Here is a 57,671-nt window from a genome sequence, read left to right on the forward strand (position 1 = left end):
TCAGTATAACCATCGAAGAACTGGACGAATCGCTATTCTGGCTCGAAACACTCATATTTACCAATCATGTTCCTGAGAGTCGACTAAAAGATTTGATGGATGAAGGATATCAAATTTTAAAAATTTTAGCCAAATCACGAAAAACAGTGAGCGACTGAAAAAAGAAGTGAAAGAGTAGATGAGGGAAAAAGAAAAGAAACAGACAGTAGTTGGCTTTGGAATTTTCACTCATTTACTCTCTCACTCTTTCGCTTTTCAAAAATATGAAAACAATGAAAGGGCCTGGAATTTTTCTGGCGCAGTTCTTAGGGGATACTGAACCATTTAATTCGCTCGAATCCATTGCCAGGTACATGGCCGATCTGGGTTACAAAGGTGTTCAGATTCCAACCTGGGATCCGCGCATGATCGACCTGAAACAGGCATCTGAGAGTAAAACCTATTGCGACGACTACGCGGGTAAGCTTAAGGAAATAGGTGTCGAAGTAACCGAACTCGCCACGCATTTACAGGGACAGCTGGTCGCGGTTCATCCGGCTTATGGCCCTATGTTCGATGGTTTCGGACCCGCTGAGCTGGCCGGTAAGCCGAAAGAGCAGCAAGCCTGGGCGGTTGATCAACTGTTAATGACGGCCAAGGCCAGTAAAAATCTTGGCCTGAAAGCGAGCCCTACGTTCTCGGGCGCGCTGCTGTGGCCGTTTATCTATCCGTGGCCGCAACGTCCGGCAGGGTTGGTAGAAACCGGTTTCAAGGAACTGGCCGATCGCTGGCTGCCCATTCTGAATGCTTACGACGAAGCGGGTATCGACCTTGCTTATGAACTGCACCCCGGCGAAGATCTGCACGATGGCGTGACGTTCGAAATGTTTCTTGAGCACGTCAATAACCACCCACGGGCGGGTATCAACTACGACCCAAGTCATTTCGTGTTACAACAACTCGACTATCTTCAGTTCATCGATTTCTACCACGAGCGGATTTACGCCTACCACGTCAAGGATGCTGAATTCAACCCGACGGGCAAACAGGGCGTGTATGGCGGCTATCAAGGCTGGGTTGAGCGGGCCGGACGTTTCCGTTCGCTGGGCGACGGACAGGTCGACTTCTCCGGTATTTTCTCGAAACTGGCGCAGTACGACTACGACCGTTGGGCGGTGCTAGAATGGGAGTGTGCCTTAAAGCATCCGGAACAGGGAGCCGCCGAAGGTGCGCCGTTCATTGACAGTCACATCATTCGCGTCACCGAACGGGCTTTCGACGATTTCGCCGGAACCGGTGCCGACGAAGCCTTCAATAAGAAAGTGCTGGGATTGTAAAAGCCATTTAGTTGTCATAGAAGCGTGGTGCCGGGTTTGATCGCTCGGCACCATTTTTTTGAACAAAGCTAGAAGAAAGAAAGATGATTGACCTGAAAGAAATTCAACATAATTTGCTGCGACACCTTGAGGAGATAACAGCCTCTCTTCGTAACGCTGAACTGCCTACTACTTGTAAGACGCATACTATAAATGGCTCGCAGATCAGAGAATCAACGTCCGTCGAACAACTATCGCAACAGTTGCCGAAGAAAGGAAACCATATTTACTGGATTGAAGTCAGTAGGCCAGACATACTATTGACGCAGTTCAAAGAAAAGCCATCAGCGGTCAGTTACAAATGTGCAAGAGACAACCAAAGTGCGGACAGCCAGTATGTATATGTGGGTAGTTGTACAAAGACAAAATTAGGAAATCGATTCAAACAGCATTTTGGCTGGGGGAATGATCAAACGTATGCCCTACACTTAGCGAAGTGGATTAGTAATGACGACTTAATTTTTACGTTTTCTTACGTTGAGATTGAAAACGATTTATTAGTTCAGTACCTTGAAGATCAGATGCACAAAGAGCTAAAACCGATGTTTGGGAAACCAGGCGGCAATAATAAAGTTAAAGGATTAAGCTAATTGATAGTCATTACGTAACGTTAAAATTATGGCAGGTCAAGGATCGGGTGGTAACGTCTTAGCCGCCCTTTGCAGTTTCTTTATTCCGGGTTTAGGTCAGTTGTTGCAAGGACGGCTCCTGATGGCTATTCTACAGTTTATCCTGGCCGGAGCGCTTTGGTTTTTTCTGATGGGATGGGTGATTCACCTATGGTCTATTATTGATGCCGCCCGGTACAAACCTTCCAGCTAGATGAGAACCCTTTTTGGAGTGGCTTTTTATCAAAACTCAATCCCTTCTTCTGCTAACAACGCGGCCAGATTTAGCACGACATCATCGATAACAGGTACATTAGCATCCCAGTTTTGCGTAAGCCAAGGTGAATTGTGAGTGGCAACGAATATCTTTTTTGGCTGCGTGGTAATCCAAATAACCGTTTCGACGCCAAAAGCCAGCAGGCGTTCCGTTTTCTCGTAGACGTAGCCCGATTCTTTCCCTTCAAACTCTTCGGGCTCAATATGTACGTCTACCTCAATGGCAATTTTTGGGGCAATATCGAAATATTTATTCGTTAGTGTGAGATTAGCTGACCTATTGAAGATGGCAATGTCATTCGATAAATTACTGTGCTTGTCGATATGAATTCCTGATTCGTTCGTTGCCAACAAGTATTGTTTTCGATTGATATGCGTAAATAAAAAGCCATGTATCAACGATACAAGCATGGCCTGTAATGAGCTACTTCCTATAATTTCGGCGGGTTTTTTCTGGCCGTTCAATACGGCCTTGTAGTTACGGTAGTATAAAGGCCGTCCGTTGAGTGTCTCGTAGATCAGGTACGAGGGCACACCCGCTTTTTTTCGCTTCTTCGGTGCTGTGGCTACGGTTACTGACATGACGCTGTCGGTTAGATTTATAGGAGGACAATACTACGCATTTTACCCGATGAATTTATGGCAAAAGCCCCTTGTTCAGAAGCCTAGTGGCGTTGAACAAGGGGACCTGCGCGAAAGCAATTGACTTACTTCATCTTCACGATCGTCACGCCCGCACCACCCCGGTCGGCGTGTTCGTCTTCCATTTTGCCAACCTGTTTGTAGCCGCGTAAATGGTTACGAATGAGCGTACGAAGAATACCATCGCCTTTGCCGTGAACGATGCGCAGTTCCGGGTAGCCGAGCATGAGCGCATCATCGACAAAACGATCAACTTCACCGAGAGCTTCTTCACCCCGCTTGCCCCGAATGTCGAGGTTGAAGCTAAAGTTCTGCATCTTCTCGTTTATGTCGATACCCTGACTGCGCGGCCGGTCATCTCTCGCTTCGGTAGCTTCTTTAAACGTCTTCTTACTAACCTTTTCGAGCCGGTTAAGCTTGACGTTCGACTTCAGATCACCAATCCGGATCTCAGCATCTTTGCCTCGTAGCGACAGAATCTGACCGATCGCGTTCTGCCCCGAAATGCGCACATAACTACCAACCGCAATGGCGCTGTTATCTGCTTCAAATTCCTCTTCGGCCTGTTTTGGCTTCTCGACAACCAGCGTTTCCGGCTTAAGTTCCTTGTCTTCAAACCGCTCTAACTCCTGCCGAATCTGCCGGGTCGGTTCACGCTCCGCTTTATTTTCTTTGATCTCACGGATGGTGCTTTCGATTCGCTGATTCGCTTCCTGTACCAACGCTTTCGCCTTCTGTTTGGCGTTGTTGATCAGCAGCTTCTGTTCGTTGTCCAGACGTGTTTTCAACGCTGTATATTCGGCCAGTTGCTGCGCCAGTTTACGCTGGTTGATGCTTACCTCCAGATTCTTTTCCGAGAAAACCCGTTTCTCGATATCCAGCTCCTTGAGCAATTTCTCGAAGTTGACCTGTTGCGTGCCCAACTTCTCTTTGGCCCGATCGATGACCCCTTTCGGTAGGCCGATTTTCTGCGCAATTTCAAAAGCGAACGAGCTACCCGGCCGGCCAATTTCCAGCTGATACAGTGGTTCAAGGTGTTCACCGTCGAAGCGCATAGCCCCGTTGATGAGCCCGGCTGTTTTATCGGCAAACACTTTCAGGTTCGTATAGTGCGTATTGATGACACCGTAAGCGCCCGACTTATTAAGCTCTTCCAGAATTGACTCCGCAATAGCGCCACCCAAACCCGGCTCTGTCCCTGTTCCGAACTCGTCGATCAGAAACAGCGTCCGCTTGTTCGAGCCAATCACGAACTGTTTCATGGCCGTCAGGTGCGACGAATACGTACTCAGATCATTTTCCAGCGACTGCTCGTCGCCAATGTCGATAAACAAGTTCTGAAAAATACCCATTTCAGCATAGTCTGCCATCGGAACCAACAGACCGCATTGCAGCATATACTGAATCAATCCAATGGTTTTCAACGCTACCGATTTTCCACCCGCGTTTGGGCCGGAGATAATCAGGATGCGGTTTTTCTCATCGAGCCGAACGCTCAACGGCACTACTGACTTCTGCTGCTTCTGAAACGACAGATGCAGTAACGGATGGCGGGCATTCGTCCAGTCGACTAATGGCTTTTCGCTGAGTTTCGGCATAATAGCCTCCAGCTGAACGGCGAGTTTGGCCTTTGCGCGGATAAAATCGATCTGAGCCAGAAAATTGATCGCTCGTCTCAACTCGTCGAGGTGCGGCCGAATCTGGTCCGTCAGGGCTAACAGGATGCGGTAAATCTCGCGCCGTTCTTCGTATTCCAGTTCGCGGATTTCGTTGTTGGCGTCGAAGACTTCGGCAGGTTCCAGAAAGACCGTCTGGCCCGTCTGCGACTCATCGTGAACGAAGCCTTTGATCTTGCGTTTGTGCTCAGCCGCAATCGGAATAACGAGTCGCCCACCGCGAATGGTCAGGCTCAGGTCGTCGGGAATCCAGCCATTTTGCCGGGCCTGACGCAAAATACTGTCGAGCCGTTTACGTAGATTGGCCTGTTCGCTGATAATACGCCGACGGATGCTGGCCAATTCGGGCGAGGCCGAATCACGAACCAGCCCCCGGTCATCGATGACGCGTTCGAGAGCATCGGTCAGTTTTTTGTCGACCGCAATCGGACCCGCCAGCTCGCGCAGAAAGGGAAAGCTACGGTCGGCACGAACACTTGCTTCTTCGCGCTTCGCCAGAAATTTAAGACAGTCCTGGATGGTCCGTAGCGCCAGTTTCAGGTCGAAAAATTCGGCTTCTGTCAGGGCCAGTCCTTCAACGCGGACGCGATTTAGGTGGGGCCGAACGTCGATGTAATTACTACTCGGAAAATCGGGTTCGTATTGAACGATCTGTTTGAACTCGTCGGTCTGACGCAGCAATTTGTCGATCAGCGGCCCATTGTCCGTAAAGCGAATCTTTTCAACATAGTCCTGACCCAGCTGACTGACACAAGCGTCTTTGAGCCGTTCGCGTATGGTGTCAAAACCTAATTTTTGTTCTAGTGTATTGGGGTAAAGCATTTAATCAGAGAGAGGGCGTTTCAGATAGCCATTTATATAACGTTTTTACGAAAAGGGAGGTTCGTTCTACAAATACCATTCATCAAATGTGACGAGCGATCTTAATCCAAAGTCATAACGCATATTGGTCTTGGCCAGGCTTTTGCAGCGTATTTTCTTTTAATTCAAGATTAATAGGTCGGAATACATAAGGGAGTATTTTTGCTCATCGATTTACTACACATTCACTTGACATGAACAATTATTTAGTGGTTTATTATAACGCCGATAAACCCACATACGTCTATACCGAAACCGTTGAAACGGCCCGCATTTATGCCATGACGATGACGGCAGGTAAACAGAACGACAAGAACGATGTACTGTCGATCGTTGAAGTAGCTACGGACAATATCGTTTATTACGGCAAGGGCCAACAACTGGCCGATAAACTAAATGTGGCTACCCGTCAGAACCTGATGACCTGGTTTTCCGACCATCAGCCCGTTAAAATGCTGTTGAACTGGATTGGTCACAAAATGGTCAAATCAACGGTTTAGGCGTACAATTACTTACTGATCTTTGGTTACCCGGTTCAACGACACAACCCGTCAGACAAGGCGACGGGTAACGGGCAAGGCTACGCTACAGCAGGGATAGTGTAGCCTTTTTGTTTGGTACCATTGCATTAAATTTCGCGGGCTGATTGAAAAAAACGACGATAGGCCGAACACTTTTCTGTATGTTTGGGGACATACTAGATGATTATGTTTACCCGTAAATTCGTTCCCTTTGCAGCGGCTATCTGTTTGTCTGCTTTAGTTACCAATGGGTTGATCGGCTGCCAGTCCAAGGGCTCCGATACGACTGAGACCACCAAAACGACGGCTGCCGATGCGCCCAAAGCCGACAAATCGGCTGAGTCTACGGCAGCATCAACACCCGATCCAGCGTCGAGCCCCGCCGATAAACCGTCCAACGCTCCCGTTGCTAACGCAGCGACGATTCTGGCCCGGCATCAGGTTCCCATTCTTTGTTATCACCAGATTCGCGATTGGCGGGCCAGCGATTCCAAAACGGCCAAAGATTACATCATTCCTGTAGCGGCTTTTCGTGAGCAAATGAAAATGCTGGCCGACAGCGGCTATCATACCGTATCGCCCGACCAGCTTTACGCGTACCTGACCACGGGTGCAGCCCTGCCCAAGAAGCCCGTTATGCTGACCTTCGACGATGGCGACCTCGATCAATACACGGTTGCGGCTCCTGAACTCGAAAAGCACGGTTTCAAAGGTGCGTTCTTTATCATGACGGTGGCTATCGGCCGACATGGCAAGCAGCCGTACATGGACAAGACACAAATCAAAGATCTCTCGGACCGGGGGCACACAATCGGCGCACATACCTGGGATCACCACAATGTGAAGAAATACCAGGGTGAGGACTGGAAAATTCAGATCGAAGAACCCAAAACGAAACTGGAAGCGATTATTGGTAAACCCGTTAAATACTTCGCTTATCCGTTTGGTCTCTGGAATAAGCAGGCGCTGCCCGAACTACAAAAACGCGGTTATGCCGCTGCATTTACGCTGGCCGACAAACGCGACGATCAAATGCCGCTTTACACGGTTCGGCGCATCATTGCGGGTGGTCAGTGGAAGACGACGACCATGTATCGGAATATGATTCAGAGCTTCGATGATAAGTAATCGTCGTTTTTAGATCAAACGCAGAAAGCGGCCATGTAGCCGCTTTCTGCGTTTTCGTGCTTTGCGAATCGGGGATTTACTAGTTTTAGCTAAACAAATTTAATCGCTTCCTGCTGATGAATCGAAACGTCTTATTGATACTGCTCTGGGTGATTCTGACACCTGTTTTCGCGCAGGTAAATCCTCCTCGGCTGCTCGTTCGTGGGGACGATATGGGGTATTCGCACGCGGGTAATGAAGCAATTCTGAAATGCTACAAGAATGGGATCGAGAAGTCGATTGAAGTCCTTGTGCCGTCGCCCTGGTTTCCGGAGGCGGTTATCATGCTGGAACAAATCCCTGATGCCGATATGGGCATTCATTTAACCCTGACGAGTGAATGGGACAACCTCAAATGGCGACCACTTACGGACTGCCCCAGTCTGCGCGATGCCGATGGTTATTTCTTTCCCATGCTGTTTCCGAATAAAAACTACCCCAAACGGTCGGTGGTGGAAAATGATTGGCAACTGGCTGATATCGAAAAAGAATTTCGCGCGCAGATCGAACTGGGCCTTAAGAAAATTCCCCGCGTGAGCCACTTTTCTGGCCATATGGGCTGCACCAGTCTAAACGATGAAGTGAAAGCACTAGTCAGCAGACTAGCGCAGGAATACCATATCCGGCATTATGACATGAGCCTTCGGGACGCTGGCGTTATGGTTGCGGGTTACGCAGGGGCTCACGCGACATCCGACGAAAAACTGCAAAGTTTTATGAAGATGCTCGATAGTCTGGAACCCGGAAAAACATACATTTTCGTGGATCATCCCGGACTTGATACCCCAGAAATACGCGCCATTCATCATATCGGTTATGAGAACGTCGCTATTGATCGGCAGGGCGTAACCGACGTGTGGACCGACCCGCGCGTTAAAGCATACATCAAGACGAAAGGCATTCAACTGATCGGCTATAACAACCTGCCCTAATATAAATCTCATCGTCCCTTAGATCCTAAAGCCCCGATTCTTGCCACAAGGATCGGAGCTTTAGCGCATTAATCGAAACGGCCCGCCCATTCGATACCAGCAACAATGTGCGGCATCGCATTGGGGTCGGTGAATGTTTCGTTCGTGTGTCCCATGCCTGTGTAGAATACGCGGCCTTTGCCGACAACATTCGTCCACGAAATTGGGTGATCACCGCCCATAGCTTTGGGCCAGGTGGCCTTATACGTTGCTTCATTTAGCGTTAACAACACTTGGATGCTGTCTTTGCCGCGCACACTTTGTTTGAAGTTGTACCACTCATCCACTTTGCGCCAGGTAGCGGGCAAATGCTTCGTTGTTGGGTGCGTCCGAATGTCGGTGATTACTTCGGCTTCTGGGGTATGCTCGGGGTAGAGTGGGTGATCGCGGAAGTGGGTGCCGAGCATATGGTCGTACCAATCCCAGCTGTATTCAGTATCGGAGGCCGCGTGAATGCCTACATAGCCACCCCCATTTTCGATAAACTTCTCGAACGCCTTTTCCTGATCTGAAGTCAGAATGTCGCCCGTAGTGGACAGAAAGACGACCGTTTTGAAACGACGCAGGTAATCATCATTGAAGAATGCGCCATTTTCGGTAGTGCGCACAGCCCAGCCTTTTTCTTTCCCTACCTTTTTTAGCGATTCGATGCCCGGCTCGATGGATTCATGGCGGAAGCCGTTGGTCTTTGAGAAGATCAAGACGCCTTTCTCGCCAACCTGACCCGGATCGGCTGGTCGAGTAGTGTCGAATACGGGTTTTTGCCAGGGCAGCGTCCGGGTTATATACATGCCGAACACGACGAAACCGCCAGCCAGCAGTACGAGACCGAGTACGACGCTCAACAGGATTTTAATGACTTTACGCATGGTTTAAGGTTGATCTAAATGGGGTGGAAGAAAGGTGTTCAAGGGAGGAGAATCACGGGAGATCATACGCCGTATCTTCAAGATACGGCGTATGATCTCCCGTGATTCTCCTCCCTTGATTAGCTTAAGCAAGTTTAGTACGAACGCGTTCGAGCAGGGTTTTTGTAGCGCGGATGCCTTCGTTGGTAGGTAGGTAGCCGCCGTCTGGCTTGTACATGGCCATGATGCCTCCTTCATATTCGATGCCGACGTATCCGGTAAAACCAGCGTCTTTTATGATTTTGAACATCTGCATGAAATCGGTTTCGGTCTCGTTGCCATTCGCGTCGAACTTATGCGTTTTGGCGCTGATCCCTTTGGCGTAGGGCATCATCTTCTTCACCCCCTCGTAGCGATCGTATTCCTTGATGCATTTGGTACCCATAATGCCCTTGATATCGTTCGTTTCGGGTTTGCTGCGTTGGGTGCAGAAGTTACCAAAATCGGGTAATACGCCTGCATTGGGCATATTGACCTGCTTCATGATACCAATCAACCAGTCAACGTTGGTTGAATTGCCAAAGTGATTTTCGACAATTACGTTCATCGTCGACTTGGCCGCGTATTCCAGTAATTTATGGTAACCGTCGGCGGCTGCTTTAGCCGCTTCGTCAGCCGGATCATCGGCTACGCCCGTCATAGCTTTGGTGGTATCGCCCAGATTGACGCGAATGGCCGTACAACCCAAAAACTTGGCAGCATCGACCCAGGGATAGTGCGCTTCAACGGCCTGGTTGCGTTTGGCCGTATCCAGATCGGCAATGTTCGCTCCATCAACCATGACAAGGTTGTTTTTCATGCCGAGGTCGTCGGTTCGCTGTTTGAGTTCTTTCAGGTACGTCTGGTCGGTGTGCTTATCGTTGAAGAACATGGACACGTATTCGAGCACGTTGACGCCGAACTCATTTTTGGTTCTGGCCGGAAAGTCCATGTTGGTCATTTTGCCGGATAGTAGTTCGCCCGCGAACGAGAACTCGGCCATCGAGATGTCGAATGAAAATTTCTTAGGTGCCATTTCAGCCAGTAACTCAGTTGAAAAAGTGGAGGCCAGCCCCATGCCAGCGGCTGTCAGACCGAGTTGGTTTAGGAAGGTGCGACGAGATTGTGTCATGATGGATTAGAAAAACCCTCTCCACCAGGGAGAGGGGCGGGGTGAAATCAGTTGGAAAATTGAACGGTAACCGGTACGAACAATGGTGCTTTACCCGCTTTTTCGTTCTGAAAAACGAAGTACACATCATGTTGGCCGGTAATGGGTTTGATGGTTACCTTCGCCATACTGGGTTTGAACATATCGGCAGAATCTTTACTTTCGCTGGGTACAATGTCGTCGGTTTGTCCCAGCAACTGGCCTGTTGGCGAATCAGCGCGAATTTCGATACGCCCGCCAACGGCAGAGAGTTGCGCTTTGGGAACCGCTACGGCAAACTCCATGGTACGGATTCCCGTCAGATCAAGTTTGTTGAACTGAACGTGCGTGCCAGCCGCCATCACAATAACTAGCGGGTAGGGCTGAGTACCCATTTTAAATAGTGTTATTCCTTTGGATTGAACATTGCTGGTACCCATAGCTACCAGCGGATTCCGCAAAACGACCGCCTGTTCGTTCGTTTGCGCGGGGAGTCCGTTCGCTCCTCTGTCCTTGTACGATGCCTGTAAAACCAGATCGCCCTGTTTATCTTTCTCGGGTGTGTAAATTCCTTGTGTCGGTAGGGTTGGGCTGGCGATTTTTTTGTCCGAGAGGGTAAGAATATACTTGACAATCTCGCCCGCGTCGGGTGAACTGAGTTGCGGATGGGCCGTCATGATGGCGTCGCCCCATACACCGCCACCGCCTTTTATGATCTTGTTCGACAGACTGGCCACGGCGTTTGCGTCACTTTTATAGCGTTTTGCCACGTCGATAAAGGAAGGTCCAACCGACTTTTTGTCCGTAAAATGACACGCTTTACAGTCACTTTTATCCATTAATATCTTTCCTGTACCGAGATAGGTCGCTTCCGAAAATTTATGACCGGATGCGGCTTCGCTCGTATTCTGCGCGCTGGCTTCGTCCTGGTAGTTAGCCCGCACCAAGACCTGTCTGGCCGCAATACGCCCATTGGCCAAACTACCATCTTCCTTATCCGTTACATTGACCTGGTAGGCAATCGGTTCACCGGGAAAGTAGAAGCTTTTGTTGCCTTTCTGCACGTTGAGCGTAACGACGGGCGGTTGATTCCCTGCCATGATGTCTACCTCCCGCGAGTCACTCAGTCCATGTGCGTCCGTTACGGTCAGAATCGCTTTGTACTGGCCTGGTTTTTGAAACGTGAACGTTGGATTGGGTTCGGTTAGAACCGTTGGCTGACCCGCTGTTGGGCCACTGCCCGTACGGCTAAAAATTTTCCATTGGTAGGTCATGGCGTCGCCGTCAAAATCTTTTGTACCTGTCGATGAGAGGTTTACTTTCAGCGGAACAGCACCTGCTTTCTGGCTGGACGCAATCTGTACCATTGGTTTGCGGTTTCCGGCATTAAACTCGATTTTTACCAGTCGCGAGTCGTCATTTTTGAGGAACCAACCCGTACCGTATTCAAGCACGTAGAGGTCGCCATTCGGCCCGAATGCCATATCGATTGGGTGGCTAAACGGCATATTGGGTAGGAAGCGTTCCATGTTGGTCATGTCACCTTTGCTATCAAAATTAACGGCCAGAATCATGTCGCGCATCCATTCGTACATGAACACTTTGCCGTTGTAATAGTCTGGAAAAGGCCGCTTTGCTCCGTTGAAGTCGTCTTTGTAATACGTCGGCCCCGCCATCGCGCTGCGGCCTCCACTGCCCATCAGCGGGAATTTCTTCGTCTCGGCAGCCGTGTAGGCGATCAGCGCAGGCATGGCAGGAGGGAGGCTCTGCAAGCCCGTATTGTTGGGTGAATTGTTGACCGGGTGAGCCGGATCAAATTTGGCCCCAGACTTGTTCGTCGAAAAATCAAGATCGTTGTAGGCTTTGTTATCGCCCACGAAGTAAGGCCAGCCGAAATTGCCGGGTTTTTTGGCCTGATTGTATTCGTCTTCGGCGGTTGGACCAACGCCCACCGAATCCGTTCCCGCATCAGGGCCAACATCACCCCAATACACGAATCCGGTTCGTTTGTCGACTGAGATCCGGTACGGGTTGCGGTGGCCCATTGTGTAAATTTCCGGGCGGGTTTTAGGTGTTCCTTTCGGGAATAGATTGCCTTCCGGGATGGTATACGTTCCGTCGGGTTCGGGGTGAATGCGCAGAATTTTACCGCGCAGGTCGTTCGTGTTGGCCGATGACTTCTGAGCATCCCAGGGACCACGGTCGGGTCGCTCGTCGATGGGTGCGTACAAGGTGGCGCGGGGGCTGGTGTTATCGCCGGTCGACAGGTAGAGATTGCCATCCCGATCCCAATCAATCGAGCCACCCGTATGACAGCACTGTTCGCGCTGGGTGACTACGTCCAGCAAGACTTTTTTGGAGGAGAGAACCAGCTCATCGCCCCGAAGTTCGTAACGGGTCAGAATGTTCTTTTGCTCATCGCCTGCTGGCGAATAATACAGGTAAACCCAATGGTTTTTGGCAAAGTTAGGATCAATATTGACGCCCAGCAGGCCATCTTCAGCTTCGGTTTCGTGGCCTTCCTTATCTTTATACTTCGTACTGACCGGAATGGTGGCGATCGTTTTAAGCTGCTTGGTCGTTGGCGAATACAGGCGGACATCGCCGTGACGCTCGACGAGCAACACCCGTTCATCGGGCAGAATGGCCATCTCGAGCGGCTCGTTGAGTTTTTCGGCCAATACGACTTTCGTAAATCGATTCTCGTCGGGTAACTTGCCGTCATCCAGCAGTGGTTTGGCCGAATAAGCCCAGAGCCCAATAGTGCCGATGCTCAGGATTGCTACCAGTTGGTAAGGTTTGACTGTGAAGTAACTGCGTTTCATTATCAATGCGTAGTTTCAACACAATAATACCATTTTTTGGCTTAATGTGTATGTGATACACACTATATATATTTTTAGTTTTTCGTTATGGAGTACAAAAAAAAGGTGCAGCAGCTGATTGTCGATCTAAAGACGAACTACCTGCTGTCGGTATCAATTGACTGTGTTATCTTCGGTTTTCACGCGGGCCAGTTGAAAGTGTTGTTGCTGCGCTGGAAGGAAACGGACGACTGGTGTTTGCCGGGGGGACGAATTTTACACGAGGAAAATATGGATGAGGCCGCCCATCGGAGCCTGCGCGAACGCACGGGTCTGCACGAGATATTTCTGCAGCAGTTTCATACTTTTGGCGACGTTCTGCGGTACAAGAATTTCAGCCAGCAGGAGACGTTGCTTAAACTGGGTTTGCCTGATGATGCGCTGCATGAGTTTATCAATCGGGATGTATCGGTCGGGTATTACGCGCTGGTTGAGTTTGCCGAAGTGACGCCCACCCCCGATTTTTTCACGGACGAATGTCGCTGGTGGGATGTCGATCAGATTCCGCTGCTGCTGTTCGATCATAACGACATGATTGTGCTGGCCCTGAAAACCCTTCGTCGTCAACTGACATACCAGCCTATTGGCTATAATCTGTTGCCTGACAAGTTTACGATGCCTGATTTACAACAGCTTTACGAAACGATTCTGGGGCAATCGCTCGACCGCCGAAATTTTCAGAAGCGAATGCTGGGCTACGGCATTCTGGAACGGCTGGAAGAGCGAAAGACGGGTGGTGCCCACAAAGCACCGTACCTCTACAGGTTCAATAAAGAGAACTACGAAAAAGCACTGGCCGACGAAATTCTGTTTGTGGGCTAACTGATCTGATTGTTGCAAAAGGCAAAAAGGCGTCATGTGAGTTTAGTACATGTGATTCTTTTGACTAGTCTTGCTTTGAAAACACTATAAAAAGCCTGACCTAATCTTGACATTTACGACAGACACGACACGTCTATAACATGCAACCTAAGTACCTTTCTGTTATAATTTTGTCAGCTCTACTTTGTTTGGCAGGATGCGGTGAATACCATCATGTAGGTTCAATCATAGTGTCGTTCCCTGATCGGATTTCGGCGGAAAATAAAGCTTTGACCTGTTTACTGGATGACTATGATGATATGCCCGGTGACACGTTTAGGAAAGTGTCCTACAGCTATGTTAAGGATAAGCGTGTGATAAGAAATGCGATCTGGTACCACAAGAGGAATGCAAGATTAGCCATAGAATATGATATACACAGTGGCTATTGCTGTATGTGGAAAGGGGTAACTAAGTCAAAACTAACCCAATTGGTAAAGATGGAGAAAGGAATATTGCAGGCTGATTCTCTGGCAGAACCCGATCCTGTTGGCTATCGGGGAGATTTTTTAAAAACGAGTATAGAATGAAAATGCAGACGTATTGATTGTTGACTCTTCCCGACGGATTTTTTAGCAATATCAGGTCGGCTTCTCCTGAAAAAAGCTGAACGGTGACTGCTGCATGAGAAGATGTACGTTTCTTCGCTGAACTTAATCGCCTAAACAAAGCAGCGGAGAGAGATACGGTATCAATCGACTTTTGCAATAGCAACCGACCTTTTGTCCACCCGAATTTGTTATGGCTGTATACTAGCTGCTATTACCAAACGTTTGCAAAAAACCTTCTAACGGTAGGATGGTTAACTAAGCCGCAACAGTACCTAACACAATGAATACACAGATTCGTGTGGCGCTTGATCGAACGCCTAACACCAACCACACCGGATTTTACGTTGCTCTGGCCAATGGATCCTATAAAGAGGCCGGGCTCGATGTTGAGTTTATTTCTCCGGATCAGGATGATTACCAGTTGATGCCCGCCCGTCGACTGGCACAGAACAAGTGTGAATTAGCGATTACGCCCTCCGAAAGCGTGATCAGTTACCAGACCAATGGTACGCCCTTGATCGCCGTAGCAACCGTACTGGCCCGCGATATCAGCGCGATCGTGACCCTGCGGGATAGCGGCATTGAGCGACCACAGCAATTAGACGGAAAAGTGTATGCGTCGTATGGCGCGCGGTACGAGGAAGATATTATTCGTCAGCTGATTCAGAACGACGAGGGACGGGGTCAATTCGTATCGCACAAATCGAGCTGGTCAGGTATCTGGAAATCCTTACTGACGCGTGAGGTCGATGCCGCTTGGTTCTGGCTAACCTGGGAAGGTGTCCGCGCTGATATTGAGGGTGTTGACCTGAACCAGTTTCTATTTGACGATTACGACATTCCGTATGGTTACAATCCATTGTTAACCGCTCATAAGGACTGGGTCGATACCAATCCGGATGCGTTACGCCGGTTTCTGAATGCAACCGCTGCCGGTTTTCGCTTTGCCGTCAAAAAACCTGACGAAGCGGCCCGTATGCTGATCAAAACGGCCAATCATCCGGCGCTAATCAGTAAAAACTTCGTAGAACAAAGCCAGCAAATGGTCTCATGCTATTACCTGGACGGTGAAGGAAACTGGGGATACATGCACCGGAGTGTGTGGTTGTCCTTCGTGAACTGGATGATTCGCAACCGCATGCTAACCGATCGAACCGGTGAACTGATTCAGCAAATGGACCCCGATACGCTGTTCACCAATGAGTTCCTGGAAAACGTTTCTGCAACTATTCGTCTTTGACGTAGACCTCGTATGAGGATTCCGGCGCAGGGAAGTGCGCCGGAGATTATCCGTTAACCGCCAATGGTGGACATCGACTCAGTCACGGTATCGCGGCTTTGTTCAGCCTCAAAACCTGTAGCGGGCCGATGAGCGAATGCCTGCAGGAAAGCCGCCGTCAATTCATCGTCCGATGCACCGGCACGCAGTAAGGCGCGAACATCCAGCACGCCGTTATCGTACAGACACGTTTTGAGCGTTCCCTGCGCCGTTAACCGGATGCGGTTGCAGGTTCCGCAGAATGTCCGGCTGAAGGCGGCAATGACGCCGAGCGTGCCCTGATGGCCCGGAACCTGATACGTTGCCGATGTTGAAAAAGGCGGGTCAGGTAATTTTTGCAAATCGGGATAATGAGCGCGAATTTCGTCTACGATCCGTCGATGTGTCCAATGCAACACAGGGTAGTGGCTACCCTCCCCGTTGAATGGCATTTCTTCGATAAACCGCACATCGACGGGGAGCGTCCGGGTCATGTCGACCAGCGGAATAATATCCTGCGTGTTCTGACCGTCCATGACAACCGCGTTGATTTTCGTTTGAATACCAGCCGTCAGCAGCGCATCGAGCGTATTCATGACCGCCGGTAACTCATCCCGACGGGTGATCTGCCGGAACCGTTCGCGATCCAGCGTATCCAGACTCAGGTTAACAGAGCGAACGCCAAGTGCGGCTAAATCGGCTACGTGTGGGGCCGTCAGCACGCCGTTCGTCGTTAGCGAAATATCATTAAGTCCATTGATTTCCGCCAGCCGGTGCAGAAAATCCATTAAGCCTGTCCGCACGAACGGTTCTCCACCCGTAATGCGAACTTTCTGAACGCCCAGCCGTGCCAGCACACGGACAAGCCGCTCCATCTCTTCGTACGTAAGCAATTGATGCTTTGGTAGGTACTTGATACCTACTTCGGGCATGCAGTAAAAGCACCGCAGATTACAGCGGTCTGTAACAGCGAGCCTGAGGTAGGAGATGGGGCGGTTGTGATTGTCGTAAATCATACAGATAATAGACCAACACAAAAATAGCGGTTTTGATTACAGTGATTAGCCAACGACCATCGGTAATTTATTGTATTACCAGCTTAGTCTTCCAGAGTAGGATAGCTGGTACGCATTTGCTTAACGGGTTGCCTTAACCAGGATTAAAATTTTAAGTAAAAATACAGGCCAACCGGACGAGAATAGGATTTGTTTGAATTTTAGTATTATTTTTGAGATAAAATTACGTCGAAGCTGGTGAAGAAAGTCGTTTCTATCGGTCTCTTTGTGCTACTCATCTACCACACGCTGGCCTATGTGCTGGCATGCGTGGGCGCATGGTGGCAGGCAGAGCACGACCTTTCTGAACGACTTTCGGTGTATCGGTCGGTTGATAGTATCGTTGAGTTTCAGATACCGCTCCGGGGGAAGCCGGATGAAAGTACGCTGGCTAATACGACCGCCGATGGATTTGCCTACCGGGGTCGTTACTATAGCGTGGTCAGTCTGGAAATTCAGGGTGATACGCTGCATATTGCCGGCCTGGAGTCGGAAAGCCGGTCGTTCTGGCAAAGTGATCTACTATCGTTCCTGAATGATCATATTGCCGGCGCTACCGATTCGAACCGGAAGGCCAATCAATTACTGAAGTTCTTGTTGAAAGAGTACTCGCCCAATCCGCGAGCCGTTTTTTGTTTTCTCCCCCCAACCTGGCGTGAGTCCGTTCGCATCCCCGAAACTGCTTTTGTCGTTTTGGCGCGCGCGCTGCCCATTCATTCGCCCCCGCCCGAAGTCTGAGGCTTTTCCTGAATTGCTTTGTGGTATGTTTCCGGTCGTTATGCTGATGAATTGGCTATGCCATCTGGTGTAGTCATTGCGGATGAATTCTAATGAATTCCTGTTCTTTCTCATCAGTTCATACAGACTGAACACTCGTAACGCTGATCATTCGTCGCGAGTACCGCATCGCACCCGATTGTACTGTCTTTGCACCGTAAGCGTTCGTCCGACTGTTGCGTGCTGTCTGCACGTTTAGTCCGCGTTCCTGCTGGCTGCTCCGGTCATTCGGTTATTCATGTTCAGTTCACTTCAGACTTTTTTCAGTAATGAAACTACTTTCTACTGTCGTTTTGGCAGCAGCCTGTATCGTGATTTCGTACACGCAAGGCGCTGCGCAGGGCTGTGTAGCCGTGCGGCACATGAGTTGTGCGGCTCCGGCGGGTGTGAACTCAGCCGATTTCTTCAAACAGCGTACCGGTCATTGGCAGGTGTCGGCTGGATATCGCTTCTTCCGTTCGTATAAACATTTCGTTGGCGACGAGGAACAAAAACAACGCGTTGAGCAGGGAACGCAGGTTATCAATGTATCACACGCGCTCGATCTGGGGCTTACGTATCTGGTAAATCCACGGCTTTCGTTCTCCGTCAATTTGCCGATTCAGTACAATGATCGGTCGTCGCTTTATGAACACTACGGTAATGCCATCGCGCAAAATCCGGCGCAGAAACGGTTCCACACGGGCTCGCAGGGCATTGGTGACCTCCGCATTTCGGGTAGCTACTGGCTAATCAATCCGGTCAAACTGCCGAAAGCAAATCTGGCCGTTGGTCTCGGTGTGAAACTACCAACGGGGAATTACCAGGCTAAAGATGATTTCCATAAACTGACCAAAGAAGGAGTCGATTATACCATCAATAAACCTGTTGATCAGTCGATCCAGCTTGGCGATGGTGGCGTGGGAGCTAGTGTCGAACTTCAGGGTTATGCCCAGCTAACAAAGGGGCTGACGGCCTATGCGAACGGTTTTTACCTCTTCAATCCCCGCGAAACGAACGGGGTTGTCCGTAATCCCGAAGCGACAACGATTGATCTGGTAACCGGCACCTTCTCGGTCGCTGACCAGTTTGCTGCCCGCGTGGGGTTGAGCCAGTCGCTGGGTTTTCTGCCCGGTCTGGCTGTTATGCTGGGTGGTCGTGTTGAGGGCGTTCCGGCGATTGACGCGTTTGGGGGTAGCTCCGGTTTCCGTCGTCCGGGTTATATTGTTTCGGTTGAGCCGGGGGTGACGTATATGCGCAACAAAACATCGGTAGCGGCCAGCGTACCCATTGCCGTTTATCGCAACCGCATCAGGAGCTACGCAGACCGTCTTGACCCGTTAGGACTGAAACACGGCGATGCGGCTTTTGCTGATTACCTGGTGTCTATTAACGTTTCGCGTTGGTTCTAGGCTGTCTCCGCGACAGCAAATAGGCATACCCAGTGGTCGCGATGGCTGGCTACCAAAACCAGCCATCGTGATGCTGCCGAATCCAATTGATTTTAGTGAAGCCCATTAAAGAGCACTCAGTTATCCAATGAACGGAGTGGTAGTTTAAGGGGATCGTTGCCGTACAACCCAATGAAAAGAGCTCAATTACTAATAGGATTTAGTGGACTTTTAACTTTTCTCTCATTCCCATTAATTGCCCAAAAAGCGAATAAGCAGGCCGTAAGCCCAACGCAAACGACGGATTCATTACCCGCCCGGATGCTCAAACAAGTGACGGTAAAAGGCGTGAAGTCAACCGTTATCGAAACGCTTCCCGGGGTGCACGGCACCTACCTGATGGGTGGAAAACGGAGTGAGGTCATAACATTATCGGATATCGACGCGAACGTAGCAGAGAAAACACCCCGGCAAGTATTTGCCCGAATTCCGGGTGTATTTGTGTATGACATGGATGGAACGGGTAATCAGGTCAATATTTCGACGCGTGGTCTCGATCCGCACCGGTCCTGGGAAAATAACATTCGCCAGAACGGGGTCATTACCAATTCCGATATGTACGGGTATCCCGCCAGCCATTATTCGGCACCAATGGAAAGCATCGAGCGGGTTGAGTTCGTACGCGGAACGGCCTCACTTCAGTACGGTGCCCAATTTGGGGGGATGTTGAATTACGTGACCAAGCGGGCCGACAGTACGCGCAAGTTTGGCTTCGAAACCGCCAACTCAGTAGGGTCGTACGGGTTACTGAGTACCTACAATGCCATCAGTGGTCGGGTCGGCAAATGGACCTATTATGCGTATTACTACCGTCGTCATTCGGATGGGTATCGCCAAAATAGTGAGTCGAACGCCAACGCTCAGCTTGGCCGGTTGCATTACCAGGCCTCGCAGCGGCTGGGCATAACGGCTGAACTGGGTCGCTCTACGTACACGTACCAGATTCCGGGGCCATTGACGGATGCGATGTTTGCGCAGGACCCCCGTCAGTCGACCCGTAGCCGTAATTACTTCAACCCCGACATTTATGTGCCCTCGCTAAAACTCGACTGGCAATTTTCGGATCGTACCCGTATGCTGTGGACAACATCGGCGGTGTTGGGTGCCCGCAACAGCGTACAGCTCGACGCGTTCGCGACTGTACCCGACACGATCAGCCGCGTAACGGGTCAGTACCGGGCCCGGCAGGTCGATGTTGATAACTTCAACAGCTACACGACCGAAATTCGTCTGCTACACCAGTACAAACTAGGCAGTATAAACGCAACGGCGGCAGCGGGCGTTCAGTTGATGAGCACGGATCTGCACCGTCGGCAACTGGGCGTCGGCACAACGGGTAGTGACTTCGATCTGACGTTGACCAGCCCATTCCGACGGGATCTCCACTTCCGGACAAAAAATATCGCAGCGTTTGCCGAAAGTCAGTTTCACCTGACGGATCGTCTGACGGTGTCACCCGGCGTTCGGATCGAAAACGGAACCACTGAAATGCGAGGAATAATCACGTATTACGCTCCGGAAAACCTGCCGACCAACATCAGCCATAAGTTTGCGCTGCTGGGTGTTAACGCCAGCTATCAGGCTAGTGAGGCCGTGAAACTCTACGGTGGCTGGGCACAAGCCTACCGCCCCGTCGTTTTCAAGGACATTATTCCAACCTCGGTTTACGAACGGATTGATAAAAACCTGAAAGACGCGTATGGCTACAATGCCGAACTAGGGGTTGAAGCCCGGTGGCAGGGTGTGCACGTGAACGTGACCGCTTTCGATCTGCTTTACCGGAATCGACTGGGTACGTTGCTGTTGACGAATCCAGATGCGTCTTCGTACATTTTCCGAACGAATATTGGCGATAGTCGCAGCACGGGCGTAGAAGCCCTTATCGAAACACAAATCCTCCGGACCGACAAATTTCTCGTGAGTGGCTTCACTTCGACGGCTTATAACAATGCCCGATACCTGAATGGCAACGTAGCCGCCGGTACCGAGAATCGGACCGTGAAAGGTAATCAGGTCGAATCGGCTCCCCGCTGGACAACGCGCAATGGATTAACAGCCCGTTACGGAACGGCCAGCATGACGGTTCAGTATAGCTACGTGAGTGAAACGTTCTCCGATGCGCTCAATACCACCGTTGCGTCGGCCAATGGTGCGGTCGGCCCTGTTCCCGCGTATGGGCTGCTGGACCTGAACGGTACATGGCGCATTGGTCGTCAGCTGACCCTTCGCGGCAGCATCAATAACCTGCTAAACAGACAGTACTTCACGAAACGACCAACGTTCTATCCGGGGCCGGGCGTGTGGCCCTCCGACGGACGAAGTGCCGTGCTGACGGTTGGGTTCAGATTATAACCCCTTAACATTCAGTAAATACTCGATCGTAAGCTGCGCATCATCAAAGTATAACCATCGTGAATCGTTGACTTAATTTAATACGAATGAAACCAATTTTAAAGTACCTGATTACTGCATCACTACTGACTCCCTTCGTTGCGAAGGCCCAGATGCCCCACGATGCTATTTACATGTCGAAAGGTCAAGTGTGTGTGGCTGGTATGTATACGCACAGCACCTGGAACCAGTATTGGGAAGGGTCGTTCAAGCGCGAAAATTTTAACATCGGCACGCTCACCACGCAGAGTGCGATGCTGATGCCGGCCATTGGTATCAGCAACCGCGTGAATGTAATTTTAAGTCTGCCGTATGTCTGGACAAACAGTAGTGCCGGGAACTTGATGGGTCAGAAAGGCATTCAGGATCTGTCGGCCTGGCTGAAAATTAAAGCCGTGAAGGTTGGCGGATTCTCACTACACGCCATTGTCGGTGGTTCGCTGCCGATCGGTAATTACGTGCCGGATTTTCTGCCGATGTCGATTGGTATGCAGGCACGAACCGCAACGGGACGATTGTTAGCGAACTACAAACATTCCCAGACGGGTATTTACCTGACCGCACACGGTTCGTACAACTGGCGCAGCACGATCAGAACCGATCGGGATTCATACTATGCCGATGGGCGGGTTTACAGTACCAACCGGATGAACGTGCCGAATAACTTCGATGCGGGTTTACGGTTGGGCGTTCTACGCCGGAAATGGCAGACCGAAGTGTGGGCAGAGCGTACAGGATGTCTGACGGGTGACGATATCCGCCGAAATGATATGCCTTACCCAACAAATAATATGGAAGCAACATCCGTTGGCTGGTATGGTAAAGTCCAGCCGCGCCACATTGGTGTCAACGCCCGCGTTGGTCATGTTGTCGATGGCCGGAACGTTGGTCAGACAACCAGCTATACCGTAGGCTTATTGTACCAGTTCAAAGTCAGATAATTACCCGTAACGTCATGAAAAAACCAAGTTACATTCTATTGATTAGCGGTGCCATCGTCTTCGGCTCAGCCGCTATCGTCTCCTGCGACAAAAGCATTACGGAACCATTACGAGTAGGGTATACGCCCGCTAGCGTCGATGAAAAAGCCAGCACGTGGAAAACTTATGTGCTGACCGCCCCAACCGACGTTACCATCGCAGCACCAGCGTCAACGTCGTCGGCTGCGTATCTGGCCGAACTGGCCGATCTCAAGTCAAAATCTGCCAGCCTGACCACCGAACAGCAACAGGCGGTTGCTTATTGGGGAACGGGAGCCGTTTATCGCTGGAACGAGATTGCCCGCGAACTGGCTGCTCGGTACAATGTGCCCCCGGCTTCGACTACCGATGGCAAATACCCCGTTCCGGATGCGGCTAATCCGTTGGCCGACCCAAAATTTCCGTTTGCCAATCCACCCTACGCGGCTCGCGCGCTGGCTTACCTAAGCGTGGCCCAGTACGACGGACTGGTATCGGCCTGGAATTATAAATACCAGTTCAAACGGTCCGCTCCCGGAACTGTGGACGCAACCGTGCGGGTGGCGTTGCCCACTTCGGCGTTACCGGCGTACCCATCGGAAGATGCCGTTGTTGCAGCGGTTTCGTACACGGTGCTGAAAGCGATGTTTCCCGGCGAAGGTCCGCTTCTGGACGCTAAACTGGCCGAACATCAGAATAGTCGCTTATGGGCTGGTATGAACGTCGCGAGTGATCTGTCGGCGGGAATCGATCTTGGCAACCAGGTGGCCGCTAAAGTAATGACCCGGGCCAAAACCGATGGAATGAGTACGTCCAACAATCAGACCGTAACGGCGGGCATGATCACATCGGCGAAAGCCCGTGGGCTGGCTGACGTCTGGGTAAGTCAGGAGAGTCCGCTTCGTCCCCCCATGCTGCCCAACTATGGAGTCGTATCGACCTGGAATTTCGATGCCGCTACCAAAATCAAGTTACGCCCGGAAGCGCCACCCGCACTCGACAGCCCGGAGTTTACCGAAGCATTAAATGAGTTAAAGGCGATCAACAAAAGTCAGACGCGTGAGCAGGCCCGGATTGCTAATTTCTGGTCCGATGGCGCGGGTAGCTATACACCGCCCGGACACTGGAGCCGTATTGCTGCCAATGCCGCCAGCGATGCAAAATACAGCGAAGTACGCATGGCGCGGACGCTGGCGCTGGTCAGCACGGCGCTTATGGATGCGGGCATATGCTGCTGGGAGACAAAATACTATTACTACTACCCTCGTCCGCAGCAGTTTGGTGTAAAAACGTCGGTAGGGCTTCCCAACTTTCCGTCGTACACATCCGGGCACTCGACCTTTTCCGCTGCAGCAGCTGTCGTGCTGGCAAGCATTTTCCCCGATCAGGCTGATTCGTTCTGGGCGCAGGCGCAGGAAGCGTCAAACTCCCGCATTTACGGTTTGATCCACTACCGTTTCGATTGCACAGTGGGTCTGGCCTGCGGAAAAAATATTGGTTCGTATGCCGTAGCCCGTGGCAAAGCCGACGGGTCAGGCTTATAAGGTAATAGATAAATTTTTCTTAATCATAGGTTAATCGTAGTCCCTGGTTGCATTGCGGCCGGGGACTATTGTTTCCAGAAGGTATAAGACGTTTTGGTTTTCTGTCGTTATAGGCGGAGACCACTGGCACAGAAACGGCTATTTTAGTGGGAACGATACCCACTAACGGTTACCTTTACCGGCCTAAAGCAGACTTATGTACTTTAAAACGTTTAGCCTCGTTGCGTTCATCCTGCTGGGAATTAGTCGGCACACGCATGCTCAGGGACTGATAGATGGCTTCATGCGCGGTGACCGCAAAGCGAATCTGGCCCTGACGTATTCCCAGGATACCTATGATACGTATTACATCAATAAAACGCCTACGCGCGATCCCAATCTGGGAACGGTTACGACGCAGGCGCTGAATGTGGCGGGTAGTTTCGGGCTGGGTTACGACCTTGATCTGATCGTGTCGGCTCCTTACATCCGGTCGGAGTCGAGTGCGGGCTACCGGCAAAAACAGGAAGGTTTTCAGGACGTGTCGGCTGCGTTACGCTGGGAAGCCTACGATTACAAGATTGGCAAAGCCCGTCTTTCGTGGTTGTTTGCGGTGGGTTATACCATGCCGATACAGAACTACATCAGCGACGATCTGATTGCGATTGGGCGCGGTTCCAAAAATCTCGATGGTCGCACGATGCTTCACCTCAAAGCCGGAACCTTCTTTCTGACGGGGCAGTACGGCTACATCCGGCGCGGCCAGGTCACGCTCGATCGTGCCGTTAATTATTACGCCGACGGTCAGGTAAACGCGAACAGCGGGTCGAAAGTGAACGTGCCCGACGTGACGGAGTTGATCGTTCGAACGGGAATCGTTACGAAGCCGCTCTACATCGACGCGTGGTATCAGCAACAAACGCCTTACAGTAAAGGAACGGATATTGCACCGGGGATTCCGTTTCCGACGAACGCCGTTGGTTTTAGCCGGGCCGGAGCAACGCTTTACCTGAAACTTGTGGGCCAGCTGGGCCTAACGGCGGGATACAGCACAACCTTCGACGGCCGCAACATTGGAAAGTCCACCCGGGTCACGGGCGGATTGGTTATTGGACGAATTGCCAGATAGTTTAGGTGTACTTTTTGGCTCACGCCTTTTACGAATGAATAAGTCTTTTTTAGTGCTATGCGGTTGCTTTCTGCTGGTATCGGCCTGTAAAGAACCGGTTATCGATGAGGGCGTTCTTCCCTTTAGTGAACCCGCAACGGTTGATGCCGATGGCGGTAACTGGCGAACGATTGTTCTTAAATCGACCAGTGATATTAGTGTTCCGCAGCCAGCGGCTGTCACCTCCGATACCTATAAAAGTGAATTGGCGCAGGTGAAAAACGGCGTATTCAGCCTGGAACCGGAGAAAATCACCGCGATTAATTATTGGGCCGTGGGTGGCGTAAAACGCTGGAATCAAATTGCCCGGCAGTTGGTCGCAAAGTACAATACCGAATCGGGGAATCCACTGAATGCCACAAACTCGTCGGCCAGTGCACCCTTTGCCGCCCGGCTCTATGCCGCCCTGAGCGTTGCACAATACGATGCACTGGTGGTTGCCTGGAAAGCTAAGTATCAATACAATCGGGCCTCACTGGTCGATCAGGGCGTAACGACCCGGTTGCCAGTTGCCAATGTTCCGTCTTATCCGTCGGAGGATGCGGTTATCGCCGAAGTCTCCTGTCAGATGCTGGCCTATTTTTTTCCGGATGAAACGACATGGCTTAAGACCAAAGCGGCTGAACACAAACAAAGCCGCATCTGGAACGGAGCCAACGTGCCGAGCGACATAAAAGCGGGCGAAGACATTGGCACCGCCATGACGGCAAAGCTGGTCGAACGGCTTAAAAGCGACCGATTCAGCGCGGCCGGTGATCCAACGAACAGCTGGACGACAGGACTCGCCAAAGCACCTTACGACGTTAAATGGACGAGTCTGCTCATCCCGGCACGACCGCCTTTATTGCCATTGGCGGGGAAAGTTAAAACCTGGTTTGATTCAACGACCATTGCCAAAAGTCTACCGGCATCCCCTCCGGCAACTACCTCGACCACATTCCAGACAGATTTAAGCGAAGTCCGTACCATAGCCAGCGCCCGTACCCGCGATCAGTCACGGATTGCCGCCAAATGGGACGACGGGGCTGGTACCTACACGATCCCTGGCCACTGGAATCAGCTAACCGAGGACTACATCCTGCAATACCGGCAGAACGAATTACGGGCCGCCCGGACCTACGCGCTGGTGAACCGTGCTTTACAAGATGGCGGGACTGCCTGCTGGACGACAAAGTATACGTATTTTACCCCACGTCCTTCGCAAATCGACCCAACCATCCGAACGGCGACGTTGATTCCTAACACGCCTGGTTACACCGCTGAACATGCCACTTTCGCATCAGCCGCAACAACCGTGTTGCTTTATCTGTTTCCGGATGAAACAACGGAGCTAAATGCACAGCTTGCCGAAGCAACTCTGTCGGAGCTGTATGGCGGCACGTCGTTCCGGTTTGATAACCAGCAGGGCGCTAAACTGGGCGCTGCCGTTGGCACGATTGCGGTTGAGTCGGCTAAGGCCGATGGGTCGAAATAAGCCATGCTGGTTAGCCGGTTGGAAGCAGAACGATCACTCGTATTAGTTGACAGTTGTTAAGCACCAACTAACCGTTTTTTTGTAACATTGCCGGTATCTGACTACCGATCTGGTGGGTAGTTGGTCTCACGAACGTTGAACGAGTATGACCCCCGATAACGCTAAATCATCACGCTCCCGCAGTACAAAAACTGTTGAATCAGTTGTCAATCCGATTGTAAACCCGTTGCCAATACCGGCTGGTCGGCCGAAAAGCGGTCAGAGCCGAGTGGTGATTGAGCGGGTAACGCCCGAACTGGATCAGGGCCGCTTCCCGGTAAAAGCCATTCCCGGCGATGTCATCGCTGTTGAAGCCGATGTTTTCGCTGATGGTCATGATTACCTGGCTGTTATGCTTTTGTACAAGCATATCGGCGAAGATTCCTGGACCGAAACGACGATGGTGCTGCTCAACAATGACCGTTGGGGTGCCTCATTTGTTGTTGACAAGCAGGGTCAGTACGTGTATACCATCGAAGCCTGGGTCGATCATCCGGCGTCGTGGCAACACGAAGTTCATTTGAAAGTGGCTGATGGTCAGCGGATCACGAGTGAGTTGCTGGCCGGGGCAACGTACCTGGATGGTATGTTTCAGCGGGCCGGTGGGCAGGTCAGCAAAGGCAAGAAGAAGCCAGCCGATGAGTCGGCGGATGTGAGTGCATTGCGGGAATTAGCTGCGCTGTTTCGCGATGAGAGTCGCTACGACGAGGCCGTTTCGGTCGCTGAAAGTGACCAGTTTACGTTCTACGCCGACCGCTATCCCGAACGGCAGCACCCGACGCGCTACAGTCACGAACTGGGTGTCGACGTGGACCGGGCCAGAGCTGGCTTTAGCACCTGGTACTGTCTGTTTCCCCGTTCGGCTGCGCAGGAAGAAGGCCGACATGGTACCTTCAAAGATGTGGAAGCATTACTTCCGCGTATTTCCGGGATGGGTTTCGATGTACTCTACCTGCCGCCCATTCACCCGATCGGTATGGCTCACCGGAAAGGAAAAAATAACTCGGTTGTGTGTCAGCCGGGCGAACCCGGTGTTCCCTACGGGATTGGTTCATCGGAAGGTGGGCACGACGCTATTCACCCCGAACTGGGCACCGTCGATGAGTTCAAGCACCTGATTGCCATTGCGGCTAACTACGGTATGGAGGTAGCCATGGACCTTGCCATTCAGTGTTCGCCCGATCATCCGTGGGCCAAAGAGCATCCGGAATGGTTCAAGAAACGGCCCGATGGCACCATCCAGTATGCCGAAAATCCGCCCAAGAAATACCAGGATATTTACCCGGTTTATTTTGAAACTGAAGACTGGGAAAATTTGTGGGAGGAGCTGAAACGGGTTTTGCTGGTGTGGGCATCGTGGGGTGTTCGCATTGTGCGGGTCGATAATCCGCATACGAAGCCATTCGGGTTCTGGGAATGGGTCATTGCTGAGGTGAAGCGTGAATTTCCCGATATGCTGTTTCTGGCCGAAGCCTTCACCAAGCCGAAGGTGATGCAGGAACTCGCCAAACGGGGCTTTGCGCACTCGTACACCTACTTCACCTGGCGAAACACGAAAGCCGAAATGCAGGAATACCTGACGGAGCTGACGCAGGGGGAGATGCAACACTATTTCCGCCCGAATTTCTGGCCTACGACTCACGATATCAACCCGTATAGTCTGCAAACGGGTCATGAGCCGCAGTTCCTGATTCGCTATTTTATGGCGGCAACGCTGTCGAGCAACTACGGTATCTATGGGCCATCCTTCGAACTGATGGAGTACCTGCCGTTCCCGAACAAAGAGGAATACTTGAACTCCGAGAAATATGAGATCCGGCTGTGGGACTGGCATAAAACCAACAAACTCACGTACTTGATTACACTCGTCAATCGGATTCGTCACGAGAACGCGGCTTTGCAGAAGACCAACAACCTGACGTTCTGTACGGTTAGCGATGATGCGATCATGGCTTATGTGAAAACGTCGGGTGACAATCGATTACTGATCGCGGTCAACACGGATGCCTATAGCCGTCGCGCCGGGATGATACAAGTCCCGATCTGGCAATTAGGCATTGCACCGGACCAGTCGTACAACGTCCATGATTTATTGACGGGAGCCTATTATACCTGGAAGGGAGACTGGAACTACGTCGAACTGGACCCGTACGTCTTGCCGATGCACTTGTTCCGGATCGAGTTATAAGTTATAAAAGGACGAGGAAGAATAAGGAGTCGGTTTCTGGATTACAAGCCCAGCAAAACCGACTCCTTACCTTTTTAAAAGGTCGAATTGACCAGCGTCCAGGCAGTTTGAAAGACCAGCGTAGCCCGTTTTTTTAATACCGCGTAGTCAATCTTATCGGCAGTGTCGGAAGGACGATGATAGTCGGGATGATGACCATCAAAAAAGAACAGGACTGGTATGCCAAACCGGGCGAAGTTGAAATGATCCGATCGGTAGAAGTACTGGTTGGGGTCTTTATCGGTGTCGTACATATAATTCAGTTCAATCGCCACCGACTGGTTGTTCGCAACCGCGACAGCTTTCCGCAGAATAGAGTCGCGATTTCCCGTGATCAGGTAGCAATAATCCGGTTACTCCCCATGGGCTGCATCGGTCCGGCCGACCATATCTATATTGATGTTGCCTATGATCTGCCGCAAGGGAATGGGACTATTGTTGACAAAATGCTGCGATCCGAGCAGCCCCTGTTCTTCGCCGGAAAACAGTACGAACAACAGACTTCTGCGGTTTCGTATTCCCTGCCGGGCCAAACTATCGAACACAGACGCTACGCTTAATACGGTCGCCGTACCGGATGCATTGTCATCAGCACCGGGGTGAATACTGCCACCGACTCGGCCTAAATGATCGTAATGGGCCGATATGACTAATACTTCATGCTTAAGGTCGGTTCCCATCAGCAGACCCGCTACGTTCGATCCGCTAGCCGCTTTTGTGCGGCCCTTGGCGGTAGGGGGCGTGGCTAGTAACTCGTACTGGTTGATTGTGCCGGGTGTAAATCCGGAGCCTGCTCCAAACCAATTAACCCTGGTTGATGTGAAGAAAAAGGGTTGTCGGAAGGACCCAGCGATTGAATCAATTCGGAAGACCGCTGACAGATGGCTTTGTCGGAAGGATTGAACGCAATAATGGGCGGCTTTTTGCTGACCATCTGTCCCGGTTTCACGGCCTCTGAAACTGGTCGAAGCTAACGCGAAAACGTGACTTTTAAGCAATGAGTCGGACACTGAAATCCGGGAAATAGCGGGCTGGGCATAGCCTTGCCCTAGAGCAAGTAGTATGAGCAACAAACTCTGTAGCGCACTAGTCATCGTAGAAGGAGCGGGTCGATAGCCTGAGTCGGTCGACTTACTTCGTTTACTATTGTTTATAAGCAGCCTTCTTGACCGTAAACAGGAGCCGGTCCTGACTGGCTGATAAGCCAGCAACCGGCTCCTGTTTATGTTGATCTGAAACGCTATTTCTCCGGTACAAAGGTCAGCGAACTGAACTGGTTTTCGTCGAACGCTTCCTGAGCCAGCGTTTGCAACTGGCTGGCCGTAACGGCTTTAATGTCGTTGAAAATGTCATTCAGCGCTTCTACCCGGTCGATGTCGAGCAAGCTTTTGGCCATCATCAGCATGAAGCTGTTGTTGCTTTCTTCCGACATAGCAAGCTGCCCGATAAGCTGTTCTTTTGTCTGATGAAGTTGCAGCGTGGTAAGCGGCTCCTCCCGAAGGCGTTTTAATTCCTTATTGATCAGCCCTACGGCTTTATCCACTTTTTTGGGATCGGTGCCGAAGTAAATGCCCAGGAAACCCGTGTCCAGGTAAGGCGTGTAACTGGCGTCGATGGAATAGACCAGCCCGTATTTCTCGCGCAGGTTCAGGTTCAGCCGGGAGTTCATGCCCGGTCCGCCGAGAAGATTCACCAGCATGAAGAACGGCAGCCGACGTGGGTCGGTCAGGCCATAGGCTGGGCGTCCGATAGCGCATTGGGCCTGCGTGATCGGGCGCTCGACGCGGGTATGACGAGGTACATAAGCCGTCGGCATCCGGCGCTGACGAACCGAGTGTTGCGCGGGTATATCGCGGAAGTGTTTTTCCGCCACTTTAACGACCTGCTTGAAGGGCAGGTTGCTCACCGACGCAAACACAATTCGACTAGTGTCGTAATTCTCGGCGATAAACTGTTGCAGGTCTTCGCGCCGGAACGAGCTAACGGTCTCGGTGGTACCAAGAATATTGCCGCCCAGCGCATGGTTTGGGAAGACCAGTTCGTCGAAGTCGTCCTGAATGGCATCTTCGGGTGAGTCGTAGTACATGGCCATCTCTTCCAGAATGACACCCCGTTCGCGCTCGATCTGCTTCTCCGGAAAAACCGAGTGAAAAGTTATATCAGACAGCAGTTCGGTTGCTTTCTCGAAATGAGCACCCAGCACTGATGCGTGAAAACAAACTTTTTCTTTAGTGGTGTACGCATTTAATTCACCACCGACCGTTTCTAGTCGTGTAATGATGTGGTACGATTTTCGTTTCTCCGTACCTTTGAAGGCCATGTGCTCCCAGAAGTGGGCCAGTCCCTGCTGATGTGGTTGTTCATCCCGGCTTCCAATGTCGAGCATAATACCACAATGAGCAATCTGGGTATGCGGTATCTGTTTGTGAGCGATCCGGATTCCGTTGGGCAATGTATAAACTTCGTAATCTTCCATTCTTAAGCAATTGACGCTCTAGCTAGGCGCACTAATGATAACCGTAACCAATTCGCCCCGGTTCCTGATCAGTCAAACCGCCTTCATCGGCGATGTAATTCTGGCTACGGCACTCCTGGAGCAGCTTCATCTGGCTCAACCCGATGCTGTGCTGGACGTACTGGTTCGCAAAGGTAACGAGAGTCTGCTGGCAAATCATCCGTTTGTCAACGAGGTATTGGTCTGGGATAAAAAAGGAGGAAAATACCGCAGTCTCTGGGCACTACTTAAAACGATTCGCGCCCGAAAATATGATGCGGTTCTAAATCTTCAGCGGTTTGGGACAACGGGTCTGCTCACGGCCTTCTCGGGCGCCAGCGTAACGATTGGTTTTAAAAAGAACCCATTTGCCCAATTTTTTACCCATCGCATCGACCACCGTATCGAACCCGGTCTGCACGAAATTCAACGCAACGCCGAGTTTCTAAAGCCGTTGCACCTGATCGTTCCATTGGTTAAGCCGAAGCTCTATCCATCGTCGGCTGATTATGAGGCCGTAATGTCGTATCAGGGAAGGCCATACATCTGCATTGCACCAACGTCGGTTTGGTTCACAAAACAATACCCGCCGGAAGGTTGGATTGCGTTAATGCAGAAATTAGCGGGCGATTTGACTATTTATTTACTGGGGGCTCCCAGCGATGCTCCGGCCTGCGATGCTATGATGGCGGGTGTGGGTCGCGCTTCCGGCCGTGTCGTTAATCTGGCCGGAAAATTGAGCTTATTGCAGTCGGCTGCCCTTCAGGAAAAGGCCGTGATGAACTATGTTAATGACTCGGCTCCGCTGCACCTCTGTTCGGCGATGAATGCACCGACAACCGCGGTGTTCTGCTCGACCGTGCCGGAATTTGGCTTTGGTCCATTGGCCGATCAGTCCAGGGTTGTGCAGACACCTCAGCAACTCGAATGCAAACCCTGTAATCTGCACGGTAAGTCGGCTTGTCCGCTGGGTCATTTTCGTTGCGCCTGGACAATTTCCGTCGATGAACTCGCGACGTTCTAGGTGTATTGCTGGGGCAGAAAAAAAGGAGTCTGCTTACCGATACTTATCGATTTACGCGTCAGCCGGGAGGTACACGTCGAACGTAGCGCCCTCGCCCATAGTGCTCGATGCGGTGATCGCTCCTCCGTGATTGGTGGCGACTTTTTCACAAATGGCCAGTCCAATACCCGTTCCGGCATACTGACTTCGGGTGTGAAGCCGCTGGAAGACCTGGAAAATACGTTCCAGATATTGCTCGTCGAAGCCAATGCCATTATCGGACACGCTGATCCGGTGGTAAGCAGATACCTGTCGGACGGGTTTTACGGAATCAGGTAAGTCAACGGATGCGATCAGTTGCGCACTAATTCGAATGACGGGCGACACGGCTGGTCGGTTGAATTTCAACGCGTTGGACAGTAGGTTCTGGAATAACTGCTGGAGTTGTAACTCATCGCCCGACACCATAGGCAACGACTCAACCTGAACAGACGCCTGCTTTTCCTGGATCGGCAACGCCAGGTCATCCAGAACCCGTTCGACGACCTGCTCCAACGAAACCGGAACCAGCTTGTCATGTTGGGTAGAGATTCGGGAGAAGTTCAGCAGGTCTTTGATCAGGCCGGACATGCGACTGGCTGCTGACTGCATCCGTTCCAGGTGACCAACTCCATCGCCCAACTGGTTGGCGTAACTGGATTTCAGAATGTCGCCAAAGGATTGAATTTTACGAAGCGGCTCCTGAAGATCATGACTGGCGATGTAGGCAAACTGCTGAAGGCTTTGATTCGATCGTACTAAGTCCCGATTCAGCGATTCCAGTTGAAGCTGTGTTTTTTTAAGCTCTGTAATGTCCAGGAACGACAACACAATCCAGTCGCCGTGCCGAACCCCCTGAACCTGGTACCAAAGATCGTAGCCCTCGTACGTATAATGATTCTGATAGTGGAGGGGAACGCCGGTTGTCGCCAGTTCTTTATATTGTTGCCAGATACCGCTGAGGGCCGTGCCCGGAAAAACAGCCAGCATCGTTCGACCAATCAAATCGCTGGCGGGTCGGCCCGTCATTCGTTGCGCCATCTGGTTGATAAGCTCGTACCGCAGATCAATCACCTCGCCCGTGTCTTTATCCCGAATGATCGAATACAAACCAATCGCCGTTAAGGCACTATCTGTAACAAATTTAAGCTGTTCGGCCTGCTGTTGGCGGGCCAGATTGGCTACCTGTTGCGTTATGTCCTGCATGGCACCTACCATGCGTATCGCTCTACCGTCCTGAAAAAGGGTGTAGCCACGGTCATTGACATACGCATACGAACCGTCGGCTTTCAAAAATCGATATTCGTCGGACCAGTTTGTCTGTCCCTCATTGATAGCCTTATAAATGGTATCGTGCACCCGTTGATGATCTGCCGGATGGATTTTGTCGACCCAAAACGTGGTACCGTCCTCGATCAGTCCTGACTGATGGCCAAACAAGGTCATAAATTCCTCGTTCCACCACACCTGGTTGGTCACCAGATTCCAGTCCCAGACGGCATCGTGCGTAGCTTTCGCTAGTAATTCAAACCGTTCATGGGCTGGTTCGGTCGACGGTTCATTCATAATTTCGGCTACTTTACATTGAGTCTACTTACAAAAATAGAGGATTATTCATTTTTTCAATCTTTTCCGTCGGTGATAAACGATGGAACTGACTGATGACAGCAACGACAAACTTATAACGCCAAATGGCCCCTTTGTATAATTGCACAGTCTGTTCGTTGTCTGGCCAGTAACGGGGATAGGACGCATTCATACCGCCTGAATGCGGTTTGTACGGCTTTTCGACCGTTGACTTATAGTTGGCTGGTATAATACAGAGCCTATTACTAAACTTGAATCGAAATTGTAAACCCTGTTAATTTTGATCAGACATGAGTGCTGTTTTGAAACCAACCGTCTCCAATATTATCAATCTTTGGTTTAGCGCAGACACGCCACTCCGGCAGTACAGAATCAAATTGAACCCTGATCTTTGGATAGCCTGTCAGCACATACATCGGGATTTCAGCCCACCCTCGAAGGTGCAGCAATTGGACAAATACCGCAAATCAGATAAGGTGGCATTTGCCAAAGCAGTGCAGGAGCAGTTGGGGCATTTTACGCCATCAACTGATAACTAATAAAACGAATCGTTCCGATTGACTGATAGAAGCCAGCGCATACGTGCTGGCTTTTGTTTTTACTTTGAAGTTAAATGTTAACTTAGTTGTTATTAATTTAAACAAAAATAAAAAATAGGTAGTTTTCTTAAATCTAAGTGTAGCATTTACTCGTACGTACAACTGAAAAGACACGCCTATGCACTATGTATCCGTATTTACACTATTTGCGCTTCCCGTAGCCAAAGGTTTTGCTTCCTTACAACAGGCAACAGATTACCTGCAAAGGGCTCATAATGACCAGGACGTTTCGCCCCTCGGCATCTACGATGCAACTACGGGGATCGTTATACCGTGCCTGGATGATCACTGTTCGCTCATCGAGACTGAGGAACGGCTGATCGTTCGGCTTGCGCAACGACACCTCGAGCGCTTAGCTTGAACGAATAGAATTTTACAGGGTTACCAGATAAAGAAATAGCCTGCTCGTTATGTACGACGCAGGCTATTTCTTTATCTGGTAGTTTCCTCGGTGTCCGGATACGGCGTATCAGGGAGTGACTACCCATAAAAAAAGCGGCTGGATTGTGTCCGGCCGCTTTTTTATGCGAATAAAATTCTAAAAACAGGCGTTTTTAGGAGAATACAAAGCCTTTTTCAGGCTTATTTGGTGCCATAGCGCTTGCGGAACTTGTCCACGCGACCAGCTGTATCGAGCAACACGTTCTTACCCGTATAGAATGGGTGCGACTGCGAGCTAACTTCAATTTTAACGAGCGGATAGGTTTGCCCTTCAAACTCGATGCTGTCTTTCGTTTGAACCGTCGAACGCGTCAGAAATTTGTAATCGCTCGACAGATCGTGGAATACCACGTCGCGGTAATCCGGGTGAATGCCCTTTTTCATGATATTATCTCAGTTTCTTGTCATCTTCTCGGTTTCCGACCGAAAAGGATTGCAAAAGTAAGGTGTTTCAGTCGGAATGACAAGCAGTTTTTCGTGTTCTTTCCCAGATTGATTATCAGCCGAATAGATCGTACCGTTGGGTAATAACGGCGTGGCAGATAATTGTTACTATTTTCTTTTTCGCTTATCTTTAAAACGGTCAACAGAGTGTCAACGGTGCCAGCCCAGCTTACCGGCAAGGAGTAACCGATCAGTAAAAACGCTCTTTTATTTTTCTCAGTATAGCTCTCCTACCGGGTATTGTTAAGTCGCTAAGGCTTAGGCTTAACAATTTCTTAACCTGTCTGCCAGAGTTGCACGTTTCAACGAATTGACGAAGCCGCCGAACCATCAGGGTTGCTTTTCCGTCTATTTCAATAGAACTTTAAACTTCGTCTCGCTCCGGTTTCGACCGAACGTTATGGTTTGTTTTTCTTAGGTTACTTTATCGGTCTTATGACCGGAATGATCAACCTGATCCATAACCAGAACGCACCTTAGAGTCGGCTTTTTCCAGGGAATCCAACATTTTTCACAGTATAAACATACTCAAACGCTCATGTACGTAATCAAACGTGACGGACGCCGGGAGTCGGTCAAGTTCGACAAGATTACCGCCAGAATCGAAAAACTGTGCTACGGTCTTGATCCAGCTTATGTTCAGCCAGTTGAGGTAGCCATGAAGGTGGTTAACGGTCTCTACGATGGTGTAAAAACTACTGAACTTGATAACCTAGCTGCCGAAACAGCGGCTTCGATGACCACCAAGCACCCCGATTATGCCATTCTGGCCGCTCGGATTGCGATCTCGAACTTACACAAAGACACGAATAAGTCGTTCTCTGGCACCATCAAACGGCTCTACACGTACGAAGATCCGAAAACGGGCGAGAACGCATCCCTGATCTCGAAGGAAGTTTACGAAGTGGTGCGCCATCACGCGGCCCTGCTCGATTCGACCATCATTTACGATCGCGATTATGGCTATGATTACTTCGGTTACAAAACGCTGGAGAAGTCGTATCTGCTGAAGATCGATGGCCGGATTGCCGAACGTCCGCAGCACATGCTGATGCGCGTTGCGGTTGGTATCCACATGGACGATATTGACGCGGCCATCGAAACCTACAACCTGCTGTCGGAGAAGTGGTTCACGCACGCGACACCGACCCTGTTCAACGCTGGAACGCCAAAACCACAGATGTCGAGCTGCTTCCTGCTGACGATGAAGGACGATTCGATCGACGGAATCTACGACACACTGAAGCAAACGGCCAAAATCTCGCAATCGGCGGGGGGGATCGGACTGAGCATTCACAATGTTCGGGCAACCGGTACGTACATTAAGGGTACCAACGGTACATCGAACGGAATTGTGCCCATGCTACGGGTCTTCAACGATACCGCTCGTTACGTGGATCAGGGAGGTGGTAAACGCAAGGGTTCATTTGCGATCTATCTGGAACCCTGGCATGCTGACATTTATGACTTCCTGGATCTGAAAAAGAATTCGGGGAAGGAAGAAGGCCGGGCTCGTGATCTGTTCTACGCGCTCTGGACGCCCGATCTGTTCATGAAACGGGTGGAAGACAACGATGTCTGGTCGCTGTTTTGCCCCCACGAGTGCCCCGGCCTGGCCGATTGCTACGGTGACGAGTTTGAAGCCCTTTACACTCGTTACGAGCGCGAAGGACGTGCCCGCCGGACCATAAAAGCGCAGGATCTATGGTATAAGATTCTGGAATCGCAGACTGAAACCGGAACGCCGTACATGCTGTACAAGGATGCGGCCAACAAAAAATCGAACCAGAAGAACCTCGGCACGATCAAGTCGTCGAACCTTTGCACCGAGATCATTGAATATACTGCTCCTGACGAAGTAGCCGTTTGTAACCTTGCGTCGATTGCCCTGCCGAAATTCATCGCGCGTGGTACTGATGGCGTGATGCGGTTTGATCACCAGAAGTTATACGAGGTCACGAAAACGGCCACGCGTAACCTCAACAAGATCATTGATATCAATTACTATCCCGTTGAGGAAGCTCGTCGGAGCAACATGCGCCACCGGCCAATTGGTATTGGTGTGCAGGGGCTGGCCGATGCGTTTATCATGCTGCGGATGCCGTTCGAATCGGACGAAGCCCGTCGCCTGAACGAAGATATCTTCGAGACGATCTACTTCGGTGCCATGACGTCGTCGATGGAGCAGGCAAAAGAAGAAGGTCCGTACGAAACCTGGAAAGGGTCGCCGATTTCGCAGGGCGTTTTCCAGTTCGATATGTGGGGAGTAAAACCAAAATCGAATCGCTGGGATTGGGAAAGCCTGCGCAAAGACGTCGTTGAACATGGCGTTCGGAACTCGCTGCTGCTGGCACCGATGCCAACCGCATCGACCTCGCAAATTCTGGGTAACAACGAATGCTTCGAGCCCTATACAAGCAACATCTACACGCGTCGGGTGCTATCGGGCGAGTTCGTTGTGGTGAACAAGCATCTGCTGAAGGACCTCGTGAAACTGGGTCTGTGGAACGATGCCATGAAGAACAACCTGATTCTGGCCAACGGCTCGATCCAGTCGATTCCGAACATTCCGCAGAATATCAAAGACCTGTACAAAACGGTCTGGGAAATTAAGCAGAAGCATATTATCGATATGGCCGCCGACCGGGGTGCGTACATCTGTCAGTCGCAGTCGCTGAACATTCACATTCAGGATTCGAACTTCGGCAAACTGACATCGATGCACTTCTACGCCTGGAAAGCGGGTCTGAAAACGGGTATGTATTACCTGCGTACGAAAGCGGCTTCCGATGCGGTGAAGTTCACGGTGGTGCAACCACAGGCCGAGCCACAACTGGAGCCGGTTATGGTCGAAGCGGTAACGGTCGAAAAACCACTCGATTACGTCCAGTATGCCAAAGAGCACGCGCAGAACGCGGCTCCGGTTCCTGTACCGATGGTAACGGATCTTGAACAGCAATATGCCGCTATGACCTGCTCGCTGGACGATCCGGAAGGATGCGAAATGTGCGGTAGTTAGTCGTTCGACAGAAGAACAAGTAACGAGTTTATACAAACAGAAAGCCAGTCAGCGATGACTGGCTTTCTGTTTGTATGGGAAAGAGGATTGGTAATTTGTGTTTTAACCCATTTCGTTAATTCAACGAACGTGTTGTTTAGCTAGTGGTCATGGCTGTCAATTAACAGTAGTTGAGATTGACTATCAGTTAGTGTAATGGTTTGACGGACACTTCCTTGAAATAGACAACATCGTTATCCCCGTGATTCTGTAAGCCAATGTAGCCGGATGCAGGCCGAGGCCCGTGGTGAGGTTCAAAATCAAACTTACGGGGCGGCACCGGATCGCCTTCCCGATAATCAGTCACCTTCACGCCGTTGACCTGAACGATCGTCCGTAGTCCGTCCAGTGTAATGTCCATCGTGTTCCATTCCGGACCGGGTTCGCCGGGCTTCGCTAATGGTTTGGTTAGGGAGTAAAGCGTTCCGGTAATGTGATAGTCGTCCTCCTTGGAGGTTTCGGGATGGTTATCGATCTGCACTTCGTACCCATAAAAAACAGGCATCCATTCTTCGTACGGCTCGATGGGTACTCTGATAAATACGCCCGAATTGCTGTTGAATTTCTGCATTTTATAGACCACCCGGATTGTGCAGTTGCTAAATTTTTCGTTCGTCCAGTATAACAAACCTAATCCGCCGTGGCCACGAATCATGCCCTTTTCGACGGACATACGGCCCTTGCCCACGTGCTTCCAGCCGGTAAGATCAGTGCCGTTGAACAGCTGTCGCCAACCCGTTGCACTAGACTGGCTCGCTGATGAGACTGGCAAAGGGGGGATCATTGATACCAGACCAAAGTTCATCAGCAAGAGCGAGCAGAGAATTGGCCAGTTTTTTGAACGTCTGTTGTTCATGGTCGCGGGTATGTAGTGAAACGATTTCGCTGTTGAAGATAAGCAACGCGGCCGAACGCCTGGCCGCGTGCCTCTAGATTATTTTCCCTGGTGTATGTGAGAAAGCCACTTGTGGATCAAGCGGATACACGCGTGGCAGGCGGCTTTTAGTATGTTACTTAACATATATTATTTTGTAAAATAAGGTAAAGTCGATAGTTTATTTTAGGATGAAGTCTATTATTCGCTTTGTTGATTGGCTATGTGCCTGTTGTTCGCTTATTTTGAGGTATTAGTTCTGATATACTTCTCTTTACTATGAACAGGCTACCAACGAATCAGCTACGCGGATCAAAAACAATTTTATTGACACAACGTATTACGCTTCTCGTCTGGCTTGGCTGCTTCCTGATTTCGCTGACTATTTCCGGACAGAAATTGAGTCCGAAGAAAATGGATGCGCTCGTCGACAGGCAGTTGTGGCCCGCGATCGATGAACTTAGCGCGTATGTGGCCTTGCCAAACGATGCGGTGAACGCGGATGATATTCAAAAAAATATAGCGTGGACTGAGAAAGCACTGGCCAAACGCGGCTTTCAGACGACGGTCCTCAAAACGACCAGTTTACCGCTGGTACTGGCCGAAAAGACCTATCCCAAAGCGACCAAAAGTGTTCTGTTTTATTTTCACCTGGATGGTCAACCGGTACGGCCCGCTGAATGGAACCAGAAAGACCCATTTGTGACCGTGATCAAAGAAAAGACCAGTACGGGTGAGTATAAGGAGGTAAGCGATAATTTACCCAAAACGACTGTCAATGACGAATGGCGGCAGTTCGGGCGGTCGACATCGGACGACAAAGGGCCAATCATTATGATGCTGACCGCGCTCGATATTCTTCAGGCCGAGAAGCAAACTCCACCGTTCAACGTTAAAATCATTATCGACACGGAGGAAGAAAAAGGGTCGGCGGGGCTGAAAGGGGCGCTGGATGCGTACAAGAACAAATTACAGGCCGATTACATGATCGTGATGGATGGCCCTATGCATTCATCGAACATTCCAACGCTCACGTTCGGCTGCCGGGGAAATGCCGGTTTTACGATGACTACCTACGGGGCTATCACGCAACAGCACAGCGGCCATTTCGGTAATTATTCCCCGAATCCGGCGTATCGGCTGGCCCGCCTGATCACATCCATGAAGGACGAACAGGGACGGGTGCTGATTCCGGGGTTTTACGATGGCATTACGTTTGACGAGGAAACGAAAAAGATCATGGCTGCCGTGCCGGATAACAAACAGGATATCAATAAAACACTGCTCATCGCCGAAGAGGAAAAAGTGGGGAATAACTACCAGGAATCGCTCCAATACCCATCGCTCAATATTCGGGGCATGAAGTCAGCTGAGATTGGCAAAGGTGCTGCAACCATTGTGCCTAACGAAGCCACTGCGCTGTTCGACATCCGGCTGGTTCCTGAAACCGACGGTAAACGGATGGTTGAATTGGTCAAAAAGCACATCGAGCAACAAGGTTATACCGTGTTGGATCACGCACCAACGTCTGAGGAACGGCTAAAGCATGACCGGATCGTTTTTTTTGACGGTAATGCCGGAACACCCGCTTTCCGGACCAATATTAATGAGCCGATGGGGGTCTGGCTCCGCAAAGCCGTTACGGATGGTTTCGGGAAAGAGCCGGTCATTATTCGGATCATGGGCGGAACGGTTCCGGTCGTGCCGTTCATTCAGGCGTTGAACGTACCCGCCGTCATCGTGCCGCTGGTCAATATGGATAACAACCAGCACAGCCCCAACGAAAATCTGCGGCTCGGTAACCTGCGGACGGGCATAAAAACCTGTTTATCCATTCTTACCGCTCCGCTTCAGGAACGACCCATCAAGTAGTGATTGAGAGTTGGGCGATTGTGTATTCCGAAAAATAGGTATTGCCCACAGAGGGACAACACTCTTGTTAATGAAACGGGTGACGATGAGAACTGATCCTATTTACCAATCTAGTTTCGATTACCGAAAGTAAAACCGGGTAGGGGCGATGTCTACTTTAAAGGAATCGACCAGGGCACCGCTCGGCTGATAGCGTAATACGTAACCGGGTTGATTGAAGGATGGCGTCACAGCGGCATAGATCAATCCTCGCGAATCACCGGAATCGACGCCCAGACCGCTGAACAACCGCCGGATGAAGGGTGTGGTGGCCGGAATACTCGTATCGTTGATCGAGAACCGGTACGTTTCCCCTTTTAAGCGGCCATTGTCAGCCGGATCGTTGAAGGAGTTAACGAAGAAGAACTGTTTTTTATCGGCGCTTAAGGTAATCGAACTGAGCACTTTGGGACCACTGCCAACTTTAAGCCGGGCCTCCACAATCTTGCTGGTCGGATTGATACGAACCATCTCATTGGTGGAGGAGACGTAAGCCCAGAGATTACTGTTTGCATCGAGTGCAATTGGATTGCCATTTGCGCCCACAGCAATACCCGGTTGTACCAGTTCATCGGTATCGGTGTTAATGACCGTCAGCACCTGTTCGCCACCGACACTACCGACAAAAACTTCCTTGCCAATGACCACCATACGTTCGGGGCCTTTCGTAACCGGAATTTTTTTGGCAATGGTTCGGGAAGCCAGATTCAGGACCAGAATATAACCAGACCCGGTCAGCGTTGCATCCCAGCAGCTAACGTAAGCTTTGTTGGCAGCGGCATACACAACAAAGCGCGGGTTCTCGACATCGGGAGCCTGGAACGTTACGATCGATTTGAACGTGCCCGATTCAACAATCTCGACCCGATCCAGCCCGGTTGCATTGTTGTCGACCAGAATCACACCCTTTCCATCCACTTCAACGTAATCCTGTACTGTTCCGGTTAGCGTTCGGCCATTAGCAACCGCAAAAATGTCTCCTGTTAAGGTCGTTGTTCGACGGGAAAAATACGAAATAGAGCCATTACCCGCCGAAGGAGTACCCGCATTCACAATGTAAGCACCCGCTTCGTAAGGGGAGGGAGGCCCATCGTTCACCTGACAGGCTGTGGTAAATAATGTAAGTAGAACGAGGCAAATACCGCTAAGCAAACAATTACTGACTGTCATGAAACTGAATCGCTGGACCCATTTTGTTCGGCAAAGAACAGACTTATTGCCAATAAACGCTATCGGCAGCCTTTTTTGTTTCCTACTAGGGCATCAAATTAGCTGAAGATCAGCAAAATAGTACGTTGATGTCGTTTGTTCGCCAGTAGCGGTCTTGAATGTGTACGTTTTTGCGACTGTATTAACAACGTGAACGTCGATGGGTGCTGAAAAATAGGGAGCCCGGTAGACAAAGGTGTGAAACTCCCCATTTTCTCCACACGGATCGACGCCAGCTGGCAGGTCGTCTACAAAGGACTGATCGAGAATACGTCCGCAAAATGACTCGTCCAGATGCTGACTATTTACGCTGACAACAATCGTGGAAAAGCCCGCGCTCCAGAACTCATCCAGCAGTTGGAGAGAGGGAATCTGCCAGAGCGGAAATACACCCGTCAGCTTCCGGGTAGCGAGTTGGGTTTCCCGCCATTGCCGCAGGTCTTCCAGAAAGATATCGCCAAAAATAGCGTGCGTGGCTCCCGCAGCGATCAGCGGCTCAAGTGTCGTAGCCATTCGCTGTTCGTACTCAGCCATGGCACTCTCTTCGGGCAGATAAAGTTTCGTCTGGGGTAGTCCCAGCCGACGGGCCTGCGCATCGAGTAATTCTTCCGATACGCCATGCATCGAAATGCGATGGTTGGCCGCGTTCAGCGTTGTTAGCAGTGTTTCGATCTGAAACGTTTTGGTCTGAAGTACGCGCCACAAGGCCAGGGCCGAGTCTTTACCACCAGACCAGTTCATAATTGCCTTGTTCATCGGAGGGGCGCTTTAACCGTCATCGGTAATCCGCTCACCATCAGGGTAACCGCGTCGGCCCGGCTGGCTACGTATTGATTGGCCCATCCCTGAAGGTCGGTGAAGGCCCGACCAATCGCCGTCTCAGCATGAAGGCCCATTCCCAACTCGTTGGTCACAATGATGAATTGACCCGGCAATAAGAGAAGCGCATCGATCTCCGCCCGAAATAGTCGCAACGACTCGTTCACATCGCTTTTCGTATCACTAAAAAAGTTGGTCAGCCAGAGTGTTACGCAATCGATCACCACGACCCGCTCAGAAATAGGCAGTTGGCTCACCTGACGAAGTTCTTCGAAAACGGTCCATTCCGGGCCGCGATCGTCCTGATGACGCGACACCCGTTGCGCGAATTCATCGTCCCAGACTTTAGCCGTTGCCACGTAAACGGGCGTTTCGCTCCAGTCACGGGCCAGTTGCTGCGCGTACCGGCTTTTACCGCTCCGCGCGCCACCCGTGACCAGATGAAGATAGGGTTGTTGCCGGGGCGGGGTAGACATCATGAACTTTCGATTGTAAAGCAGAAGGAACCGTGAACAAAGTGGGGTGAAAACAGGCTGCCAGCAGTTCGATCCCGTCGACCAGCGTAGCCGCCGATGGCTGCGTGAATAGGTCGTAGTCTGCGACGAAAACGGCACCGTCTTTAACCGCACGCAGTTCATGCCAGCCGGGTTGCTGTTCGAGCAGGGGTAATTCCTGTAGGGTGCGCTCCGTCGTGAAACCGCAGGGCGCAATGATCAATACTTCCGGATCGTACCGGCGCACTTTTTCCCAGGGCGTAACGATGCTGTCACCTGACGGATTGCCCAACATGTCGATGCCGCCCGCGTAAGCGATCTGATGTGGAATCCAGTGGCCACAGTTGTAGATCGGGGCCATCCACTCCATAATCATTACGCGCTTGGGTAGCACACGTCCCGCCCGGAGCCGGTCAATCACCGCGTCGATGCGGGTGCGCAACCCATGCAGATACGTGTAAGCCGCTTCTTCGTGGCCCAGAGCGGTCGCAATAGTTATGGCCGTATCGAATACGTCGGTCAGGCTCTGGGGTGTCAGGGCAACCACGGTCGGCATGTCGGGCAACCGATCCAGCACAGCCTGGGTGCACTTGGTGTCGATCTGGCACACCTCACAAACGTCCTGCGTAAAAATAACGTCGGGAGCAATCTGGTGCAGTTTCTCTTCCTCAACGTAATACAAACTTCGTCCTTCGGCTTTGGATGCCGAGAAAATCCGGTCGATCTCTTCGCTGGAATAGTCGTGTCCTTCCAGCACGCAGCGTACCAGAATTGTCTTCTCAGCACGCGATAGCTCCGGACATTCGAAGGTGACGCCATGCAACAAATCCTGGAGACCCATGTCATAGACCATCTGGGTGGCAGCAGGGAGAAATGAGCAAGCTTTCATACTGACGAACGAGGTTAAAACAGTCGACGCAATCAGCGAGCCATCGTGTTTTCAGTTACAAGGCTTACGGATTGCGTCAAGTGCTCGTGAATTATGGGTTAGGCTATTGCCAGCTTTGGGTAGCGATTCTGCAACCACTCGAATGTTCCGAAGAACAGGGTACCATACGCCAGCGTACCCGCCAGAAAGTTCCGCATGTACGGGAAGCCCTGCGTAATGCACTGTAGCCAGCCGGCAAAATCACGCGTTAGGGGCAGATTGGTCCGCAGATCGAGCCCGCCCGCCAGCCACACGCTGGTATCAGCCAGTAACCAGTGCGATACGGATGCCACCAGAGCCGCTACGAGCACGTTCTTGATCGTCACGTTCTGGACCAGCACCTTGCCATACCAGACGATGAGGGCAAAAACGCCATAGATCCAATACCAGCCACTGTACATGATACCAAACTGGCCGTGGTAGAGCACGATATTGATGAATAGATCGCTCAGGAACAGCGTCAGCAGCGGCAAACCGAAGGCTTTCCAGCGGTTCTGGATGTACGATCCGCCGAAAAGCGCCATCGCCCCAATGGGGGTAAAATTGGCAACCGGCGACCATTGGGCCGAGTTGGCAATGCGCAGGACAGCCGCTAGCACAATAAACAGCAGCAGGACCGTTAGCCGGGGATTGAATTGTTGTTTCATACGTTTTGATTGTTACAAAGTGAACCGGAGCCCGACGGTTGCATTCCGACGGCGGGTATTGTACCCGTAAATATCGTAATAGGTTTGGTCAAACAGGTTGCGAACGTCGGCATAAAGACGCAATTGTGGCGTAATTTTTCCTTCCACATACAGATCGATCGTCGTGTAAGCCGCCAGCGTTACGTTGTCCGTGCGAAATGTCTCGTTGTTGAAAAACCGGTCGGTCCGATCGCCAATCGAGCGCAACGTTGCTGAAACGAACAGGGTTGGAACAACGCGGTAGCCAACGCTTAGGTTTAGCTGCGTTTTAGGTCGCCGGAACAGGTTATTGTACGTCGTATCGCGGCCAGCCGTGTTCGTTTTTACGGCACCGGTCAGAAACAGAACGTTACCCGTGAAGGTCAGTTTGTTTACTTCGGCCTGTGCTTCCAGCTCAACGCCGTGGTCGTGCTGCCGGTCGAAGTTGATGTAACGGCCATAAGGAGCCGTGTTCAGTGACTCGAAGAACAGCACGTCCTTGATCTGCCGGTCAAAATACACGGCGCGAACCCAGGCATTGCGGCTGCGGGTAAACAGCTGAACCCCCGCTTCGGTAGACCAGCTATATTCAGGACGAAGGGCCTTGTTGCCGTAAGGCGAGAAAAGCTGGTACAGCGTAGGTGCCCGGAAACCCGACGACAGGTTAACGAACAGCTTGATCCGGTCAGACACCAGATACGACGGGTTGAACGAATACGTGAATACGTTGCCGTACAACGAGTTGCGGCTGTAGCGACCACCCAGCTCGACCGAAAGACCGCGGTAGGGCGTCAGGATACCGGTAGCGTAAATACCAAGCTGGCCAATGCGGGCGGTATCAGCACCAATCGGTGGCGACTGGTAGGGCCCATACTGGCTGATCGATAAATACGATTGGTCGGTATTGCTGAATCGGTAATCTACGCCCGTCAGGATTTCACCCCACGAACCCAATTTCAGGTTGTGATACGCTTCAAGGAAATGAGTCACTCCGCCGTATTCCTGATACGAATAACGTTCGGATGCGTTCGCTTCCACACTCGTCGAATCGTTTTTGTACGTCCGGCGACTGTCGCTGATTCCGTAATTAAGCATCAGCCGTCCGTGGGCGTGTTTATACTCGAACCCCGTCGCAAACCGCTTAAACGTGTTCTTATACGTATAATCTTTTTCGTCGGCAAACGCTCCGTTGTCAATATCCGCCGTATAGCCCGTCGTTAACCCCTGCAATTTCCAGCTCAACCGGGATGATAGTTGCAACGTCAGGTTCGCCACCAGCGCGTTCTGTTTGTAGCCATCGTTGTCGAAATTCTGAGTACCGATTCGGTCGGTAGCCGCCGAAAAACCCGCCGATGATAAGCGCGTGTACTGAACGTTATACGATAACCGGCTTGTCTGACCGTTCACGCCAACCGTTCCCCGGAAGGTTTTATACGTTCCGTAGTTGAGGGAAGCATTCACGCCGAATGGTTTATTGCCAGCTGCATTGCTACCCCGCTTCGTAAAAATGTTGATGACTCCGGCTACAGCATCAGACCCGTAACTGGTTGATTGCGCCCCCCGAAGAATCTCAATGCGATCGCATTCGCCCACGGTCAGTAAATTCAGGTCGAACGTGTTGGACGTTCCGGATGGGTCATACACTGGCAGACCATCGAGTAGAATCAGGGTGTTGCCGGACGAAGCGCCCCGCAGGTAAATGTCCGGGTTGGTGCCCAATGGTCCATTCGACCCTACAATTTGCAGACCGGCCTGCCGTGACAAGAGTTCGCTCACGGTCTGAGTCGCGTAACGCTGTAAGACGGAGTCGGATAGTACGGTGACGACCTTGCCGGTTTGCGACAGTTTCTGTTCCGTTTTGTTGGCGGTAACGGTAACGGCATCCAGCTGAACCGGTCGCGACGAAGCGGGTTGGGGATTTTCCTGCGCCAAAGCGGACAGGCTTGATACGGCCAGAGCGGCCGACAATAAGGTACTGATTTTGCTCATCATTAATCAGATAAACGGAGATTAAGTAATGAGCTGTCGGAAACTGAAATAAAAGACAAACGCAACCAAAGGCCCGTTTGTGACCGCACAGGTGACCAGGCCACCCCATCGAACTGTCTTTCATCCCCGGCTTTTTACCCGAAAGCTCGAATCATGAATTCGTTTGAGGCAGGTCTTCTGGCTCGTTCGACCAGCAACGCCTTCCCACCCGAGGGCAGTGGCTGTTATGCTGCTGGCTGGTTACTAGAACTTACAGCTACGGGAATAGCCCCGGATTCGCACCGGTGTTCCCTTTTAATTACCCATCCGAAGAAGGGCAAACCTTAAACGCGGGGCAAAGATAGGGGATAAACTCGTAAGGCGGACATCCTGTCCGCAGAGGAATGGAGTTGCAAGAGCGATTTTGCCTCGCCAGTTCCGTCTCTCTGCGGACAAGATGTCCGCGCTACTTAAAAACCGTCGGCTTTTATTTCCTTCTCGGTGACGGTGCCGTATTTCTTCACCTTATCCCGAATCGTGTCGGCTTTACCGATGAGGACGAATTGCAGGTTGTTTTTTGGGAAATACTGGTCGATGATCTGCCGCGTTTTCGCCACGGTCAACCCATCGACGTTCTTCTGGAAATTGTTGATAAACGACTCGTCGAAGCCCAGACTGAACATATCCGTCAGCAGGTTCGCCAACTCGCTGGCCGATTCGTAACGGGGTGGGAAGTCCGCTTTGACGTAGTTTTTCGCCGAACTCAGCGTCTTCTCGTCGATACCAGTCCGGTGCAGGCTGTCGAGTACGTGCAGAGCCATGTCGATGGCTTCCGTTGTCGTGCTAACTTTCGTAAAGGTCGAGATGGCAAACGTGCCACTATTGCGGAAGGTGCCGAAGCGACTGCCCGCGCCGTATGTAAGCCCCGAGTTGACGCGCAGGGCGTCGTTGAGCCAGGACGTAAACCGCCCACCCAGAATGGTATTGACCACCGTAACCGGGATGAAGTCGGGGTTGTTTTGCGTAATGCCCTTCCCGCCAATCAGAAACGTCGTCTCGCGGGCGTCGTCTTTGTTGATCAGCAATACCCGGTTTTTGTCGAACGATACCGTTGGATCGGTCAATTTAGGTGACGTGGCCGCTGCGGTTTTCCAATTGCCGAACAGGTCCGTGATCCGTTTTTTCATGGCCGCGGTGTTAAAATCGCCCACGATGGCAATGGCGGCCCGATCAGCCGTGTAGTTTTTCTGGTAGAACTGACGGGCATCGTTTGCCGTAATGGCCGATACGGCGGTTGACGTTCCCGACACGGGGTTTGCGTAAGGATGTGAATCGTACACAAAGCGGTTGAAGTACGAGTTGACAACCGAGCGTGGACTTTCTTTCTGCTGGGTCAGCTGAAGTAACTGGCGTTGCTTGTATCTGTCGAACTCGGCCTGATCGAAAGTGGGTTTCGTGATCACGTCCTGAATAATGTCGAACAGCAAATCCTGATCCTTCACGGCAAAGGAAGCGGTCAGTTTGGCAACTTCCTTGCCGCCGTACGTGTCTACGCTGGCACCGACGTATTCCGCTTTTTCTTCGAGTTGTGCCTTCGTGTATTTCGAGCTACCAAACAGCAACGCATCGGCTGCCATGTTGGCCAACCCATAGCGACTACCATCCTGAACGGCACCCGCATCGAACACGGCCGAAACGTTGATGAGCGGCACTTCATGCTGCTCCATCAGATAGACCGTCAGGCCATTTTTGAGCTTGATTTTCTGATAAGGCGGCACTTTGAATGTCTGCGCCAGCGACGAGCCCGCAACGAGCAGGGCAATAAAAAGAGAAGCTATCTGTCTCATTCGCAAAGTCTTTGGTTAAACACAGGATCGGGCGCTGACACGAACCGGCTTCGTGTACGACCCGACGCGCTGCGTTTGGACGAATTAATTGTTTTTTGCTGGATTGGTCTTCGGTTCAGGGAGCAGGTAACCGACTGTGCGATTCCGGGCTGTCAGGTACGTTTTGGCCACGCGCTGCACGTCTTCTTTCGTAACCTTTTCGTACAGAGCGGGGGCTTCGTAGAGCTTTTTGTAATCACCGAAAAACAGCTCGTACGTACCCAGTGAATTGGCTTTGCCGTTGATCGTTTCCATCGTACGGTAGAAATCCATCAGCTTCTGATTCTTCAGTTTCTGGAGTTCAACGTCCGTGATGCCATTCGCAACAACCTTATCGATCTGGTTCAGCACCGATTTTTCCAACTGTTCCGCTGTAATGTTGCTGGCGGCAATGGCGTAGACCGAGAACAGATTTGGGTCGAACGATTCACCGAAATTCGTAAATGCCCGCGACGCAATGGTCGAATCGAGAACCAGCGATTTCACCAGCCGCGACGAATTACCCGTACTCAAAATGCCACTCAGCAGGTCAAGGGCATAATAGTCGGTATGGCGGCTGGCGGGGGTGTGGTACGCCAGCATGATGTTGGGCGTGGCCACGTCTTTGTAGGTTGTCACGCGCCGTTCACCATTCTGGGGTGGCTCTACCGTACGCAGGCTATCGGGCAGTTTCTGGGCTGGAATGGATTCGATATATTGTTCCGCCATTTTTTTGACCTGAGCCGCCGTTACATCACCGACCACGACAGCCACGGCGTTGTTCGGGGAATAATACGTTTTGAAGTATTTCTCCAGGTCTTCCTGCGTCCACTTCTTGATGTCGGATTCAAAACCAATGACCGGGAACATGTAGGGGTGCTCGACGAAGGCAACCGACTGCACCAGTTCGCTGATAACGCGGTAATTGCTGTTTTCCAGCCCGGTACTCCGTTCGGAGAGGACCACGCCCCGTTCGCTCTGGACCATTTTGGGGTCGATGGCGAGGTCGCGGATGCGGTCCGATTCGAGATCGAAGATCGTTTCGAGCGCACCACTCTGAAACCAGTCCGTATACACCGTTGTGTTCTCGGTGGTGTAGGCATTGTTTGAGCCGCCATTGGCCTCCATGACCCGGTCGAACTGCTTGGGACCGTATTTTTTGGCCCCGTTAAACATCATGTGTTCGAAAAAGTGAGACAGACCCGTGATGCCGTGTACTTCATTGCGGGAGCCGACTTTCCAGAAGGTGTAAAAATTGGCGTTGGGAATGGAATGGTCTTCGAGGACCATGAACTTCATGCCGTTTTTGAGCGTGAATGTCTGCACATCCTCTGGTTTGGGCTTGTTCTGCGCCAGCGCGACACCCACTGCGAGGGTTAGCCCGGTCAGTAGCCCGATTCGTTTGTTCATACGTATAGCTTTGATTGGGAACCCTTAAAAATAGCACGGGCAGGGCGGAATACAAAGCTAAGATGTATGGGTGGTAAGCGGGCAGGACGAGAAGAAATCCGTTGGCTATTTATCCGGATTCGTTGCTCCGAAATAAACAAGCTCGACTTGTTCACCCGGTGCAATGACCGCCGTTCCTGCCGTATGCGTGATTTCGAACTGCTGAACGATATCTTTCCACAGGTTATGCGTGGCAACGGGCACGCGATAGGTGTGTATCTGGCCATCGTTCAAAACAGAAAAAGGCACGATCTGCTGGCCGTACGGACGACCTCCCTTCGGAAAACGGGCTGCGTTCTGGTTCGGGTAATTGGGATCGGTTCCGTCCGGAGCCTGACCGTTCAGCAGCCATTCCAGATTAAATTGTTTTTCGGGTCCTTTGTAGCCCATCCGAACATAAATCGTGTCGATCTCACTGGTTCGCCAGCTTCCTGCCGGAGAAACTAGCTTCGTGCCACGGGCATTCAACGGGCCGTTGTCGATATGACCGTCGTAGGTAACGGTCCAGTTGTCTACCTGAAACGGTTCCTTTTGATCATGACCCCCATCGAACACATACCACTGGTTGCGGCCATGCGCCTTGTTGAACCAGAAATCAGGTTTGCTCGCCCGTGGCTGAGCGTAGACATACTCGCGGATTTGCGATTCGGAGCCAATCACAAACGCGTATTCTTTATACCAGGTATTGTCGCTGTCCAGCGGATCGAAGACGCGTCCACCGGCATAGGTCATCGTATTGCCGCCCTCCCAATTGTCGCCTGCCGGAATGGCGGCAACGTTGTAATTAACCCGGTAAAACTCCGGCGAGTACAAACCAACCAGTCGATTGGTGCCAATTTCAACCGCCTGCCACGGCTCCGTTACGTAAAATGATGTACTCTGCTGGGTAATGATCGACCCGCCCTGCGCCTGTTCGATGCCGTTGGAAACATTTGTTGGCGCATTGGTGAAGGGAGCCGATCCGTTATAAAAACGTACACTGCGGGCCCCGTTTATCATCATGAACGGCCATTCCTGCTCTTCAAAACTGTAAAACGTTTTATCGGCTCGCTGGTGCGTCAGGCGTACTTTTACGTAGATCTTGTTGTCGTCGAGACGCACCCATTGTTCGTAGAAAAAAGGCAGTAGTCGGGCATTTTGGTGCGCCCATGACAAACACTGCGTTTTGGTGTAGATATAGCCATTGACCAAGCCGTGAAAAAGTACCGGAGAGGGGTTCCCTCCGTCATCACCGGCGATCAATGGGTTGTAGCCAATTCCTTTCCAGCGGGGTGAGTCATCGGCGTAGGAGCGAGGTCCGGCATAGGACGCTAAACCCGTTTCCCGCCCTTTATCGAAGTAATTGATCAGGTACTGATTGGTCGTTTTATCGAAAATCTGGATCGAGCCACCGTAGTCCCGGCGAACTTCCAGCCGAAGGGTAGCAGATTCCTGAACGGTCGTCGCGCCAATCTCGTGGCCATAGATCTGATTGCTGTTGTAACTTAGCCAGGGAGCGGGCTGGTCCGGAATCGTGTACGTGAAGGGACCAACGGTACTTGACGAAACCGGAATTGCTGGGGGCACCACAACGGGGGGAGGGGGCGTTGGGGTGCCCCCGGTTCCGGGTGGCGGAAACGTCAACGGCGCATCCCGGCAACTCCACAAAGTCATGAAAAAGACAAAAACGATCAGAATTCGACGGATGTACAAAGGTTGTTGCATACTGATTCTATAAACGACGGTTCTGGGCCGTGAATTACCGATACTGACTGAATTAATGCGGAATCAACCACTGTTCAGATTTCGTTGAGGTCGCGCAAACGAGGGTGGGGATTCTTACGAATAAAGTCGCTTTCTTTATTACATGCAAACGTAGCGTGATGTTATAAAGTCCCGCTTTTTTTCGGAATTTGGGGCCTCTATCAACACATACCGTGTACGAATCAGCCAGTCTTACAGTTGACCTACACGGTCAATAAGTGCTGGATTATGCCTAGTTTAGCGTAGTTTATATTGGCGTTTTTGGCATCCTTCGGCACTGCCCGCCCGGCTTTGTCAGTATGAAAAAATTGGATGTATTTGTATTGACCTATTTGTTATGCTGTTATATTGATGCGTCTGCGGAGGTACGAGGGGCGCTATACCAAAGTCGTTCTAGTTAGTATTTCTTTTTCCATTGCAACAGAAACGTATGCGTTCAGGTTCGGGTTGGCCGGGTGTTCAACGTTTGGTATTGGCTTTATTTCTGACGCTACTGGCATTCGAGCGCTGGACCGTATACAACACACCGCTTTCGGGTCTGGATGGTTCGTGGATGATTGCGCTTCATCTGGCTCATCAGCAGGAACTGGTTCACGGGACCGAATTCGTGTTTACTTATGGCCCGCTTAGCTGGCTCATTACCCGATTGCCTATTGCCGCCCCGGTCTGGGCAATCGTCGCGTTTGACGGGCTTTGGCTCCTGAACGTGTACTTTGTGTTGTGGGTAGCCGCTGGCCCGCGTCTCACGTTGACGCGGGCGCTGCTTTTGACCGGGCTCGTGGTCGTACACCGGCAATGTGCCACTACGGAAACCCCTTTCATGTATTATTTTTTCGTGCTGGTTTACCTGCTCTACCATCAGCAGACCGGTAAACGATGGGTATTGGCCGTCGCCGTTAGCCTGGCTACGCTGACGTTCTATCTGAAGGCCAACGTTGGTCTTGTCAGCTTGGGCAGCGTCATCGTCTATGGATTGTGGCTGGTTCGTTCAGGCCCTGACCGAGTCGTTGGCCTGGTTGTCATCGGGGCCCTATTGACGCTGGTTGGTATCAGTGCGCAACTGCTTCCGGTGGCTTTACTGCCTTTTTTGCGGGCTCAGTGGCACATGATCGATTCCTACAATGACGTTATGTATCAATTGCAGGACTGGAAACCGCTGGCAGCTGCTTTGTTGATACTTGCCTTCACCGTGTTTCTGGTGGGCTACGCAAGCTGGCAAGCCTGGCGGAAACACGAAGCCGGAATCTGGTGGCGACAGAATGGGATTGTGCTTGTGTTGATGGCTTTACAGCTATTTGTGCTCGTCAAAGAAGCCTTTGTGCGGGCCGATGCTGGCCATATGGGGTTATTTTATAAATACGCGCTGCTGCCGCTTAGTCTATTGGTTTTGTTTGGTCATATCCCGCTGCTACGCCGTTTGACCCTAGTTCCTATACTGCTGATTAGCGCAATAGGCCCGTTTTTCGTTGCTTACCATTGGGATACTGGCCTGTGGTATCGGTGGATTCCTCAATGGATCAGTTACGTGCAGGACATTCGCGAACCCCTGCATCCTGGACTAACACCAGTGCCGTCGCCGTGGCCTGCTCACTGGCGTACGCTGCTCAAAAATAAGCGGGTCGACGTTGTTCCCGGCGAAATTGCCCTACTTTACCAAAATCAACTGGACTATACACCGCGTCCGGTTATTCAGACATATCAGGTAACCGATGCCTATCTTGACTCACTGAATGCCAAACATTTCCTCTCGACACGTGCGCCCGATTATGTGTTGGTAACGGGTGGTTCGGTCGATAACCGCGATCCGTGCGCTGATGAAACACTAACCAAACTTTCGCTACGGCGGGCCTATCGGGTAGTGGATACATTCGGAGAGTGGGCGCTGTTGAACCGACGTTCGGCGCCACTTGCCCTAACATTGATTCGGGATGATCAAACCAGCGTGCGACTCAACGAACCCATTCCTGTAACCGACAACGATTCGACCAGTATCCAACTTTGGCAGCTGGAAGGGCATTATGGCCTGGCTGGTTACCTGAGTCGTTTGCTCATGCAGCCACCTCGATTAGCGTTGGAATTAACCTATCAAACCGGCGACCTGAAACGTTTTCGTACCGCTTTGCCGTTACTCCGTTCCGGACTATTGTTGCCTGAACATCCGAGGAGTCAGGCTGAGCTGAAGCACCACTGGCAAACGAGCGAGCAACAACCTGCTGCTGATCAAATGCGTAGCTTCCGGCTTCTGAGTGCCCCCAATCTGCCCCTTATGTTTGCACCAACAATGTGCGTACATCGACGTGTTTACCGAATTGAACTGGTCGACGGATAGCCAAATGCGGTTTTTCTTTTTTGCTGGTTTTTCAGAATTAAGAGCAGCACCACATGTGGTTACAGAAGCTTTTCGTACCTTTTTGGTCCTTATTTCCAGCAACGGGTTTATCCTCAAAAAATGACAAAAGTTAGCCTCACGATCCTCTTTCAACTTCTCCTCCTTGTTACGTACGCTCAGCAAAATCTCGTTCCTTATGTACATCCGCTGATTGGCACCGAAAAGATGGGCCACACATTTCCAGGGGCTACTGTGCCGTTTGGGTCTGTTCAACTGAGCCCCGATTCGGATACGTTATCCTACGAACTCAATGGCAAGTACAATGGCGATGTCTACAAGTATTGCGCGGGTTACAAATACGAAGATAAAACAATTGTCGGGTTCAGTCACACCCATTTCAGCGGGACAGGGCACTCGGATCTAGGCGATTTCCTGATCATGCCTACGCAGGGGCCCTTACAGCTTAACCCCGGTGTAGCTTCCAATCCGAAAGGGGGCTACCGGTCGGCCTTCTCGCACGCGAACGAAGTGGCCGAAGCGGGCTATTATAAAGTGAAGCTGGACGACCACGCGATTCTGGCCGAACTGACGGCCTCAAATCGGGTTGGTTTTCATCAGTATACCTTCCCAAAATCCGACCAGTCGCACATCATTCTGGATCTGACCCACGGCATTTATAACTACGAAGACAAAGTCGTCTGGACCTTCGTTCGGGTCGTAAACGACACGCTTATAACGGGTTACCGGCAAACGAACGGATGGGCGCGCACCCGAACGGTTTATTTTGCGCTGTCGTTCTCGAAGCCGTTCAAATCGTACGGGCAGAAGAATCTGGACAAGGCGCAGGTGTACAAAGGTTTCTGGCGGAAGTTCGACCAGACCAAAAACTTTCCGGACATAGCGGGCAAACGGATTCGCATGTATTTTGATTTTGATACGGAAGAGGGCGAGAAGGTGAAAATGAAGATGGCCTTATCGCCGGTAAGTCAGGAAAATGCCCTCGCGAATATGCAGGCTGAAATACCGCACTGGAATTTTGAGCAGGTCAAAGCCAAGGCACAAGCCGACTGGAATAAGGAATTGAACAAGATTCAGATTGACGCGTCGGAAACCGATAAGGTGAATTTCTATACGTCCCTCTATCACTCGTTCATCAACCCAACGACGTACATGGACGTTAATGGTCAGTACAAGGGATTGGATCAGGGCGTGCATCAGGCCACGGGCACCAACTACACGACGTTTTCGCTTTGGGATACCTACCGGGCGTTGCATCCGTTTTTCAACCTCATTCAGCCGTCCCGAAACAGCGACATGGTGCAGTCCATGCTGAACCACTACGATCAGAGTACGCTGAAAATGTTGCCCGTCTGGTCGCATTATGCCAACGATAACTGGTGCATGAGTGGGTATCACAGCGTGTCGGTGCTGGCCGATGCGATCATAAAAGGATCGTTCAAAGGGAATGCCCAGAAAGCACTCGACGCGTGTGTTGCCACGTCCAATCACCGCAGTTACGAGGGTATCGGTGAGTATATCGATCGGGGGTACGTGCCCGCAACGGCCAGTGGTACGTCGGTATCCAACACGCTCGAGTACGCCTATGACGATTGGTGCATTGCGCAGATCGCGAAAAAACTGAACCGGCAGGATGTGTACGAAACCTACCGGAAACGCTCCGAAAGCTGGAAAAACGTCTACGATAAGTCGATTGGTTTTATGCGCCCCCGGCTGGCAGATGGCTCATTCAAAAAAGAATTTGACGTACTCCAGACGGATGGCCAGGGGTTCATCGAAGGAAACTCGTGGAATTTCAGCTTTTTCGTGCCGCAGAACCCAACGGCTCTAATCGACTATATGGGTGGTCCGAAGAAATTTACCGCCCGGCTCGATACGCTCTTTTCTATGCACCTGCCCGATAAGTTTTTCGCCGAAACCGAAGACATTACCCGCGAAGGGATCATTGGCGGCTACATCCACGGCAACGAACCCGCTCACCACATTGCGTACTTGTACAACTGGGCCGGACAGCCCTGGAAAACGCAGGAACGCGTGCGTATGATTCTCAACATGCAGTACAAACCCACTCCCGACGGACTGGGCGGCAATGACGATTGCGGTCAAATGAGCGCGTGGTATATGTTTTCGAGCATGGGTTTTTATCCTGTATCTCCCGGCTCAGAAGACTACTCATTGGGGAGTCCTTCGGTTCAACGTGCCCGCCTGAACCTGGAAAATGGGCAGACGTTTACTGTCGAAGCTATCAATCAGGGCGACAAAAATGTATACGTGCAAAAGGTGTTGTTGAACGGCAAACCCCTGAACCAGCCCATCATTACCCACGCCGATATTCTGAAAGGTGGTAAGCTGACATTCTACATGGCAGCGAAACCAGTGAAGAAATAAAGTTTTTTCTTACGGCCACGTCTACCCTCACCCCCGACCCCTCTCCCAACGTTGGGCGAGGGATGAAAAGAAGTATGGCTGCGCTCCCCTCGCTCAGTATGGGAGAGGGGGGCGGGGTGAGGGTACTAATCCACGAATGTTCATAGTCAATGACGAAAAGATCGGCCATACTCGCTGGGTTTATTGCCCTGAAGTTCCTGCTTCAGTATTTTCTGATCAGTCCCGAGTATGAGTTGCACCGGGATGAATACCTGCATCTAGATCAGGCCAACCATCTGGCGTGGGGCTATTTGTCGGTGCCGCCCGTCACGTCCTGGCTTGCCCTGATCGTCAGTTGGTTGGGCAACTCGGCGCTCACTGTTCGATTCTTCCCGGCCTTCTTCGGCGCACTGACAATACTGATCGTCTGGAAAACAGTGGAGGAGTTAGCCGGTAATTTATTCGCTTGCGTTCTGGCGGCTACGGGTTTGTTATTTTCCGTCCTGTTGCGGCTCAATCAGCTCTTTCAGCCCAACTCCGTGGATGTTTTTTGCTGGACGGCCCTATATTTTGTTGTCATCAGCTACATCAATTCCAGAAACAATCGATGGCTCTACATTTTTGCTGTCGTCTTTGCCTTCGGGTTTTTGAATAAATATACTGTTGGCTTTCTGCT

44 protein-coding genes, 1 pseudogene and 1 riboswitch (2 of these 46 cut by a window edge) are annotated in these 57,671 nt (G+C 51.2%); of the genes and pseudogenes, 25 read left to right on the forward strand and 20 right to left on the reverse strand.

Annotated features, from left to right (window positions below; translation table 11 throughout):
* The 4 genes from GK091_RS06870 to GK091_RS06885 form a co-directional block, all read left to right on the forward strand.
* Positions 1-158, forward strand: partial view of a four helix bundle protein gene (locus tag GK091_RS06870; protein WP_317166279.1) — the 3' end only. It extends 283 nt beyond the left edge of the window; the window shows 158 of its 441 coding nt (coding positions 284-441); its start codon lies beyond the left edge, outside the window; the stop codon is at positions 156-158.
* 105 nt (positions 159-263) lie between these two features.
* Positions 264-1,316 carry a sugar phosphate isomerase/epimerase family protein gene (locus GK091_RS06875; protein WP_164035852.1) on the forward strand — a complete coding sequence of 351 codons (1,053 nt, stop codon included), beginning with the start codon at positions 264-266 and terminating at the stop codon, positions 1,314-1,316.
* Between the two features lie 83 nt (positions 1,317-1,399).
* Positions 1,400-1,945 (forward strand): hypothetical protein, encoded by a 546-nt coding sequence (locus GK091_RS06880; RefSeq protein ID WP_164035853.1) that lies wholly within the window; start codon positions 1,400-1,402, stop codon positions 1,943-1,945.
* Between the two features lie 28 nt (positions 1,946-1,973).
* Positions 1,974-2,177, forward strand: coding sequence for a hypothetical protein (locus GK091_RS06885; protein WP_164035854.1), 204 nt, complete (start codon positions 1,974-1,976; stop codon positions 2,175-2,177).
* A gap of 29 nt (positions 2,178-2,206) precedes the next feature.
* On the opposite strand, the gene GK091_RS06890 is transcribed toward GK091_RS06885, so the two are convergent.
* Positions 2,207-2,821 carry a Uma2 family endonuclease gene (locus GK091_RS06890; RefSeq protein ID WP_164035855.1) on the reverse strand — a complete coding sequence of 205 codons (615 nt, stop codon included), beginning with the start codon at positions 2,819-2,821 and terminating at the stop codon, positions 2,207-2,209.
* A gap of 125 nt (positions 2,822-2,946) precedes the next feature.
* On the reverse strand, positions 2,947-5,379 hold the full coding sequence (locus GK091_RS06895; RefSeq protein WP_164035856.1) for an endonuclease MutS2: 2,433 nt from the start codon (positions 5,377-5,379) through the stop codon (positions 2,947-2,949).
* A 233-nt stretch (positions 5,380-5,612) separates the two neighbouring features.
* Here GK091_RS06895 and GK091_RS06900 point away from each other — a divergent pair, with 233 nt between their 5' ends.
* The 3 genes from GK091_RS06900 to GK091_RS06910 all read left to right on the forward strand — a co-directional run bounded on the left by GK091_RS06900 (position 5,613) and on the right by GK091_RS06910 (position 8,038).
* Complete coding sequence (locus tag GK091_RS06900; RefSeq protein WP_164035857.1) at positions 5,613-5,918, forward strand: hypothetical protein; 306 nt, start codon at positions 5,613-5,615, stop codon at positions 5,916-5,918.
* A gap of 207 nt (positions 5,919-6,125) precedes the next feature.
* Positions 6,126-7,067, forward strand: coding sequence for a polysaccharide deacetylase family protein (locus GK091_RS06905; RefSeq protein WP_164035858.1), 942 nt, complete (start codon positions 6,126-6,128; stop codon positions 7,065-7,067).
* Positions 7,068-7,183: 116 nt separating this feature from the next.
* Positions 7,184-8,038 carry a polysaccharide deacetylase family protein gene (locus GK091_RS06910; RefSeq protein WP_164035859.1) on the forward strand — a complete coding sequence of 285 codons (855 nt, stop codon included), beginning with the start codon at positions 7,184-7,186 and terminating at the stop codon, positions 8,036-8,038.
* A gap of 68 nt (positions 8,039-8,106) precedes the next feature.
* On the opposite strand, the gene GK091_RS06915 is transcribed toward GK091_RS06910, so the two are convergent.
* The 3 genes from GK091_RS06915 to GK091_RS06925 all read right to left on the reverse strand — a co-directional run bounded on the left by GK091_RS06915 (position 8,107) and on the right by GK091_RS06925 (position 12,939).
* Positions 8,107-8,946, reverse strand: a complete 840-nt coding sequence (locus GK091_RS06915) for a ThuA domain-containing protein (RefSeq protein WP_212592944.1) — start codon at positions 8,944-8,946, stop codon at positions 8,107-8,109.
* A gap of 124 nt (positions 8,947-9,070) precedes the next feature.
* On the reverse strand, positions 9,071-10,096 hold the full coding sequence (locus tag GK091_RS06920) for a sugar phosphate isomerase/epimerase family protein (protein WP_164035860.1): 1,026 nt from the start codon (positions 10,094-10,096) through the stop codon (positions 9,071-9,073).
* Between the two features lie 47 nt (positions 10,097-10,143).
* Positions 10,144-12,939: a PQQ-dependent sugar dehydrogenase gene (locus tag GK091_RS06925; protein WP_170312630.1), complete on the reverse strand. Its 2,796-nt coding sequence runs from the start codon at positions 12,937-12,939 to the stop codon at positions 10,144-10,146.
* 87 nt (positions 12,940-13,026) lie between these two features.
* Here GK091_RS06925 and GK091_RS06930 point away from each other — a divergent pair, with 87 nt between their 5' ends.
* Together GK091_RS06930 and GK091_RS06935 are read left to right on the forward strand one after the other, a co-directional pair.
* Positions 13,027-13,800 (forward strand): NUDIX hydrolase, encoded by a 774-nt coding sequence (locus GK091_RS06930; protein WP_164035861.1) that lies wholly within the window; start codon positions 13,027-13,029, stop codon positions 13,798-13,800.
* An 870-nt stretch (positions 13,801-14,670) separates the two neighbouring features.
* Complete coding sequence (locus tag GK091_RS06935) at positions 14,671-15,630, forward strand: ABC transporter substrate-binding protein (RefSeq protein ID WP_164035862.1); 960 nt, start codon at positions 14,671-14,673, stop codon at positions 15,628-15,630.
* A 53-nt stretch (positions 15,631-15,683) separates the two neighbouring features.
* On the opposite strand, the gene moaA is transcribed toward GK091_RS06935, so the two are convergent.
* Positions 15,684-16,664: a GTP 3',8-cyclase MoaA gene (gene moaA, locus GK091_RS06940; RefSeq protein ID WP_164035863.1), complete on the reverse strand. Its 981-nt coding sequence runs from the start codon at positions 16,662-16,664 to the stop codon at positions 15,684-15,686.
* Between the two features lie 237 nt (positions 16,665-16,901).
* Between moaA and GK091_RS06945 the strand changes: the two genes are divergently transcribed.
* The 8 genes from GK091_RS06945 to GK091_RS06980 all read left to right on the forward strand — a co-directional run bounded on the left by GK091_RS06945 (position 16,902) and on the right by GK091_RS06980 (position 28,652).
* Positions 16,902-17,441, forward strand: coding sequence for a hypothetical protein (locus GK091_RS06945; RefSeq protein ID WP_164035864.1), 540 nt, complete (start codon positions 16,902-16,904; stop codon positions 17,439-17,441).
* Positions 17,442-17,749: 308 nt separating this feature from the next.
* Positions 17,750-18,871 (forward strand): hypothetical protein, encoded by a 1,122-nt coding sequence (locus tag GK091_RS06950; protein ID WP_164035865.1) that lies wholly within the window; start codon positions 17,750-17,752, stop codon positions 18,869-18,871.
* A 171-nt stretch (positions 18,872-19,042) separates the two neighbouring features.
* A complete protein-coding gene (locus GK091_RS06955) occupies positions 19,043-21,262 on the forward strand; it encodes a TonB-dependent receptor family protein (RefSeq protein ID WP_164035866.1) in 2,220 nt (739 codons plus the stop codon).
* Positions 21,263-21,348: 86 nt separating this feature from the next.
* Positions 21,349-22,242, forward strand: coding sequence for a hypothetical protein (locus tag GK091_RS06960; RefSeq protein ID WP_164035867.1), 894 nt, complete (start codon positions 21,349-21,351; stop codon positions 22,240-22,242).
* A gap of 14 nt (positions 22,243-22,256) precedes the next feature.
* Complete coding sequence (locus GK091_RS06965; protein WP_164035868.1) at positions 22,257-23,804, forward strand: phosphatase PAP2 family protein; 1,548 nt, start codon at positions 22,257-22,259, stop codon at positions 23,802-23,804.
* 196 nt (positions 23,805-24,000) lie between these two features.
* Positions 24,001-24,912, forward strand: a complete 912-nt coding sequence (locus GK091_RS06970) for a hypothetical protein (protein WP_164035869.1) — start codon at positions 24,001-24,003, stop codon at positions 24,910-24,912.
* 34 nt (positions 24,913-24,946) lie between these two features.
* Positions 24,947-26,425, forward strand: coding sequence for a phosphatase PAP2 family protein (locus tag GK091_RS06975; RefSeq protein WP_164035870.1), 1,479 nt, complete (start codon positions 24,947-24,949; stop codon positions 26,423-26,425).
* A gap of 145 nt (positions 26,426-26,570) precedes the next feature.
* Positions 26,571-28,652: an alpha-1,4-glucan--maltose-1-phosphate maltosyltransferase gene (locus GK091_RS06980; RefSeq protein ID WP_164035871.1), complete on the forward strand. Its 2,082-nt coding sequence runs from the start codon at positions 26,571-26,573 to the stop codon at positions 28,650-28,652.
* 74 nt (positions 28,653-28,726) lie between these two features.
* Here the strand turns inward: GK091_RS06980 and GK091_RS29795 are convergent.
* Together GK091_RS29795 and GK091_RS06995 are read right to left on the reverse strand one after the other, a co-directional pair.
* Positions 28,727-29,785 (reverse strand): annotated as a pseudogene (locus GK091_RS29795) (M28 family metallopeptidase).
* 146 nt (positions 29,786-29,931) lie between these two features.
* Positions 29,932-31,167: a M16 family metallopeptidase gene (locus GK091_RS06995; protein ID WP_164035874.1), complete on the reverse strand. Its 1,236-nt coding sequence runs from the start codon at positions 31,165-31,167 to the stop codon at positions 29,932-29,934.
* 34 nt (positions 31,168-31,201) lie between these two features.
* On the opposite strand from GK091_RS06995, the gene GK091_RS07000 reads away from it, so the two are divergent.
* Entirely contained in the window at positions 31,202-32,209 is a 1,008-nt protein-coding gene (locus tag GK091_RS07000) for a glycosyltransferase family 9 protein (RefSeq protein ID WP_164035875.1), read from the forward strand.
* A 51-nt stretch (positions 32,210-32,260) separates the two neighbouring features.
* Here GK091_RS07000 and GK091_RS07005 read toward each other — a convergent pair whose 3' ends face one another.
* A complete protein-coding gene (locus GK091_RS07005) occupies positions 32,261-33,793 on the reverse strand; it encodes a sensor histidine kinase (RefSeq protein ID WP_164035876.1) in 1,533 nt (510 codons plus the stop codon).
* 311 nt (positions 33,794-34,104) lie between these two features.
* Between GK091_RS07005 and GK091_RS07010 the strand changes: the two genes are divergently transcribed.
* Together GK091_RS07010 and GK091_RS07015 are read left to right on the forward strand one after the other, a co-directional pair.
* The gene (locus GK091_RS07010) at positions 34,105-34,353 is read left to right on the forward strand and encodes a hypothetical protein (protein WP_164035877.1); all 249 of its coding nucleotides are present in this window, start codon (positions 34,105-34,107) and stop codon (positions 34,351-34,353) included.
* A gap of 178 nt (positions 34,354-34,531) precedes the next feature.
* Positions 34,532-34,774: a hypothetical protein gene (locus GK091_RS07015; RefSeq protein ID WP_164035878.1), complete on the forward strand. Its 243-nt coding sequence runs from the start codon at positions 34,532-34,534 to the stop codon at positions 34,772-34,774.
* 221 nt (positions 34,775-34,995) lie between these two features.
* On the opposite strand, the gene GK091_RS07020 is transcribed toward GK091_RS07015, so the two are convergent.
* Positions 34,996-35,238: a type B 50S ribosomal protein L31 gene (locus GK091_RS07020; RefSeq protein ID WP_164035879.1), complete on the reverse strand. Its 243-nt coding sequence runs from the start codon at positions 35,236-35,238 to the stop codon at positions 34,996-34,998.
* Between the two features lie 598 nt (positions 35,239-35,836).
* Here GK091_RS07020 and GK091_RS07025 point away from each other — a divergent pair.
* Positions 35,837-38,317, forward strand: a complete 2,481-nt coding sequence (locus tag GK091_RS07025; RefSeq protein ID WP_164035880.1) for a ribonucleoside-diphosphate reductase subunit alpha — start codon at positions 35,837-35,839, stop codon at positions 38,315-38,317.
* Between the two features lie 187 nt (positions 38,318-38,504).
* On the opposite strand, the gene GK091_RS07030 is transcribed toward GK091_RS07025, so the two are convergent.
* Positions 38,505-39,212 carry a 3-keto-disaccharide hydrolase gene (locus GK091_RS07030; RefSeq protein WP_246202157.1) on the reverse strand — a complete coding sequence of 236 codons (708 nt, stop codon included), beginning with the start codon at positions 39,210-39,212 and terminating at the stop codon, positions 38,505-38,507.
* A gap of 297 nt (positions 39,213-39,509) precedes the next feature.
* On the opposite strand from GK091_RS07030, the gene GK091_RS07035 reads away from it, so the two are divergent.
* The gene (locus GK091_RS07035; RefSeq protein ID WP_164035881.1) at positions 39,510-41,102 is read left to right on the forward strand and encodes a M20/M25/M40 family metallo-hydrolase; all 1,593 of its coding nucleotides are present in this window, start codon (positions 39,510-39,512) and stop codon (positions 41,100-41,102) included.
* 120 nt (positions 41,103-41,222) lie between these two features.
* On the opposite strand, the gene GK091_RS07040 is transcribed toward GK091_RS07035, so the two are convergent.
* The 9 genes from GK091_RS07040 to GK091_RS07080 form a co-directional block, all read right to left on the reverse strand.
* Positions 41,223-42,311: a YncE family protein gene (locus GK091_RS07040; protein WP_246202158.1), complete on the reverse strand. Its 1,089-nt coding sequence runs from the start codon at positions 42,309-42,311 to the stop codon at positions 41,223-41,225.
* Positions 42,312-42,404: 93 nt separating this feature from the next.
* The gene (locus tag GK091_RS07045) at positions 42,405-43,106 is read right to left on the reverse strand and encodes a Dph6-related ATP pyrophosphatase (RefSeq protein WP_246202159.1); all 702 of its coding nucleotides are present in this window, start codon (positions 43,104-43,106) and stop codon (positions 42,405-42,407) included.
* Positions 43,103-43,648 (reverse strand): bifunctional adenosylcobinamide kinase/adenosylcobinamide-phosphate guanylyltransferase, encoded by a 546-nt coding sequence (locus GK091_RS07050; RefSeq protein ID WP_246202160.1) that lies wholly within the window; start codon positions 43,646-43,648, stop codon positions 43,103-43,105. Before GK091_RS07050 ends, GK091_RS07045 begins: the two co-directional genes overlap by 4 nt.
* A complete protein-coding gene (locus tag GK091_RS07055; RefSeq protein WP_164035882.1) occupies positions 43,581-44,552 on the reverse strand; it encodes an ABC transporter substrate-binding protein in 972 nt (323 codons plus the stop codon). Before GK091_RS07055 ends, GK091_RS07050 begins: the two co-directional genes overlap by 68 nt.
* 98 nt (positions 44,553-44,650) lie before the next feature.
* On the reverse strand, positions 44,651-45,238 hold the full coding sequence (locus tag GK091_RS07060; RefSeq protein ID WP_164035883.1) for a DUF6580 family putative transport protein: 588 nt from the start codon (positions 45,236-45,238) through the stop codon (positions 44,651-44,653).
* A 12-nt stretch (positions 45,239-45,250) separates the two neighbouring features.
* Positions 45,251-47,248 (reverse strand): TonB-dependent receptor plug domain-containing protein, encoded by a 1,998-nt coding sequence (locus tag GK091_RS07065; protein ID WP_164035884.1) that lies wholly within the window; start codon positions 47,246-47,248, stop codon positions 45,251-45,253.
* Between the two features lie 147 nt (positions 47,249-47,395).
* A riboswitch (cobalamin riboswitch) is annotated at positions 47,396-47,586 on the reverse strand.
* Between the two features lie 108 nt (positions 47,587-47,694).
* Positions 47,695-49,071 (reverse strand): M16 family metallopeptidase, encoded by a 1,377-nt coding sequence (locus tag GK091_RS07070; RefSeq protein ID WP_164035885.1) that lies wholly within the window; start codon positions 49,069-49,071, stop codon positions 47,695-47,697.
* 84 nt (positions 49,072-49,155) lie between these two features.
* A complete protein-coding gene (locus tag GK091_RS07075; RefSeq protein WP_164035886.1) occupies positions 49,156-50,499 on the reverse strand; it encodes a M16 family metallopeptidase in 1,344 nt (447 codons plus the stop codon).
* A gap of 105 nt (positions 50,500-50,604) precedes the next feature.
* Complete coding sequence (locus GK091_RS07080; protein ID WP_164035887.1) at positions 50,605-52,242, reverse strand: hypothetical protein; 1,638 nt, start codon at positions 52,240-52,242, stop codon at positions 50,605-50,607.
* 469 nt (positions 52,243-52,711) lie between these two features.
* On the opposite strand from GK091_RS07080, the gene GK091_RS07085 reads away from it, so the two are divergent.
* The 3 genes from GK091_RS07085 to GK091_RS07095 all read left to right on the forward strand — a co-directional run.
* A complete protein-coding gene (locus GK091_RS07085) occupies positions 52,712-54,610 on the forward strand; it encodes a hypothetical protein (protein ID WP_164035888.1) in 1,899 nt (632 codons plus the stop codon).
* A gap of 120 nt (positions 54,611-54,730) precedes the next feature.
* Positions 54,731-57,016 (forward strand): GH92 family glycosyl hydrolase, encoded by a 2,286-nt coding sequence (locus tag GK091_RS07090; RefSeq protein WP_164035889.1) that lies wholly within the window; start codon positions 54,731-54,733, stop codon positions 57,014-57,016.
* A gap of 149 nt (positions 57,017-57,165) precedes the next feature.
* On the forward strand, positions 57,166-57,671 hold the start of the coding sequence (locus GK091_RS07095; protein ID WP_164035890.1) for a glycosyltransferase family 39 protein. Its footprint extends 1,003 nt past the window's final position; the window shows 506 of its 1,509 coding nt (coding positions 1-506); its start codon is at positions 57,166-57,168; the stop codon falls past the right edge of the window.

The organism is Spirosoma agri (genome assembly GCF_010747415.1).
Classification (GTDB): Bacteria; Bacteroidota; Bacteroidia; order Cytophagales; family Spirosomataceae; genus Spirosoma; species Spirosoma agri.

Excerpts from the sequence above, each read along its gene's own strand:
- GK091_RS07080 (WP_164035887.1), bottom strand. The coding sequence starts at position 52,242 with ATGCAACAACCTTTGTACATCCGTCGAATTCTGATCGTTTTTGTCTTT.
- GK091_RS07065 (WP_164035884.1), bottom strand. The coding sequence starts at position 47,248 with ATGATGAGCAAAATCAGTACCTTATTGTCGGCCGCTCTGGCCGTATCA.
- GK091_RS06975 (WP_164035870.1), top strand. The coding sequence starts at position 24,947 with ATGAATAAGTCTTTTTTAGTGCTATGCGGTTGCTTTCTGCTGGTATCG.
- GK091_RS07045 (WP_246202159.1), bottom strand. The coding sequence starts at position 43,106 with ATGAACAAGGCAATTATGAACTGGTCTGGTGGTAAAGACTCGGCCCTG.
- GK091_RS06905 (WP_164035858.1), top strand. The coding sequence starts at position 6,126 with ATGTTTACCCGTAAATTCGTTCCCTTTGCAGCGGCTATCTGTTTGTCT.
- GK091_RS06965 (WP_164035868.1), top strand. The coding sequence starts at position 22,257 with ATGAAAAAACCAAGTTACATTCTATTGATTAGCGGTGCCATCGTCTTC.
- GK091_RS06950 (WP_164035865.1), top strand. The coding sequence starts at position 17,750 with ATGAAACTACTTTCTACTGTCGTTTTGGCAGCAGCCTGTATCGTGATT.
- GK091_RS07010 (WP_164035877.1), top strand. The coding sequence starts at position 34,105 with ATGAGTGCTGTTTTGAAACCAACCGTCTCCAATATTATCAATCTTTGG.
- GK091_RS06920 (WP_164035860.1), bottom strand. The coding sequence starts at position 10,096 with ATGACACAATCTCGTCGCACCTTCCTAAACCAACTCGGTCTGACAGCC.
- GK091_RS06895 (WP_164035856.1), bottom strand. The coding sequence starts at position 5,379 with ATGCTTTACCCCAATACACTAGAACAAAAATTAGGTTTTGACACCATA.
- GK091_RS06910 (WP_164035859.1), top strand. The coding sequence starts at position 7,184 with ATGAATCGAAACGTCTTATTGATACTGCTCTGGGTGATTCTGACACCT.
- GK091_RS07025 (WP_164035880.1), top strand. The coding sequence starts at position 35,837 with ATGTACGTAATCAAACGTGACGGACGCCGGGAGTCGGTCAAGTTCGAC.
- GK091_RS07040 (WP_246202158.1), bottom strand. The coding sequence starts at position 42,311 with ATGACAGTCAGTAATTGTTTGCTTAGCGGTATTTGCCTCGTTCTACTT.
- GK091_RS07085 (WP_164035888.1), top strand. The coding sequence starts at position 52,712 with ATGCGTTCAGGTTCGGGTTGGCCGGGTGTTCAACGTTTGGTATTGGCT.
- GK091_RS06915 (WP_212592944.1), bottom strand. The coding sequence starts at position 8,946 with ATGCGTAAAGTCATTAAAATCCTGTTGAGCGTCGTACTCGGTCTCGTA.
- GK091_RS06995 (WP_164035874.1), bottom strand. The coding sequence starts at position 31,167 with ATGGAAGATTACGAAGTTTATACATTGCCCAACGGAATCCGGATCGCT.
- GK091_RS07030 (WP_246202157.1), bottom strand. The coding sequence starts at position 39,212 with ATGAACAACAGACGTTCAAAAAACTGGCCAATTCTCTGCTCGCTCTTG.
- GK091_RS06970 (WP_164035869.1), top strand. The coding sequence starts at position 24,001 with ATGTACTTTAAAACGTTTAGCCTCGTTGCGTTCATCCTGCTGGGAATT.
- GK091_RS06885 (WP_164035854.1), top strand. The coding sequence starts at position 1,974 with ATGGCAGGTCAAGGATCGGGTGGTAACGTCTTAGCCGCCCTTTGCAGT.
- GK091_RS07020 (WP_164035879.1), bottom strand. The coding sequence starts at position 35,238 with ATGAAAAAGGGCATTCACCCGGATTACCGCGACGTGGTATTCCACGAT.
- GK091_RS07075 (WP_164035886.1), bottom strand. The coding sequence starts at position 50,499 with ATGAACAAACGAATCGGGCTACTGACCGGGCTAACCCTCGCAGTGGGT.
- moaA (WP_164035863.1), bottom strand. The coding sequence starts at position 16,664 with ATGATTTACGACAATCACAACCGCCCCATCTCCTACCTCAGGCTCGCT.
- GK091_RS07090 (WP_164035889.1), top strand. The coding sequence starts at position 54,731 with ATGACAAAAGTTAGCCTCACGATCCTCTTTCAACTTCTCCTCCTTGTT.
- GK091_RS06890 (WP_164035855.1), bottom strand. The coding sequence starts at position 2,821 with ATGTCAGTAACCGTAGCCACAGCACCGAAGAAGCGAAAAAAAGCGGGT.
- GK091_RS07055 (WP_164035882.1), bottom strand. The coding sequence starts at position 44,552 with ATGAAAGCTTGCTCATTTCTCCCTGCTGCCACCCAGATGGTCTATGAC.
- GK091_RS06930 (WP_164035861.1), top strand. The coding sequence starts at position 13,027 with ATGGAGTACAAAAAAAAGGTGCAGCAGCTGATTGTCGATCTAAAGACG.
- GK091_RS07015 (WP_164035878.1), top strand. The coding sequence starts at position 34,532 with ATGCACTATGTATCCGTATTTACACTATTTGCGCTTCCCGTAGCCAAA.
- GK091_RS07070 (WP_164035885.1), bottom strand. The coding sequence starts at position 49,071 with ATGAGACAGATAGCTTCTCTTTTTATTGCCCTGCTCGTTGCGGGCTCG.
- GK091_RS06955 (WP_164035866.1), top strand. The coding sequence starts at position 19,043 with ATGAAAAGAGCTCAATTACTAATAGGATTTAGTGGACTTTTAACTTTT.
- GK091_RS06935 (WP_164035862.1), top strand. The coding sequence starts at position 14,671 with ATGAATACACAGATTCGTGTGGCGCTTGATCGAACGCCTAACACCAAC.
- GK091_RS06960 (WP_164035867.1), top strand. The coding sequence starts at position 21,349 with ATGAAACCAATTTTAAAGTACCTGATTACTGCATCACTACTGACTCCC.
- GK091_RS06980 (WP_164035871.1), top strand. The coding sequence starts at position 26,571 with ATGACCCCCGATAACGCTAAATCATCACGCTCCCGCAGTACAAAAACT.
- GK091_RS06925 (WP_170312630.1), bottom strand. The coding sequence starts at position 12,939 with ATGAAACGCAGTTACTTCACAGTCAAACCTTACCAACTGGTAGCAATC.
- GK091_RS07005 (WP_164035876.1), bottom strand. The coding sequence starts at position 33,793 with ATGAATGAACCGTCGACCGAACCAGCCCATGAACGGTTTGAATTACTA.
- GK091_RS07035 (WP_164035881.1), top strand. The coding sequence starts at position 39,510 with ATGAACAGGCTACCAACGAATCAGCTACGCGGATCAAAAACAATTTTA.
- GK091_RS07000 (WP_164035875.1), top strand. The coding sequence starts at position 31,202 with ATGATAACCGTAACCAATTCGCCCCGGTTCCTGATCAGTCAAACCGCC.
- GK091_RS06875 (WP_164035852.1), top strand. The coding sequence starts at position 264 with ATGAAAACAATGAAAGGGCCTGGAATTTTTCTGGCGCAGTTCTTAGGG.
- GK091_RS07060 (WP_164035883.1), bottom strand. The coding sequence starts at position 45,238 with ATGAAACAACAATTCAATCCCCGGCTAACGGTCCTGCTGCTGTTTATT.
- GK091_RS06880 (WP_164035853.1), top strand. The coding sequence starts at position 1,400 with ATGATTGACCTGAAAGAAATTCAACATAATTTGCTGCGACACCTTGAG.
- GK091_RS07050 (WP_246202160.1), bottom strand. The coding sequence starts at position 43,648 with ATGATGTCTACCCCGCCCCGGCAACAACCCTATCTTCATCTGGTCACG.
- GK091_RS06900 (WP_164035857.1), top strand. The coding sequence starts at position 5,613 with ATGAACAATTATTTAGTGGTTTATTATAACGCCGATAAACCCACATAC.